Below are 54,729 nucleotides of genomic sequence, written 5' to 3'. Positions count from 1 at the left end.
GGGGAATGGCCGCAGAGCCTGCGCACCGCGGTCAGCATCTGTATCTCCTCGAACTTCCCGATCTCCATGGCTTGGGGGCCGGAGCACGTGCAGATCTATAACGACGGCTACTGGCCGATCTGCGGCGGCAAGCACCCGGACTCGATGGGTCAGACCTTTACCGAATGCTGGGCCTCGGCAATGCCGGTGATCGGCGACGCCTACCGCAAGGCGCTGGCGGGCGAGAGCCAGTTCATCCAGAACCAGCAGATGTTTCTGGACCGGCACGGCTACCTGGAGGAAACCTTCTTCACCTTCTCCTTCAGCCCGATCCGGGACGAAAGCGGCGGCGTCGGCGGGCTGTTCCACCCCGTGAACGAGGTGACCGGAAAGATGCTGGCCGAGCGCCGCGGCCGCATGCTGCGCGACCTGTCGGAACGCACCGGCAGCGCCCGCACCGCCGGGGAGGCTTTTGCGCTCGCCGCAGAGGCATTGGCGGAAGACGACACCGACCTGCCGTTTGTGCTCATATACCTGACCGATCCGGACACCGGCCAGGCCCGGCTTGCCCAGGCCGTGGGCCTCGCACCGGGCACGCCTGCCAGCCCGGAGGCCGTGCGGCTGGACGCGGCGGACGGCGCCGCATGGCCGCTGCACGAGGTGATGGAGAGCGGGATGGCGGTGGACGTCTCCGGGTTCGAAGACCGGTTTGGCGCCCTCGCCTGCGGACCCTATCCCGAGCCGCCCTCCCATGCCCGCATCCTGCCCGTGGTGCCGCCGGGAGCCGAGACGCCGCGCGCCCTGATCGTCGCCGGCACCAGCGCCCGGCTTGCTTTTGATGAGGAATATGCCGGCTTCCTGCGCTTGCTGGCTGCGGCTGTCACCGCAGCCGTCGCCAACGCCGAGGCCTTGGAACATGAACGCCGCCGGGCCGAGGCGCTGGCAGAGATCGACCGGGCGAAGACGCTGTTCTTCTCCAACGTCAGTCATGAATTCCGTACCCCGATCACTCTGATGCTTGGCCCGCTGGCCGATATGCTCAGCCGCGAGGATCTTGACCCTGGCGCGCGGGAGCCGCTGGAAATGGTGCAGCGCAACGGGCGGCGGCTCCTGAAACTGGTGAACTCGCTTCTGGATTTCTCGCGCATCGAGGCAGGCCGCGCGCAGGCCTCCTTCGAGCCCATGGACCTCGGCGCCCTGACCGCCGACCTGGCCAGCAGCTTCCGCTCGGCCTGCGAAAACGCGGGGCTGGAGCTGGAGGTGGATTGTGCGCCGGTGGAGGCCTATGCCGACCGGGAACTGTGGGAAAAGATCGTTCTGAACCTGCTGTCCAACGCCTTCAAGTTCACTTTGGAAGGGCGGATCAGCGTGACTTTGGCGGAAGAAGATGGCGCGGCGGTGCTCCGGGTGCGCGACACAGGCACCGGCATTCCCGAAGCCGAGCTGCCACGCATTTTCGACCGCTTCCACCGGGTCGCGGGGAGCGGCGGGCGGTCTTACGAGGGCAGCGGCATAGGCCTTGCCCTGGCGCAGGAGGTGGCGGCGCTTCATGGCGGCAACATCTCGGCCGAAAGCGAGCTGGGGGCGGGCACATGCTTCACCGTCCGTATTCCGCTAGGTGCCAAGCATCTGCCGCAGGATCGGATCGGGGCCGCCAAGTCTTTGCAATCAACCGCTGTGGCCGCTGAAACCTACGTTGAGGAGGCGATGCGCTGGCTGCCGGAGGGGGGGAGCGCGCCGCGGCTGACTGAAAGCGCGGGGCCCCTGCCGCGCCCGGCGGCCGTTCCCGCGGAGGGAGACGCGCCGCGTGTTCGCATCCTCTGGGCCGATGACAATGCCGACATGCGCGACTATGTCCGGCGCCTGCTCAGCCCTTCTTACGAGGTGATCTGCGCCGCCGACGGCGCAGCGGCGCTGGAAGCCGCCCGCGCCACGCCGCCGGATTTAGTGCTCTCAGACGTGATGATGCCCAAGCTTGACGGCTTCGGCCTGATCGCTGCCCTGCGAGCTGACCCGCGTCTGCGCACGGTGCCGGTGATCCTGCTCTCCGCCCGGGCGGGAGAGGAATCCCGGGTCGAGGGCCTGGAGGCGGGGGCGAGCGATTATCTGGTCAAACCGTTCTCCGAGCGCGAGCTGCTGGCGCGGGTCGAAGCTCAGCTGAAGCTTGCACGCCTCCGCGCCGAGGTCGCCCGCGGCGAGGCGTTGAGCGAGCGCATTCTGCAGAGCAGCCAGGATGGCATACAGCTTCTGGACTTGGAAGGCCGCATCCTTACCGGCAACGGCAATGGGCTCGGCGCCTTGCAGGGCGGCCATCCGGTACCGCCGGTAGGCGAGCGCTATGCCTGTCTTTGGGAGGGGGAGCACCGTGACGCCGCCGAACGGGCGGTAGCCGAGGCGCTGGAAGGGCGGCCGGGGCGGTTCACCGCCGAGCGCCGCGACGCCGCGGGCACGCCCGGCTGGTGGGACGAACTTGTCTCGCCCATCTTCGGCACCGACGGGCAGCCGGAGCGGCTTTTGGTGATCTCCCGCGATATCACCGAGTCCAAGCTGGCCGAGGAGAAGCGCCAGCTGCTGCTGCACGAACTGAACCACCGGGTGAAAAACACGCTGGCCATCGTGCAGTCGATGGCGGCGCAAACCCTGCGCGGCTCTGGCCTGGACAGTGCGAGCCGCAGCGCCTTCGAAATGCGGCTGATGTCGCTCGCGGCCTCGCATGACCTGCTGACCCGCCAGCAATGGGACGCCGCCGCGCTGCGCGACGTGGTGGAGGGCGCGTTGCAGCCCTTTGCGGCGCCTCCCGGCGCGCCGCCCCGCTTCGGGATCGAAGGGCCTGACGTCAGGTTGGAGCCGAATCTGGTGCTGTCGCTTGGGCTGGGCCTGCACGAACTTGCCACCAATGCCTCCAAGTACGGTGCGCTTTCGGTGCCGGGGGGATTCGTCGCTATCCGTTGGGGCATAGAAGGCGGCCGCTTGCGGTTCTGCTGGCGCGAGACTGGCGGGCCGCCGGTCTCGCCGCCGTCGCGGAAGGGGTTCGGCACCCGCCTGATCCGCACCGGCCTGGCACATCAGTTTGCAGCGGAGGTCACGATGGAATTCCCGGTGGAGGGGATGGTCTGCGAAATCAGCCTGGATCTGGAGGCGCTGGATGTCTGAGGCAGCAGAGATGCAGGGGCTGCGGGTGCTCGTGGTCGAGGACGAGATGCTGGTCGCGATGATGATCGAGGACATCCTGGAGGATCTTGGCTGCGAGACCACCATGGCCGGCAGCAAAACCGCAGGACTTGCCGCTTTGCAAAACGGCAGTTTCGATGCGGCGGTTCTGGACGTGAACTTGCATGGCGAGACGTCTTACCCGGTGGCCAAAGCGGCGCATGACAAGGGTATCCCGGTCCTGTTTTCCACCGGTTACAGCGACACCCGGCTGGGGCCGCCCTTTGAGAACCACCCGATCCTGACCAAGCCGTTCGGAGTCCATGATCTGACCCAGGCGCTGTCCTGGCTCACCGGTGGCGGCTCAGGCTAGCCTGCCGCGTCCTGCCCCAGCCTGCTCCGGCAAGGCCTCGCGCGTGGCATCGGCCACCCGGCGCAGGCTGTGGCGCAGGGGCAGGTCCACCGGCACGGTCTCCAGCCCCGGCAGGTAGCCCCAGCGGGCTGCCGCCCCGGCCGCATCCCCGGTGATCCGGGCGGCGAAGCCCCGGTATTGGGCGTTGCCGTCGCGGACCGGCTCCGCCGCGGGCGGGGTTGTCGTTCCAGTGTCCAGAAAAGCTGCCAGCGCCGCTTGCATCCGCTCCGGAGCGCGTACCGCATCCTCGTAGCGGATGACCAATACGTGATGGAGACGCCGGATGTCCTCCTCCATACGGCGGTGCGCCTCGGCCCAATGCGCGTGCAGCCTCTCCGCCGGGCTGTCCAGCCACCGCGCGCAGGAGGCCGCGACCGCCTCGGGGTGGCGCATCACCAGCACGAAATGCGACAGCGGAAACAGCTGCTGCAACAGCCGGGTGCGGGTCAGGTTCACGGGTGATTTCTCCACCCTCCAGGCAACACCCTCGGAAAACCATGGCGCCCAGTCGGCCTCAAGCCGCTGCTTGGTCTCCAGCCTGTTGGCGGGGTGGTCCTCGGTCATGTGCTGAGATGGATCGGTGGCGAAATGCATTGGCTGCCCGGACAGCGCATCGTGCGGGATGGCGCCCTGCAGGTAGACGCCTTCGTTTTCCGGAACCGGCGCGGCCTCTATGCCGCCAGCGCCGGGCAGTGCGGCCAGCATCCGCGCCGTGAAGCTCGTGCCCGAACGGTGCAGTCCGCCCACAAACACGTAACGGTGCGGGAGGCCGGGAGCGGGGGCTGCTGGCATGTTTCGGTTGTCCTCCGTGCGGGCAGGCGCTTGGCAGGCCAACGCGGCAATGGTGCCGCGGGTTCCCGTCCGGCGGGTGCGGCCTTGCCCGCAGTTATTTACCCGGGGGTGTGGAACTCCGGCCGCCGGCCTCGCGTTAATTCATCGTTCCTGCGAGGTCATCATGCATATTCTTCACATCGCTCTGGGAGGGTGTCTCACCGCTCCCCTGGTCCGCTACGGCATAACCGAAGATACCGGCGGGCACATTGCTTATGTTCTGGGAGCGGCCTACGCGCAGGCCGCGCGGCAAGACGTCACCCAGGTCGATATCGTCACCCGCGCATTCCGCGGCGCGGGCTTTGATCCTATCCATAGCTGTCCGCTGCAGAAGGTGGCGGCCAAGATCAACATACGGCGGCTGAGCGGACGCACACCGGCTTACGCAGCGAAAGAGGCGCTGACCGCCGAGATGCCGGCACTGAGGGAGGCCTTTTTGGCGGAACTGCGCGGGATGGCACGCAAACCCGATGTGATCCACGCTCATTTCGCCGATGCGGCGGAACTGGCGGCGGCGGCCCGCGCCGTCTTCGGCATTCCATTTGTATACACGCCGCATTCGCTCGCGATCGGCAAGAAGGACCATGCCGGCGCCAAGGAAGACCTAGCGTTCCTGACCCGGATCGCGCAGGAAACCGCGGCGCTGCGCCACGCCGATGCCACCATCGTCTCCTCACGCGATGAAGCCGAGCGGCAGGTCGTGGCTTATGACGCCGGGGCGGAGGCCCTTGTGCATCAGATCGCGCCCGGTGTGACCCGGCTGCCCGGAACCGCCGACGAGGGCACGGCCGATGCCGAAGCCTTGATCGCGCCCTTCCTCGATCAGCCGGAGAAGCCAATGGTGCTGGCCATCGCGCGCCCGGTCCGGCGCAAGAACCTGGGCCTGCTTGCGGCGGCCTATGCCGCCTCGCCCGCCCTGCACCAGCGCGCCAACCTGGTGATCCTGGCCGGCCAGCAGGTCGACGGCATCGCCACGGCGGCGGAATCCCGGGCCGTGCTGGAAGAGCTGCACGCCGCAGCCGCCCTGCCGGAGGTACAGGGGCGCATCGCTTTGCCGGCGGAGCACGGGCCGGAGATCGTGCACCAGATGTACCGCCTGGCTGCCAAACGCCGGGGCGTTTTTGTCAATCCGGCTCTGCATGAACCTTTTGGCCTTACTCTGCTCGAGGCAGCAGTGCATGGCCTGCCGGTTGTTGCCACCCGCGAAGGCGGGCCCTCGGACATTGTGGGGCGGCTTCAGAACGGGCGCCTCGCCGATCCCGGCGACGCGGTCCGCCTGGCCGCCGCGGCAGCGGAGCTGCTGCAGGACCGGGAGGCTTGGGACAAGGCTTCGCGCAACGGGCTGGCGGCGCGGGAGGTTTACAACTGGGACAACTGGGCGGCTGGCGCAATGCGGACCTACCGGCTGGTTTCCGCACCGCTCCGCGCTATTGCCCGCCCGGCAGCGCCGATGCTGATCAGTGATCTCGACAACACTCTCACCGGCTGCCGCAAGGGGACGCGGGCGTTTTCCGACTGGCTGACCCGCAGCGGGATGCGGTTTGCCATTGCCACCGGCCGCTCGATCACACAGGCGCGACGGGTGCTGGCAGAGTGGGACCTGCCCGAGCCGGAGGCCTTCATCACTGCGGTTGGCACCGAAATTCACGTGCGCGGCCGCTCGGGGCGCCTACAGCTCTGCAAGTCCTTTGCGCGCCGGATCAATGCGGACTGGCAGCGCAGCGCGCTGGAAGCGGAGATCCGCAAGCTGGGTGCCAAGTGGCAGCCGGACATCGAGCAGCGCCGCTGGAAGCTGAGCCTGTTCGGCAGCGCAAAGGAGGCTGAAAGGCTCCGTGCCGCCTTTCATGACGCGGATCTCAGCGCCAAGGTCGTGCACTCCCATGGCAATCTCATTGACGTGATCCCTGTGCAGGCGGGTAAGGACCGGGCCGCCAGCTGCCTGGCGGACGAGCTGGGCATCGCCCGCAATGCCCTGATCGCGGCGGGCGATTCCGGCAACGACAGTGATCTGCTGCGCAACTGCCGCCGCGCCATCCTGGTGGCAAACGCCGCACCGGAGATTGCCCGCCTGGCGGAGCTGCCGAATGTCTACTGGTCGCACAAACGCCACGCCCAAGGCGTGCTGGAGGGGCTCAGCCGCTGGCGGGCCGGCTCCGCTGAGCGCCGCCCGCCGACCTCGCCGGTGACAGAAGGAGCAAAGGTATGAATATCCCGGCCCTCACCCCCCGCCGTGCCCAGGCATCCCCGGCACCGATCGGCTATTTCGTGCACCACCAGGGTCGCGGCCATGCCGAGCGTTGCGCGGCCATCGTGAATGCCCTGCCGCAGCATCGCCAGGTTCGTATCTTCTGCGCCCGCGACGACATTTTTCCGCAGCTGCAGCCAAATGCGGTGGTCGAGAAGATCCCCTCGCTGTTCGAACCCACAGGGGCGGAGGCCTTTGAAGACACATCGCCGATGCCTGCCACGGTGCACTGTGCGCCTATAGGCTGGCCGGGTATCCGCGCCGCAATGGGGCGGATGGCGGGCTGGTTTGCCGAAGCCGCACCTGCGCTGATGATCAGCGACGTCTCAGCGGAGGTCGCGCAGCTTGCCCGGCTGTGCTCGGTTCCGCACGTGAAAGTGCTGCAGCACGGCCGCCGCAGCGACCCGGCACACAGGGCGGCCTATGACGGCGCGGTAGGGTTGCTGGCGCCCTGCGCCGAGGCGCTGGCGCAGCCGGACTGGACCGCGGAGATGCGGGAGAAAACCTGTTTTGCCGGCGGTCTCGGTGCGGGGTTGAAGCTGCCAAGCCGCCAGGCGGCAAGAGCGGAACTGGGCATACCGGTGCAACAGGAAGTCGTGCTGGTGATTTCCGGCGGTGGCGGCAGCGGTTTTCCCTCCGCGCCGCTTGCCGTCGGTGCCCGGGCCACGCCGCGCACGCTGTGGCTGACCATCGGGCATGTGCAGCGCGACTGGCACGCGACGGAACCCGCAAACCTGCGGCATTGCGGCTGGGTGGACTCCGCGGCGGCCTATCTCGCCGCAGCCGACCTGGTGGTAGCCTCGACCGGCAATACGACCTGCCATCAGATCCTGCGCGCCGGGCTGCCGTGGCTTGCGGTGCCCGAGTGGCGCTATTTCGACGAGCAGGTCGCGAAAGCGGAGGCGCTGCACCGGGCCGGCGCCGCGCTGCACGTGCCGAGGTTGCCTGCCTGCGCTGACAGCTGGCGCGCGGCACTGGCCGCCGCCCGCGAAGCCCATGCCCCCGACTTGCAGCGCGCGCTCCTGCACCCGGCTGCGGACCGCTGCGCCGCTGAGTGGCTGGAAAACCTCGCCGCCCGTTACGCAGCACCTTTGCGAGCCGCCGCGCCCGCGCCAGCCCTTGCCCCAGCATTCTGAGGAGGAGAAAATGCCCGCCACCAGATCTTCTGTTCTCAGCATCGTCCGCGGCCGCGAGGATCATATGCGCAACGTGGTGCGCGGATTGCTGGCGCAAGACGTGCTGCCGGACGAGCTTGTCATTGGAGTGATGCAGGAGGAGCTGATCGGCGGCCTGCCGGAGGCACCCTTCCCGATCCGCCAGATCCGGGTGGAGGGCGATCCGCTGCCGCTGGCCCGGGCCCGCAACACGGTGGCCCGCGCAGCCCGCGGCGAAGTGCTGATGTTCCTCGATGCCGATTGCATCCCCGCGCCCGACTACGTTTCGAGCTACCTGCGCGAGGCGGAAGCCGGGGGCGGCCTGCTGATGGGCGAGGTCATGTATCTGCCCAAGGGCGCGGCCGGCCCGGGCTGGAGCTACGAGACGTTCGAAAATGCCGCCGAGCGCCACGTCGACCGCCAGGGCCCGCCGCCGCATGGCCGCCGCCTTTGCGAGGATTACCGCTGCTTCTGGTCGCTGAACTTCGCGATGCGGCGGCGGGAGTTCCTTGCCTCCGGCGGTTTTGATGAGCGTTATGCAGGCTATGGCGGCGAGGACACCGATTTCGGGCGCACCCTGGATGAACAGGGGGTGCAGATCTGGTGGATCAAGGGCGCGCGGGCCTATCACCAGTATCACCCGCATTGCATGCCGCCGGTCCACCATATTCCCTCGATCCTGCGCAACGCCGAACTGTTCGCCCAAAAGTGGGGCCATCGAACCATGGGCCACTGGCTGCACGCTTTCTGCATGATGGGGCTGGTTGCCGAGGACGAAAACGGCCGGCTCTACCAGCTGCGCGAGCCGGAGGAAGCGGACTATGCCCTCTGCCGTCAGGAGGCGGATATGCCGTTTGCCTCATCTGGCCGTGTCGTGAAGATCCTGCGCGGGCAGTGGGGCGGCAAACCGGCCGCGTCCGGCAACCTGGCCGCCGAATAATGCGGATCGCCGTCCTTGCCCATGTCCGCCACCCGGTGGCACCGCCCTTCATGGGCGGGATGGAGGCCCATTCCTGGCACCTGGCCGCGGGGCTGGCGCGGCGGGGCCATGAGGTGACCCTGTTTGCCAGCGGCGACAGCGCCGCAGGCCTGCCGCCCGGGGTGAAGCTCCGGCCGGTGCTGGAGCAGCATTACGACGCCCGCTTTCCCTGGCACCGGTGGCACGGCACCGATGCGCTCAACGCGCACCTGGACGCGGGGTTTGCGCAGGCGTGCCGGGAGCTGCTGGAAGGCGGTTTTGACATCGTGCACAACAACTCGCTGCACCGCTTCCCGCCGCGGCTGGCGCGGCAGATGCGGCTTCCCATGGTGACCTCTCTGCATGTGCCGCCGTTTCCCGTGCTGCAGCGGGCAGTGCAGGAAAGTGCAGCGCCCTGGGCCTGGTTCACCTCCACCAGCCGCAGCCACGGTGCCGCGTGGTGGCGGGGAACCCGCGAGCCGCCGCAGCACCGCGTGGTCGCCAACGGTATTGATCTGGAGGCCTGGCCTTATGCCGCGGGCGGCGACGGCTCGGCGGTCTGGGCCGGACGCATCACCCCTACCAAGGGGCCGCATCTGGCCGCTGCGGCGGCGGCCCGGGCCGGGGTGCCGCTGACCCTGTTCGGCACCATCGAACACCAGGGCTATTTTGACGAGAAAGTCCGCCCCTGGCTGGGCGGCGCCATCCGTTACGGCGGCCACGCAACGGCGGGCCAGCTTAGCGAGGCCTACCGGCGCGCTTCGGTGTTCCTGTTCACGCCGATGTGGGAGGAACCCTTCGGGCTGGCCGCGGTGGAGGCGATGGCTTCCGGCCTCCCGGTGGCCGCCACCAGCCGCGGCGCGGTGCGCGAGGTCATCGGCCCGGCGGGCCGGTTTGCCGATACGGAGGATGAAGCCAGTCTGGCCGCCGCGCTGCAGTCCGCGCTGCGGATCGACCCACTGGTGCCCCGCAGGCGGGTCGAACGCTGCTTCACCGGGGACCGCATGATTTCCCGCTGCCTCGCGCTCTACGCGAAGGCGCGGGCGGGGCTTGATGCAGCAGCGCCGTCCCGGCGGTTTCCGCAACATGCGCTGAGGATTGCCGCCCCGGCAATGGCGGCCGGCTAGGCGGGGGGGCTGCCGCCGGACCAGCCTGGCTGTACCGGAACTTCCACCACGCGCCAGTAGCTGTCGATCATGTCGACGAGGTTCAGGAAGTCCCGGCCCGCGGTTTCCTTCACGATATAACCCGTCACGTTGAGGTCGTAGGCGGCAGCCTTGTCCTCCTCGATCTTGGAAGTGGTGAGGATAAACACGAGCGTTTGTTTCAGCGCCGGGTCGTTGCGCAGTTCCTGTACCAGTTCGATCCCGTTCATCCGGGGCATGTTGATATCGACCAGCAGAATGTAGGGTACAGGCATCTTTCGCTCGGGGTCCTGCTCGCGCAGCAGTTCCAGCGCCTCGATGCCATCAACGGTGCGGATGATCCTGTTGGCCAGCCGGACGTTCCGGAAGGCGCGCTGCACCGCTTTGGCGTCGCCATCGTCATCCTCCACCAGGAGGATGTTGAGCGGGGCTGTATGCGCGCCGTTGGTTGTCAGGGTCAGCACTGCGGCCCTCCTCCGTTTCGATCAGTTCAATCTCTGGTGCTTCGGCCAGGTGAAGCGGAACTCGGCGCCCTGGCCCTCGGCGGAGTCGACGCTGATCGCCTCCCCGAAGTGCTGAACGTGCTTGTGGATTATCGCCAGCCCCATGCCGCTGCCCTCGACCCGGTCGCGCGGCTTCAGCGTCTGGAACATCTTGAATATCTGGTCGTGGAACCTGGGGGCGATGCCAGGACCATCGTCGCGGACCGAGAACAGGTACTTCTCGCCGCGGTCCTCCACCCCGATCTCGATGCGGCCGGTGTCCTTGTCGTGGTGCTTGATCGAATTGTTGATCAGATTGACGAAAATCTGCTGAACCGGCATCGCGTTGAGCGCGATGCGAGAGAACTCGGGGCTTACCTTGATCTCGAAGCGTTCGGGCTTTTCCACCAATAGCAGCACGTCCTTCATCAGCTCCGCGCCGCTGGTGCGGGTGGTGTAGCGGTCGTCTGTCTGGCGGCCGATGCGGGAATATTCCAAGAGGTCGTCCAAGAGCTTCTCCATCCGCTCCACCCGGTTGCGCAGCAGCGCCATGTTCTCCAAGCTCTCCTCGTCGAGCTTGCCCTCCAGGTCTTCCTCCAGCCAGCGCGAGGCGTTGTCGATAACCCGCAGCGGCGCTTTCAGATCGTGCGACGCAACATAAGCGAACTGGTCGAGCTCCTGGTTGGACCGGGCCAGCCGCTCGATATAGATCTCGCGCTCCTCCTCAGCCTTCTTGCGATCGGTTATGTCGCGGATGATGAGGGTGAGCAGTGTCTTGCCGCCCACCCTGGTCTCTCCCAGGGAGCGTTCGAAGGGAAAGGTGCTGCCATCCTTGCGCAGTCCGACCATCTCCCGGTTGCCGTCGATCACGCTGACATCATGGGCTTCCTGGTAGCGCCGCAGGTACTCGGCGCTTTGCTGGCGGTAGGGAACGGGCACCAGCATGGAAACGTGCTGGCCCAGCACCTCTTCGGCACTGAAGCCGAAGAGCTCTTCGCAGGCTGGGTTGAAGCTTTCGATTGTGCCGTGCTCGTCGATGATGATTATGCCGTCCACCGAGCCGGCGACGACCGCATCCAGACGCGCCTCGTTTCCCTGTATCGCCAGAGCGGTTTTTTTGAGGTTGAAGTAGACCATGAAGGCCACCACCCAGATCGCTGCCAGCGACAGCGCGCGGTTGACCACCACAGCCGATAAGCTGGCGGTTATCTCCGTGATTACGAGGTAGGCGAGGACCGTGAGTGTGGTGGCAATGGCGGCAAACACGAAGGTGACATAGGCGGGCCGCCACCACATACCGCAAAGGACGAAGAAAACATGCGCGATGCCGCCAGCCACTCCCAAAGGGGTCATCAGGTCAAAGATCGTGGCAATGGCAAAGATTACCACGGTCGAGCCAAGGGTCATCTTGCTTTCGGTGCCGATGGCTTCCAGGGTGGGAAGCGCCTTAGGGGGGCTCATCTGTGCTCCTTCTGACCGGCGGCCGGGATGCTTCTCCGGAAGTGCGGGAAGGGGCCGCCCTTTATCCAGGGGAACGGCGGACGTCCTGAATATACATCAATAAGGTGTATTTGAAAGTGAAATTACCGTTAAGGTTGCTTGCGCCCTGCGGGATGCACCGCGCCTCCACCCCCGCCCCCGCGTCCGGAAGCGGGGGCGCGATTGTCTGCATGCCGCGCGTTACCTGCTTTAGGGTGCTCCCGTCCGCAGCATTGACGCGCGGCGGGTGAGGATCAGGCGGCGGGCGAATGCCAGCACAAAAACCACAGTCAGGATCAGCACGACGGTTGGGGCCGGGGCGCTGTCCAGGAAGAAGCTCGCATAGGTGCCTGCCAGCATCGATACCATGCAAACCAGAACCGCCACCCAGAGCATGGCGCTGAACCGGCGCACCAAAAGGAAGGCGATGGCGCCGGGCGCGATCAGCAGCCCGATGGCCAGGATCAGTCCAGCGGCCGACAGGGTGGCGACGATGGTCAGGGACAACGCCGCCAGCAGACCGTAGTGCAGCCAATTCACCCGCAGCCCCGAGGCCTGCGCCTGGGCCGGGTCGAAGCTGTGCAGGAGCAGGTCCTTCCACTTCAGCACCAGCCCGGTGCCGACGGCCAGCGAGATGATCGCGGCGGTCCACAGCTCGTCCGGCTCCACCCCCAGCATGTTGCCGAACAGTATGTGGTCGAGGTGGGCGTTGGTCTCCACCGAGACATAGAGCACGATGCCCAGCCCGAACATGCCGGAAAACACAACCCCCATCACCGTGTCCTGCTTGACCCGGCTGTTGCCGGACAAATAGCCGGTTGCCACCGCGCAAAGCATGCCTGCGCCAAAGGCTCCCAGGATCAGCGGAAGGCCGGCGATATATGCCAGCACGATTCCGGGCAGCACCGCGTGGCTCACCGCGTCTCCCATCAGGGCCCAGCCCTTCATCACCAGGAAACAGGACAGGAGCGCCGCCGGCACCGACACGATGGCCGAGATCAAAAAGGCGTTCTGCATGAAGGCGAACTGGAACGGCTGGAGAAGTGTGTCCATGTCCATCACTGGCCCTCCTCGGGTATAGATGCGGCGGCGGGCAGGGGCACGGGCATCTGCGGGCCGTCGCGCAGTGCGTCGCGTGCCTTCTTCTGGGCGGCAAGCAGCCCGTGTTTCGGAGCAAAGACAAAGGCCGCGAGGAAAATCAGGGTCTGCAGCGTCACGATGATGCCACCGGTGGCGCCGTCGAGGAAGTAGCTCGCATAGGCGCCGGCAAAGCTTGTTGTCGCGCCGATCAGCACCGACAGCGCGATCAGCCGCGGGAAGCGGTCACAGAGCAGATAGGCGGTAGCGCCGGGCGTCACGACCATGGCGATCACAAGGAAGGCGCCGACCGTCTGCATCGCCGCTACAACCGAGGCCGACAGCAGCACGAAGAACACCGCCTTCAGCCGCCCGGGCCGCAGGCCAATGGTGCGGGCGTGGTTCTCGTCGAAGAATGTGACCATCAAGTCCTTCCACTTGGCCAGCAGCACGGCGAGGGAAACGAAGCCGATGATTGCGAGCTGCAGCGTGTCCTCAGGGGTGATGGCGAGAATATTGCCCATCGTGATGGTCTGCACCGAGACAGACATCGGGTTCACCGAGACGATGAACAGCCCGAGTCCGAAGAATGAGGTGAAGATGAGCCCGATGATCACATCCACCTTCAGCCCCGACCGCTCCGACAGGAACAGCATCGCGCCGGAAGCCAGCCCGCCCGCGATGAAGGCGCCAAGTGCGAAGGGCAGGCCGAGGATGTAGGCGCCCGCAACCCCCGGCACCACCGAATGCGAAAGCGCATCGCCAATCAGCGACCAGCCCTTCAGCATGAGATAGGCCGACAGGAAGGCGCAGACCGCGCCGACCAGCGCCGAGACCCACATGGCGTTGGTCATGTAGCCATAGGCAAACGGTTCCAGCAGGTATTCGATCATGCGCTGCTCCCGCCGCTCGGGCTTTCCGCGGGTTCCGGCTTGGCGGGGCTTTCCTCGCTGCCTGCCTTCTTGCTGCGGCGCCTGCTGAGCTGGGTCTTCTCGCCGTATTGGACGAAAGGACGCTCGTCGTCGGTCAGAATGGTGACCTGGCGCGGGTCGCCGTCCTCGTGCAACGCGGCGCCGCCGAGGGTGAAATGGCGCAGCACGCCGCCGAAGGCATGCTCCAGGTTTTCGCGGGTGAATGTGGTTTCGGTCGGCCCGTAGCCCAGAACTGTGCCTTTCACCAGCACCGTGCGGTCGCAGAACTCGGGCACAGACCCGAGATTGTGGGTCGAAACCAGCATTACCCGGCCTTCGGCGCGCAGCTCACGGAGGAGGGCGATGATCTGCTCTTCGGTCTTCACGTCGACGCCGGTGAACGGCTCGTCCAGCAGGATCACCTGGCCGTCCTGCGCCAGGGCGCGGGCCAGGAACACCCGTTTGCGCTGGCCACCAGAAAGCTCGCCGATCTGGCGGTGGCGGAAATCCTGCATGTTGACCCGGCGCAGCGCCTGATCGACGGCTTCGTGGTCCGCCGCCTTGGGGCGGCGCAGGAAGCCCATGTGGCCATAGCGGCCCATCATCACCACGTCTTCGACCAGTACCGGGAAGGCCCAGTCGACCTCCTCGGCCTGAGGCACATAGGCGACCAGGTTCCTGCGCAGCGCCTCGCGCACCGGCAGGCCGAGAATGCGGATCTCGCCGCTGGCGGCAGGCACGAAGCCCATAAGCGCCTTGAACAGGGTGGACTTACCCGCGCCGTTGACACCGACCAGCGCGGAGACGGTGCCGCGGGGAATCTCGAAACTGGCATTCCACAGCGCGGTATGGCCGTTGCGGTAGGTGACTGTCACGTCTTTCGCAGCGATGCCGCCGCCGGAAGGGCTGGCGTTCGTCTTCATGGTCCGGACCTCGCTGGCGTCAAACATTTTTGTGCTCCGTAGTCTTACATGCACTTATGTATTCTGTGATCAGAAATGCAGTCCCCCGCGGCATTGCAGCTGCGGGGAACAGTTTTGTGCTGGCGCAAAGGCTCAATTGGTGGCGGCGGTCAGCCCGCGGGCGATGGTCTGGGAGGTAACCTTCAGCAGGTCCAGATAGGTCGGCACCGGGCCGTCCGCTTCGCTCAGCGAGTCGACGTAAAGCTCGCCGCCGTATTGCACGCCGGTTTCCCGCGCGACCTGCTCGGCGGGGGCGGTGTTCACGGTGCTTTCGCAGAACACCACCGGGATGTCGTGCGTGCGCACCCCGTCGATCACCGCGCGCACTTGTTGCGGGGTGCCGACCTGATCGGCGTTCATCGGCCAGAGATACAGCTCCTTCATGCCGAAATCGCGCGCCAGGTAGCTGAAGGCGCCCTCGCAGGTGACCAGCCAGCGGCGGTCTTCCGGGATCGCGGCAACCGCCTCGCGCAGCGGTTCGATGGTGGCGCGCAGCTTGTCTTTGTACTCGCCGGCGTTCTTCACGTAGACGGCAGCGTTTTCCGGGTCATGCTCGGCAAAGGCCTCGACGATATTGTCGATGTAGATCAGCGCGTTGTCGAGCCCCATCCAGGCATGCGGATTGGGCTTGCCCTCGTAGGAGCCGGCCGCGATCGGGATCGGGTTGATGCCGTCGGTCAGGGTGGCGGAAGGGACGTTCTTCAGATTCGACAGGAACTGCTCGAACCACAATTCCAGGTTCATGCCGTTCCAGAGGATCAGGTCAGCGTCCGAGGCGCGCACGATGTCGCGCGGTGTCGGCTCATAGCCGTGGATCTCGGCGCCCGGTTTGGTAACCGAGACAACTTCGGCGGCGTCGCCTGCCACGTTCTGCGCCATATCGGCGATCACGGTGAAGGTGGTGACCACCTTCATCTTGCCTTCAGCGGCGGCAGCGCTGGCGAGGCCCGCTGCGATGGCGGCGGCAGAAAGGGTCTTGAGCAGAGTCGGAACCATTAGATTCTCCGTAATGTGCAGGTGTTCTGGCGGGAGTGTTATTGCAAGTCATTCGCAACTGTCAACGAGTTTGAGAATGGTTTGCAATTTGCCGCTCTCCCGGAATGCGCAGGGGCGCAGGCGCTCAGCGATGGCCGGGGCGGCCTTTGCGCCAAAGACCTAGTGCGCAGACACGGCAATAGCTTCGGACGTGCAGTTCAAGAGGTTGTTCTGAATATGCAAAACGGCAGCGTGCCTTTCCGGCTAGCTGCGCATCCAGCAATTGGGAGACCGGTGGGCCCCCAACTACCTGGCATCGGGAGCCAAGGACCGTGCTGCGCCAAGCGGGCCTGCAGCACGTCTGTTCGGAATTTTGTGAAGAAGATTTGGTGGAGCCTAGGAGGATCGAACTCCTGACCTCTTGCATGCCATGCAAGCGCTCTCCCAGCTGAGCTAAGGCCCCAAATCTGTCCGCTTTTCAGTGCCCGTTCCGTTTCCGGTGCGGCCCGTCTTGCGGTGTGAGCGTCGTTTAAGGGACGGCGGCGCGGGCTGCAAGCAAAAAAATGCGCCATCGTCCGATTTTTTTCAAGGCCGCCCGGCAGCGGCGCGGGAGAGGCGCGGGGCCTCTCCGTCCAGGGCTGTGCCTCAGGTTTCGTCCTCGTCGGAGGACATGTCGGCGATCTCGTCGAGGGATACGTTGTCCTCGTCATCGTCGTCGTCCAGGACGTCGTCGCCCAGGTCCATGTCGACCGCGTCATCGTCCTCGAGCACTGCGTCGTCGCCCGAGAGGTTCTCTTTGGACTTCATGCTGGCGGCATCTTCGCGATCGGCCGCGATCATCCGGCTCTTGCCGGTTTCCAGTTCCACGACCTCGCCTGTATAGGGGCTGACGATCGGGTTTTTGTTCAGGTCATAAAAGCGCTTGCCAGTTGTGGGGCAAACGCGCTTTACACCCCATTCTTCCTTGGGCATGTGGGTCCCCTTGATTTACTGGTGAGTCGTATCGACGATTCCGGTGCCTTGCCATATGAGGGTGGCACTGTCAAAGCCTTTGCCCGGAGGGAGCCGCGCGTGAGCCGACACCATCTGCCCGGTGATCCTCCGGTGCCGCTGACCCTGCGCCGTTCGCCCCGCGCTCGCCGTATCAGCCTGCGGATATCCTCGCTGGACGGGCGCGTGACGCTGACGCTTCCGCAGTCGCTCCCGGCCGAGGCGGCGCTGGCCTTTGCCGCCGAAAAGGAAGATTGGATCCGCAACCATCTGGCCCGCCGCCCGGCGCCCGTCGAAGCGGCCTTTGGCGCCGTGCTGCCGGTCGATGGGGAGGAGCGCAGGCTGGAGCCAGCGCACGGCAAGCGGGTGGTTTTAGAGCCGGGGAGCCTGTCGGTGCCGCGCGGAGCGGATGGGGCGCTGGCGGGGCGGGTGCTGCAGCGTTTCCTGCGCGAAGTGGCGCGGGCGCGGCTGGCCGAGGCCTCGGACACTTATGCAGCGCGGCTGGGGCGCAGCTACAGCAGGCTGACGCTGCGCGACACCCGCTCGCGCTGGGGCTCCTGCACCGCCGATGGCGCGCTGATGTATTCCTGGCGGCTGATCCTGGCGCCGCCCGCGGTACTGCGCTACGTCGCGGCCCATGAGGCCGCGCATCTGGCTGAGATGAATCACTCCGCTGCCTTTTGGGCCACGGTAGAGCGCCTCCACGGACCCTACCAGGCGCCGCGGGCCTGGCTGCGGGAAAATGGCGCCAGCCTGCACCGCTACCGCTTTGGCACCCAGGCTGGCGAAGAGGGTGGCTGAGCGCCGGCCCCCGTCCCGCGCAGGCGCAGCAACCGGGGGTACTCCCGAGCTGCCTTGCACAGTTGACCGCGCGGCGATTTTTGATCACTTCAAGGAATGAACATGTCTGCACGCTCCTCCTCCGATGCCGCGCCGTCGGCGCATGACCGGGTCTACAGAACCCTGCGCACCCGGATTATGCACGGGGAGATCGCCCCGGGCGAAGCGCTGACCCTGCGCGGTATCGGCCGCGATTTCGGGGTTTCGATGACGCCCGCGCGGGAGGCGGTGCGGCGGCTGGCGGCGGAAGGCGCGCTGTTCCTGTCTTCCTCGGGCCGGGTGTCGACCCCCGAGCTCACCAACGAGCGGATTGAGGAACTGGCGGCGCTGCGCGCGCTGCTGGAAGTAGAACTGGCCAGCCGCGCCCTGCCGCGCGCGCACATGGCGCTGATCGACCGGCTGACCGTGATCAACGGCACTGTGGCGGAAATGGTCTCCAAGCGCGATGCCGTCGGCTACATCCGCACCAACCTGGAGTTTCACCGCGCGCTCTATCTGCGTGCCCAGGCGCCTGCGATGCTGGCAATGGCGGAGACAGTTTGGCTGCAGCTGGGCCCCACGATGCGCGCGCTTTACGGCCGCCTGCGCCGCACCGAGCCGCCGCAGAACCACAAGCTGATCATCGCGGCTCTGAAGGCGGGCGATGAGCCGGGGCTGCGGCTGGCGGTCCGTTCGGATGTAACGCAGGGCTTGCGGATGCTGGCGGGGTAGGCAGGCGGCTTACCCCGCCTTCTCCAGCGCGTCGCGGAGGGTTTCGGTGGTGCGGTCGGCGGCCTTGGGGACGATGCGGTAGAGCGCATTGACGAAGCAGAACAGTGCAAAGCCCAGGAGGCCCAGGCAAAGAGCGGTCACCAGCAAGCGGCCATAGGTCTTGGTGCTCAGCCAATCGAATGCGCTGCCCATGCCGCCCGCTGAGGCGCTGGATGCAGAAAGTGCTGCCTGCAGGATCAGCACGCCGATGATGGCCACCACGACGCCATGCGCCGCCAGGCCGGCCTTCAGCGCCGCGTTCATATGCATCGTTGCCGGATTGGCCTGAAGGTGGTTCCGGTAGCTTTCGCTCCAGGCCTTGTAGAGGTAGTAACCGCCGGCCCCGATGGTCAGCGCCCCGGCCACGGCCAGGGCAGTCTGGCCACCAGGCTGGCTGAGGACGGTGCTCAGGTAGCTGCTCTTGCCGCCCGAGGCGTCTCCGGAGCCCATGACGACCATCAGTGCCAGCCCGCCAAGCGCCAGATGCACGAAGCCGGTGACAATCATGCCCGCCCGCGCCACAAGCCCCTTGGCGCCGCTGCCGTAGGCCTCAAGATCCCAGATGCTGTCGATTGCGCGCCAGAGCGCATAAGCAAAGAGCCCGATCGCAATGAGAACCACGATGGCTGTGCCCCAGCCGCCTTGCAGCCATTCCAGCGCCGCTGCGGTTCCCTTGGCCTCGCCGCCCCGCCAGATCGAGTAGAGCGACACGCCCGCCACCGCCAGGTAGACCAGTGCCCTCCCGGCGTAACCGACACGCATCACCGGCACCGCCCAGGCGAAGTCCTCGGGATTCACGTCTTGAAGGCGCTTGCGGCGGGCGTCTGACTGCAGGGTGTCGGCTGGCATGGCGGGATCCTCCGGGCCACTTGAGGTTCTTGTTCTTACTGAACCAATGCGTGAGGCGGGAGAATGTTCCGCAGCGGCAGGGCTGGTACCCCAACCCGACGGGCGGCGCTGAACCGGAAAGCCGCCCTCAGGAACGGGAGAGGCGGCCCACGGCGTCAGCCCATTGGGGGCGGTTCCGGGGAACTGCTTGCGCCGGTCCCCGGTCCGCAGAAGCGCGTTAACAGTGCCTCCTGTCCGCTCAACTCGTTCAGTATCACCGGTAACCCCAGATCACCGGTAACCCCAGTTGAGCGGAAACGTGAGCCGCCGCCGCCGTGCCGGCCGGAAACGCCCCCAAATACGAGCGCGCTGGCTGCCCCGGATCAAGGGGAGTCACACGCAGAGCCCGGCAAGCAGTGCAAGGTACCCGGCAGCTTAATCGTCCAGGACAAAGGTCACAGCAAGGTTCACCCGGAAGTGGGTAACCTTGCCGTTCTGGACATCGACGTTCTGATCCTTGACCCAGGCGCTTTTGATATCGCGCAGGGTCTTGGAGGCGCGTTCGATGCCCTGCTTGACGGCATCGTCAAAACTGTCGGTCGAAGTGGCTGAAATCTCGGTAACGCGTGCGACACTCATGGTGCCCTCCTTTCCCTCGCCCTCCGCCCCTGGAACGGGGCTCCAAGGCAAGTGCCATTGTGCGCCTGTTGGCGGGATGCGTCAAACGCCACCGTGCAGCGGACTGTTGCCGCGCGATGAGTTAAGGAAGGCTGGCCGAGGCATCCGCGCGCGGCAAAAAGCCCGGCGCGGGGCCGGGCTTTCGCTGATCGAAAGGGCAGGGGAAGGCTTAGGCCGCCAGCCCCTTGGAGCCGATGTCGAGGAACTTCTCGCGCCGGTCCTTGATCAGCGCCGCGGCGTCCTTGCCGGAGAGCTCCTCCAGCATCTCCTGCAGCGCCGCCTTGACCGAGGCCATCGCCGCCTTCGGATCGCGGTGGGCGCCGCCCAGCGGTTCCGGGATGATGCGGTCGGCGACGCCCAGCTTCTTGAGGTCCTGCGCGGTGAGCCGCAGCGCCTCGGCCGCTTCGCGCATCTTCTCGGCATCCTTCCACAGGATCGAGGCGCAGCCCTCAGGGCTGATCACCGAGTAGATCGAATGCTCCAGCATCGCCACCCGGTTGGCGGTCGCAAAGGCCACCGCGCCGCCGGAGCCGCCTTCGCCGATAATGACCGAAATCAGCGGGACACCGATCTTCAGGCACATTTCCGTCGAACGCGCGATCGCCTCGGACTGGCCGCGCTCCTCGGCGCCCTTGCCGGGGTAGGCGCCGGCGGTGTCGACGAGGGTGATCACCGGCAGCTTGAAACGGCCCGCCATCTCCATCAGCCGCACCGCCTTGCGGTAGCCCTCGGGGCGGGCCATGCCGAAGTTGCGCTCGATCCGGGACTTGGTGTCCGAGCCTTTCTCGTGGCCGATCACCATCACCGGCTGATCATTGAGCCGCGCAAGGCCGCCCATCACCGCCAGGTCATCGGCAAAGTTGCGGTCGCCCGCGAGCGGCGTGAACTCGGTGAACAGCGTCTCGATGTAATCCTTGCAATGCGGCCGCTCGGGATGGCGCGCGACCTGGCATTTACGCCAGGGGGTGAGCTCCTTGTAGAGGTCCTTGAGCAGCTGCGCCGCCTTGGCGTCCAGCGCCTTGGCTTCGTCGGCCACGTCCATTTCCTCGTTCGCGCGCGCCAGCGCCCGCAGCTCTTCCGCCTTGCCTTCGATCTCGGCCAGCGGTTTCTCGAATTCCAGATACTGGGTCATGTCGCCTCTGCTCTGCAGGTTTGCCGTTATATGACCTTACGCGCCGCCAGATGCAACTCAGCAAGATTTGTGATCTCCTGCCGTGGCATCAGGATGGGGCAGAGAGCATAGCGGGGAGGCCGGGCATGGCGGGCGCTTACGAAGACCGGATACTGCGGGTCCTGACCCATATCCACGACCACCCCGACGGGGACCTGTCGCTGGATGCGCTGGCGGAGGTCGCGGCGATGTCGCGCTTTCACTGGCACCGGGTGTTCCGCGCCCTCACAGGCGAGACCTGCGCCCAGGCGGTGCGCCGCATCCGGCTGCACCGGGGCGCAACCTGGCTGGTGCAGGGCGGCCTGCCGCTGGCTGAGGTGGCGGCGCGGGCAGGCTATCCCAACCCCGGTAGCTTCTCGCGGGCTTTCTGCGAATCCTATGGCAGCACTCCCGCTGCCTTCCGCCGCGCGGGGCGCCTGGCACTGCCCGGCCCCGCCTTCAAAACAGGAAGCTATCCCATGTTTGATGTCACAGTGAGAGAAGAACCGTCCCGCCGCCTGGCGGGCTTGCCGCACAAGGGCGCCTACGACGAGATCGGCCGCAGCTTCGAGGCGCTTGGCGCGATCTGCGAGACCCGCAGCCTCTGGCCGCACACCGGCGCGACGGTCGGGGTCTATTTCGACAGCCCCGACGATTTGCCCGCAAGCGATCTGCGCAGCTTTGCCGGGGCGGAGTTCCGGGGCGATCTGCCGGAGGGGCTGGAGGAGATGCAGCTTGCGGGCGGCAAGACCGCCGTTCTCACCTTCAAGGGGCCGTATTCGGGCCTCGCTGCCGCCTATCACAGCCTGTTTGGCAACTGGCTGCCGCAGTCGGGGGAGGAGCCGGCCGATGCGCCCTGTTTCGAGATCTATCTGAACGATCCGCGCAACACCGCGCCGGGGGAGCTGGTGACGGAGATCTGCCTGCCCCTGAAGTGATCCGCGCAGCGCCCGTCCTTGACTGGGGCGGGCGCTCTATCTCACTGCGGCCAGATCACCGGGTAGAGCGAAGCCACCAGCAAAAGCGCCATGGTCCAGTTGAACAGCGTGAGCCGCCGCGGGCTGGTGAGGAACCGCGCCATCTGCTGCCCCAGTACCGTCCAGGAGCCGACCGAAGGCAGGTTGATCGCGCCGAAGACCACGCCCACGAAGAGGATCGCAGCCAGCGTCTGATCCGGCGTGTAGGCGCTGATCGCAGTCAGCGCCATCGCCCAGGCCTTGGGGTTCACCCACTGGAAAGCGGCGGCCTGCAGGAAGGTCATCGGCCGGCCCGCCTCGCCCTTAGCTTCGGCCGGGGCGGCATGGGCGATTTTCCACGCGAGCCAGAGCAGGTAGGTGACCGAGACCACTTTGAGAACCGTGTAGCTCACCGGGAAGGCATCAAACACCTGCACCAGCCCGGCGCCAACCAGCAGCACCATGAACACGAACCCCAGCGCCACCCCCAGCATATGGGGGATGGTACGGCGGAAGCCGAAGTTGGCGCCGGAGGCCATCAGCATCAGGTTGTTCGGCCCCGGGGTGATCGAGGAGACGAAGGCGAAAAGCGCAAGGGCTGCGAGGAGTTCGTGGGTCATGCGCAGATTAATTGCGCAAACCCCGGCAAATGAAATTGCGTTCTGCAGCGCTTCCGGCGTATTTTTGCAATCGATGGCGAAAAATGACCGGATAAACCAGCAGATATTGCAAGAGCTCAGCCGCGATGGCCGGCTCAGCAACCTGGAACTGGCCGAACGCGTCGGCCTGTCGCCCTCCGCTTGCCTGCGCCGGGTGCAGGAGCTGGAGCGCAGCGGCGTCATCACCGGCTACCGTGCAGTACTGGACCGGCAGAAGATGGGCGTCGGCTTTGCCACCTATATCGGAGTGGGGCTGGGGGAGCACACCAAGGAAGCGCAGGAAGCGTTCGAGCGTGCCATGCAGGCGGCGCCGGAGGTGGTCGAGTGCCACAACATCACCGGCACCATCGAATACCTCCTGCGCGTCGAATGCGCCGACTTGCCCAGCTACAAGCGGTTCCACACCGACATCCTCGGCACCTCGCCTTATGTGACAGGAATCACGACTTATGTGGTGATGGGCTCGCCCAAGGATCTGCGGGCGTGACCCCCGGCGGCCACTGGAATTGAGTATTTAGGGAAAGATGAAGTTCAACTGCCTTTCATCTTTCTGCAAATACTCACTGCGCCGCAGCGGCGGCAAGCGCGGCGAAGGTGTTGGGTACCCTCCCTAGGCTGCCCATACCCGGTCCTGGGCCGCCTTTGGCGGCAATAAACGCGCCCATGCGGGAGATCTCATATGTACCCCGGCCCTATGCAGCAGGGGAAATCCGGCATTGCTTCGTCCAAACACAAAGGGCGCCCCGCCGGGCGCCCTTCAAAAAGTCTCTCCCGAACCGGTGTCAGCTGTCCGCGATCAGTTCGGCCTGCGCCACAATCACTTCAGCCTGCTTGATCGAGGCGATGTCGACAAGACGGCCCTTGTAGACCGTGGCGCCGGCGCCAGAAGCCTTGGCCTCTTCCATTGCCGCCAGGATCTCGCGGGCCTCCTGCACCGCCTCTTCCGAGGGGGTGAAGACCTGGTTGGCCAGTTCGATCTGGCTCGGGTGGATTGCCCATTTGCCGACCATCCCCAGTGTTGCGGAGCGCCTGGCTTGGGCGATGTAACCGTCGGTGTCGGAGAAGTCGCCGAACGGCCCGTCCACTGGCAGGATGCCGTGGGTGCGGCAGGCGGCGACGATGGCGGCCTGGGCCCAGTGCCAGGGGTCTGACCAGTGCTTTTGACCCTCTCGCAGCATGTAGTAGTTCTCCTGGGTGCCGCCGATGCCGGTGGTCTGCATCCCCATGGAGGCGGCAAAATCCGCAGCCCCCAGGCTCATCGCCTGCAGGCGGGGCGAGGAGGCCGCAATCGCCTCCGCATGCGCGATGCCCGCCGCCGATTCGATGATCACCTCGAAGGAGACTGGCTTGGTGCGGCCCTTGGCGCGCTCAATCGCGGTGACCAGCGCGTCTACTGCGTAGACATCCTCGGCGCAGCCCACCTTGGGGATCATGATCTGGTCAAGCCGCTCGCCCGCCTGCTCCAACAGATCCACCACGTCGCGGTACCAGTAGGGTGTGTCGAGCCCGTTGATGCGCACGGACAGGTACTTGCTGCCCCAATCAACGCTGCCGATCGCCTCGATCACGTTGGCGCGGGCCTGGTCCTTGTCGCTGGGCGCCACCGAATCCTCCAGGTCGAGGTTGATCACATCGGCCGCCGAGGCCGCCATCTTCTCGAACAGTTTGACCTTGGAACCCGGGCCGAACAGCTGGCAGCGGTTGGGGCGGGCCGGGGCGGCGGGCTGGAGGCGGAAGCTCATGGTCAGGTCTCCGGGTAATGAAATTGCGGAATGTCTCGTGATTGTGGTAGGAAATTGCGGGGTGGCGCGCAAGGGGATTTGTGCACTTGCAGCATCGCGCGTGCAGAATGCGGCGCGGGAGGCGCGTTTGGCGCAAGGATCAGCCATCCGGCGGATTGCGGCCGGAGTTCCTCCCGCAGAATGGCGGATGCGAGGCAAAATCTTGCATGGCGCGGCGCACCCGCGGCAGGAATAGGGATACGCTCCCGGGCGCGCCGCTCTAGAGTCTGCCGTAAGTCTGAATTCGAAGGAGGGCCCCACATGATCGAGACCCCATATCTGCTGTTCCTGGGCGATGCGCCCGACATGCTCGCCGCCAAGGTGGCCATCGGCATCCGCGACTGGCGTCCGGATCACGCGGTCGGCCAGTTCCGCCTGCCGGGCTGCGGCGCTGATCTGGGGCTGGCCGACATGACCCTGGCCGAGGCCCGCGAAGCCGGCGCCAAGACGCTGGTGATCGGCGTGGCCAACCGCGGCGGTGTGATCTCGCCCGCCTGGAAAGAAGTGCTGCTCGAGGCGCTGGCGCTGGGCTATGACCTCGCCTCCGGCCTGCACAACCTGCTGCGCGACGAGGAAGACCTGGCATCCGCCGCCAAGGAGCATGGCCGCACCCTGCATGACGTGCGGGTGCCTGCGGTGAAATACCCGATCGCCAACGGGGTTAGGCGCCGCGGCAAGCGTTGCCTCGCCGTGGGCACCGATTGCTCGGTCGGCAAGATGTATACGGCCCTGGCTATGGATGCCGAGATGCAGAAGCGCGGCATGAAGTCGACCTTCCGCGCCACCGGCCAGACCGGCATCCTGATCACCGGCGAAGGCGTGCCGCTGGACGCGGTGATCGCCGACTTCATGGCGGGCTCCATCGAATACCTGACGCCCGACAACGACGACGACCACTGGGACCTGATCGAAGGCCAGGGCTCGCTGTTCCACATCTCCTATTCCGGCGTCACCCTCGCGCTGGTGCATGGCGGCCAGCCGGATGCACTGATCCTCTGCCACGAGCCAACCCGCGAGCACATGCGCGGTCTGCCGGATTACGCCGTGCCCTCGCTGGAGGAGCTGCGCGACGTGGCGCTGCCGCTGGCCCAGCGGGCCAATCCGGACTGCAAGGTGGTGGGCATTTCGGTCAACACCCAGCACCTGAGCGAGGATGAGGCGGTGACCTATCTGGCGCGCGTCGAGAAACGCATGGGCCTCCCCGCCGTCGACCCGTACCGCCACGGTGCTGGCCGTCTGGTGGACGCGCTCGCTGCGGTCTGATCTAACCGCTTCTGCCGGAGGCGTTCAGGTGCGGCCTGGGAAGCCTCCGGCGGGAGTATTTTTGGCAAGATGAAAGAGCAGGGGCCGGTTGCGGCCGGCGCCTGCGCGGCACATGGGCCGCAGTGGAACGAAAGAGAGAAGGGCAGCGTCATGAAAGTCACCGTCACCCCGGATACATTCAAGCTGGCGCAGGTCTTCACCATCTCGCGCGGGTCGCGCACCGAAGCCAAAGTGCTGACCGTCAAGGTCGAAAAGGACGGCGTCACCGGTCGGGGCGAATGCGTGCCTTACGCGCGCTACGGCGAGACGCTGGAGAGCGTGACTGCCGAGATCGAGGGGCTGCCCGCCGAGTTCACCCGCGAAGAGCTGCAGTCGTTGCTGCCCCCGGGCGCTGCCCGCAACGCGGTCGATTGCGCGCTGTGGGATCTGGAGGCAAAGCAGGCGGGCAAGCGAGTCTGGGAACTGGCAGGGCTGCCCGCGCCGGGGCCGGAGATCACCGCCTACACGCTGTCACTCGACACACCCGAGAAGATGCGCGAACAGGCTGCCGCCAACGCGCACCGGCCGCTTCTGAAGATCAAGCTCGGCACCCCCGACGACATGCCGCGGCTGGAAGCGGTGCGCGCTGGCGCGCCGGAGGCGAAGATCATCGTCGACGCCAACGAGGGCTGGAGTGCCGAAGTCTATGCCGAGCTCGCCCCGCACCTGATGCGCCTCGGCGTCGGCCTGGTGGAGCAGCCCCTGCCCGCGGGCGAGGACGAGGCCCTGATCGGCATGGACCGCCCGGTGCCGGTGTGCGCCGATGAAAGCTGCCACGACCGTGCAAGCCTCGCAGCACTCGAGGGAAAATACGACGTCATCAACATCAAGCTGGACAAGACCGGCGGCCTCACCGAGGCGCTGAAACTGCGCGAAGAAGCGCTGGCGCGCGGCTTCGATGTAATGGTCGGCTGCATGGTCGGCTCCTCGCTTGCTATGGCGCCCGCGGTTCTGGTGGCGCAGGGTGCGGCGGTAACGGATCTTGACGGCCCGCTCCTGCTGGCCGAAGACCGCGCCGAACCACTGTTGTTTGATGCCGAGGGCGTGCACCCGCCGGAACCGGCGCTTTGGGGTTGAGGAGACCAAGATGACCCGAACCGTATATGTGAACGGCGAATACCTGCCGGAAACCGAGGCCAAAATCTCGATCTTTGACCGCGGCTTCCTGTTTGCCGACGCGGTTTACGAGGTGACCTCGGTGCTGGACGGCAAGCTGATCGACTTCGAAGGCCACGCCGTCCGGCTGGAGCGCTCGCTGAAGGAGCTGGACATGGCCTCCCCCTGCTCCAAGGAGGAGCTGCTGGAGATCCATCGCCAGCTGGTGGAAATGAACGGTATCGTGGAAGGGCTGGTCTATCTGCAGGTGAGCCGCGGCTCCGACGGCGACCGTGATTTCGTGTTCCCGTCTGAGGACACCCCGCCCTCGCTGGTGCTGTTCACCCAGAACAAGCCGGGCCTCGCCGACAGTGCGGCGGCAAAGAAGGGCGCCAAGGTGATCTCGGTCGAGGACATCCGCTGGGGCCGCCGCGACATCAAGACAGTGCAGCTGCTTTACCCCTCGATGGGCAAGATGATGGCCAAGAAGGCTGGCGCTGATGATGCCTGGCTGGTCGAGGACGGCTATGTCACTGAAGGCACTTCGAACAACGCTTATTTTGTGAAGGGTGGCACCATCGTGACCCGGCCGCTGAGCAACGACATCCTGCACGGCATCACCCGCGCCGCGGTGCTGCGCCTGGCCGAGGAGGCGCAGATGCAAATCGAAGAGCGCCTGTTCACCATCGAGGAGGCCCAGGGCGCGGACGAGGCCTTCACCACCTCCGCCTCGGCCTTTGTGATGCCGGTGGTGGAGATCGATGGCGTGGCTCTCGGCGATGGCACCCCGGGCCCGATCGCAAAGCGCCTGCGCGAGATCTACCTTGAGGAAAGCCGCAAGACGGCGATCTGACGCCTCAGCGGATACGAAGGGAAAGGGGCCGCATGGCCCCTTTTTTCGCGGCCGCAGGTCAGGGCAGAAGCACTGCAGCCCCTTGCAGACTGCCCGCGCGCAGGTCCGCGAGCGCCCGGTTGGCCTCATCCAGCGGATAGGGCACGGTCTCTGCTCTGACGCCCGCTGCCTGGGCCAGCGGGAAAAAGGCCGCGCCATCGGCGCGGGTCAGGTTCGCAACCGACACGACCTCGCGCTCCTGCCACAGGTCGGCGTAGGGGAAGGCGGGGATGTCGCTCATGTGGATGCCGCCGCAGACCACGCGGCCGCCCTTGCGCACATCCTTCAGCGCCTTGGGCACCAGCTCTCCCGCAGGGGCAAGGAGAATGGCTGCGTCAAGCGGCTCCGGCGCAGGGTCTGTGGATGCGCCCGCCCAATCGGCGCCCAGCCGGCGGGCAAAGGCCTGCGCCTCCGCGTCGCCCTCGCGGGTGAAGGCAAAGACCCGGCGGCCTTGCCATTTGGCAATCTGGCACAGGATATGCGCCGCGGCGCCAAAGCCGTATAGTCCTAGCGCCGCTGCCGGGCCAGCGCGGGCAAGGCAGCGGTAGCCGATCAGCCCGGCGCATAGCAGCGGCGCCAGATCTGCCGCGTCAGTGGTTTCGGAGAGCGGAAAGGCGAAGCCGGCATGCGCCAGGCAGTACTCGGCATAGCCTCCATCGAAGGTGTAGCCGGTGAATAGCGGGGCATCGCAAAGGTTCTCCCGCTGCATGCGGCAATAGGGGCAGCTGCCACAGGCATGGCCGAGCCAAGGCACTCCGAGCCGCTGGCCGATTACGAAATCCTGCCGGCCAGGCCCCAGCGCGGCCACCCGGCCGACGATTTCATGCCCTGGCACCAGCGGCAGCTTGGGGCGGGGCAGTTCACCGTCGGCGACATGAAGATCGGTGCGGCACACCCCGCAGGCCTCAACCCGGATCAGGATCTGGCCAGGGCCGGGCTTCGGAACCGGTATGTCACGCAGAACCAGCGGCTTGCCAGGCTTCTCCAGCAGCATCGCACGCATCGGGGGCCTCCTTCCGGAGGCAAGCCTACCAAAGGCAGGAGCCTGCGCACATGACCGCGATCAACCGTCCGCTGCGGCGGCGGGCTTAACTTTCTGACCGCGAAATACCCGGAGATGAATTGGCCGCCAGGCCAGGAGGGGCAGGGCCCCTCCCTTGAATGGGCGCGGACCTAACGCTTGTCCGTCACGTTTTCCTTGAACGCGGTCTCGAAAGCCGCCTGTTTGCCCGCGCCCGCCTCGGTCTGGTACCTGGCTTTCCACTCGTCCATGGTCATCCCATAGAAGATCTCGCGGGCTTCCTCCTTGCCCATCTCGATGCCCTTCTGGTTGGCGGCCTCCTGATACCAGCGGCTTAGGCAATTTCGGCAGAAGCCGGCCAGATTCATCAGGTCGATGTTCTGCACATCGGTGCGGTCTTCCATCAGATGCTTCTGCAAGCGGCGGAAGGCTGCGGCTTGAAGTTCGATTTCGGTCTGCGGATCCATAGGAGGCCTCCTTGATGTCGGCGCATTCGCGTTCAGGCGTAGCAGCGGGGCCGGCCGCGGGCAATAGGGTCAGATCAGCTGCAGCGCCACCCAGGGGCCGAGCGCGGTGACAAGGATCAGGATCTTGTAACCTCCCAGCCAGCGGTAGGCAGTCAGGCTGACGTCGGCGGGCGCAAGACCGAACAGCCGGGCGTGCAGCCTGGCAATCCAATCGCGCATCACCATCAGCGCAAGTGCGGCGAGGGTGAACAGGCCAAGATGAAACATGGTCAGCCAGCCAAAGAAGGCGGAGAGCGTATCCTGAGTCATGGGCGCTCCTTTTTGGGTATAGTCATCGTAATATATGGGCACGGCCCGTTCGGCCCGCAACGCCCGTATCCGTTCTCCGCGCGGGAGGCGGAGACAGGCGGACATGTGGTCTTTGGGTGCTAATCTGTCCCTGCGGCACTTTGGGGGAGTTGCAGCAGAATGGGAATTGGGGGATAAGCGGCACAACGCCGTTTGCGGTAACATTACAGGGGCCGGAGGTTAGGAAAGCCATGAAACGTTCGCGGAATGTGAAAATCGTCGCCACTTTGGGGCCTGCCTCGGAGACCTATGACACCATCCGCGCCCTGCACGAGGCCGGTGCCGATGTGTTCCGGCTCAACATGTCGCATGGCAGCCACCCGGAAATTGCCGAGAAGCACAAGATCATCCGCCAGGTGGAGGCCGATGTCGGCAGCCCGATCGCCATCCTTGCCGACCTCCAGGGCCCGAAGCTCAGGGTCGGGGTTTTCGCCCGCGGGGCCGAGGAACTGGCCGAAGGTGCGAAATTCCGGCTCGATCTCGATACGGCCGAGGGTGATTCAAACCGTGTCTGCCTGCCGCATCCGGAAATCTTCCAGGCGCTGGAGCCCGGTGCGCACCTTTTGGTCAACGATGGCAAGATCCGCCTGGCAGTGGATGACTGCGGCCCCGACTTCGCCGATTGCACGGTGGAAACCGGCGGCACCATCTCCAACCGCAAGGGGGTGAACGTGCCCGACGTCGTGCTGCCGCTGGCGGCGCTGTCGGAGAAGGACCGGGCCGACCTGGAATTTGTCTGTGACCTCGGCGTCGATTGGCTGGCGCTGTCGTTCGTGCAGCGCGCCAAGGACGTCTACGAGGCGCGCGCGCTCGCCGATGGCCGCGCCGCGGTGCTGTCGAAGATCGAAAAGCCGCAGGCGGTGGAGGATTTCGAAGCCATCCTCGACGCCTCCGACGGCATTATGGTGGCGCGCGGCGATCTGGGGGTGGAACTGCCCGTGGCTGCGGTGCCGCCGATCCAGAAGCGGCTGGTGCGCAAGTGCCGGGCGGCGGCCAAGCCGGTGATCGTGGCCACCCAGATGCTGGAGAGCATGATTGAAAGCCCGATGCCGACCCGGGCCGAGGTTTCGGACGTGGCCACCGCCATCTACGAGGGTTCCGACGCCATCATGCTGAGCGCCGAATCTGCGGCCGGCCAGTACCCGGTGCAGGCGGTGCGGACCATGGACAAGGTCGCTGCCGAGGTGGAGGCCGATCCGACCTATACCCAGATCATCAATGCCTCGCGCTCGGCCAAGGGCACGACGGTGGCCGACGCCATCGTCGCCGCGGCCCGCGAGATCGCCGAGAAGACCGAGATCAAGGCGATTTGCTGCTTTACCCAGTCCGGCACCACCGCGCTTCTGACCGCGCGCGAGCGGCCCGGCGTGCCGATCATCGCGATGACCTCGGTGCAGGCCACCGCGCGGCGGCTGTGCCTCAGCTGGGGCTGCCACTGCGTGATGACGCCGGAGCTGAGCCGCTTTAAGGGGGCTGTGGTCGCGGCGGCGCGCGCCGCCCGGGCTGGCGGCTTTGCTGACGGAACAGACCAGATCGTCGTCACCGCGGGGGTGCCCTTCAACGTGCCGGGCTCTACCAACATCCTGCGCGTCGCGCCTTGCGACGAGCGGCTGATCTACAGCACCGACCCGGAGTGATCTGAACCGGCTGGCGGGGCAGCGGCGGCAGGCTCCGAAAAAGGCTTGCCATCCGCTCCGGCCCCTCCTATAGAGCGGCTTCCTTTGCGCGTCCGGCTCCAGTGGCATGCCGAGTCGCGTTTAACCCGACCTGAAAAGGAGACGGAAATGCCCAAAATGAAGACGAAATCGAGCGCCAAGAAGCGCTTCAAGGTCACCGCGACCGGCAAGGTCATCGGCGGTCAGGCCGGCAAGCGCCACGGCATGATCAAGCGCACCAAGAAATTCATCCGTGACGCCCGTGGCACCACGGTCCTGTCGGCCCCCGACGCAAAGATCGTCAAGGGCTTCATGCCCTACGACCGCTAAGAGGAGATCTGAGATATGTCCCGCGTTAAAGGTGGTACCACGACTCACGCCCGTCACAAGAAGGTCATCAAGGCAGCCAAAGGTTACTACGGCCGCCGCAAGAATACCTTCAAGGTTGCCCGTCAGGCCGTCGACAAGGCGAACCAGTACGCAACCCGCGACCGCAAGAACCGCAAGCGCAACTTCCGCGCGCTGTGGATTCAGCGGATCAACGCCGCTGTCCGCAGCCACGACGAGGCGCTGACCTATTCCCGCTTCATCAACGGCCTGACCCTGGCCGGCATCGAAGTGGACCGCAAGGTTCTGGCCGATCTGGCCGTGCACGAGCCCGAAGCCTTTGGTGCCATCGTGCGCCAGGCTCAGGACGCGCTGGCCGCTTAAGGCCCGTCCGCTCGCAAGGTTTAGGAAAGCCGCCCGTCAGGGCGGCTTTTTTCGTATCGGCCCCGCCGGGAACCTTCCCGCAGGGGAGAGGCGTTTCTTCCTATATCCGGAAATGATCGGGAGGGCGCGATGACATCCGACACCACCACGAGAACCCCACATCAACCGGGCCGGACCGCTTCGGACGCCGGAACAGCCGAACTCTATCGTATGGACATGCCGGGCCATCTCTGCCCCTACGGGCTCAAGTCCAAAGCCTTGCTGCGCTGGAAAGGGCATGAGGTCGAGGATCACCGCCTCACGACCCGGGAGGAGGTCGACCGTTTCCGGGAAGAGGCAGGCGTCAGCACCACGCCGCAGACCTATATCGGCGGCGAGCGGATCGGCGGGTATGACGACCTGCGGGCCCATTTCGGTATCCCGCTGCGTCAGGAGGGCGAAACCACCTACGTTCCGGTGATTGCTCTGTTTGCAATGGCGCTGGGCATTGCCTTGGCCGGCCAGTGGGCCGCCTTCGGCGCGATCGGGGCCGGGCGGACACTGTTCTGGTTCGTTGCCATTTCCATGTGCCTGCTGGCGCTGCAAAAGCTGCGCGACGTGGAGAGCTTCTCCAGCATGTTTCTCAACTATGACCTGCTGGCGCGCCGGTACGTGCCCTACGCCTATGCCTACCCTTTTGCCGAGGGACTGGCGGGCCTTCTGATGCTGGCTGGCGTGATGATCTGGCTTGCCGCCCCGCTTGCGCTTATCATCGGCACCGTGGGCGCGGTATCCGTGTTCAAGGCCGTCTACATCGACAAGCGGGAACTGAAATGCGCCTGCATGGGCGGCAGCAGCGAAGTGCCCTTGGGGTTCGTCTCGCTTACAGAGAACCTGATGATGGCGGGCATGGGCGCGTGGATGCTGCTGAGCTGAGCCAGGTCAGGCGGCAATCCCGTGCGGGCCGTGCCGGATCACCGCCCATTGGCCGTAGGTATCCTCAAGGTCCAGTTTGATCGCGCCGGTGGACTTCGACGAGCCGCTCCCGACTTCTGCCAGGGTGAATTCGATGCCGCCGGGAATGTCGATGCGCACCCGGTGCTCGCCGCCGCCATGCGGGGCCCGGATCGGGCGGCCCGAGGCGGAGAGAACGCCCGCGATCTCAACTTTTGCTGTGCGCTTTTCGATGTCCGCCTCGTAATCGATCCGCCTCACCAGCGTCTCGTGGACGGTGTCGCACATGGCGCGGTACACCCACCAATGGGTGGCCTCCGCGTCGGTTTCGCCGCCCGTCAGCACGGTTTCAAGCGCGTCGCGCTGCGCCTCCGACGCGCGCTCGTCGATCACCGCCTGCAAAGCGCCGCCGCCTTCAAAGATCGGGCCGGGCCAGGCATAGAGCAGGGCAGCACGGGTGCCAGTCAGGTCAGTCTCCCCGAAATGCCCCTTGTCGACGTGGATCACCTCGAACCCGGTGCAATGCCCGTGGGTGGGCAGGTCCTCGAACTGGCAGGGGCAGCCGTAGTTGCAGTTGCAATTGCCAAAGCTGCGCGCCTCGACGTACCAATCCACATGAGCCATGGCGGACCTCCGGGTTCTGCCGTTGCGGGATGGGGGCAGAATAGCACATCTGGGCCTTGCAATCAGCGCCGCTCTGCGCCCCGCAAAAGCCACAGCCGCGCGGCTTGCAGCGCCGCGGGCCTTGCTTTCAGCCCTCTCTGTGGTAGCAGGGCACAAGCAGAATTCGAGGGGCCGTGATGGACGATCTTAAGGCAAAATATCTGGGTCAGATTGCGGATGCCGGCGACGAGGCCGCGCTGGAGGCGATCCGCGTCGCGGCCGTCGGCAAGAAGGGCGAAGTGGCGCTGAAGATGCGCGAGCTGGGCAAGATGACGCCCGAGGAGCGCCAGACCGCGGGCCCCGCGCTGAACGCGCTGAAGGATGAGATCAACTCGGCCCTGGCGGCAAAGAAGATGGCGCTGGCCGATGCCGCGCTGGACGAGCGCCTGCGCAGCGAGTGGCTGGACGTGACCTTGCCCACACGGCCGCGGCGCCAGGGCAGCCTGCACCCGATCACCCAGGTCCAGGAAGAGATCACCGCGATCTTTGCCGAACTGGGCTTCTCGGTTGCCGAAGGCCCGCGCATCGACACCGACTGGTACAATTTCGACGCGCTGAACATCCCCGGCCACCACCCCGCGCGGGCCGAGATGGACACCTTCTACATGCACCGTGCCGAGGGCGACGACCGCCCGCCGCATGTGCTGCGCACCCACACCTCGCCGGTGCAGATCCGCGCGATGGAGAAGATGGGCGCGCCCCTGCGCATCATCTGCCCGGGCGGCGTCTACCGCGCCGACTACGACCAGACCCACACGCCGATGTTCCACCAGGTCGAGGGCCTGGCGCTCGACAAGGACATCTCGATGGCGAACCTCAAGTGGGTGCTGGAGGAGTTCGTGAAGTCCTTCTTCGAAGTGGATGACGTAGAGCTGCGCTTCCGCGCCTCGCATTTCCCCTTCACGGAACCTTCCGCCGAGGTCGACATCCGCTGCTCCTGGGAGGGCGGCACGCTGAAGATCGGCGAAGGCGACGACTGGATGGAGATCCTCGGCTCCGGCATGGTGCACCCCAAGGTGATCGCCGCGGGCGGCATCGACCCGGAGGTCTACCAGGGCTTCGCCTTCGGCATCGGCATCGACCGTCTGGCGATGCTGAAATACGGCATCCCGGACCTGCGCGCCTTCTTCGACAGCGACCTGCGCTGGCTGCGCCACTACGGCTTCCAGAGCCTCGACGTGCCGGCTCTGCATGGCGGGCTCAGCAGGTAAGTGCAGGTCTTCGGCCTATATGTTTCTGCCTGCATCGAGTGGTTTCAGGACCGTTCAAGCAGGCTGAAACTCTGGCAGATCTTTGGCCTGTTCCTCGCGGGGCTCGTCTGTTGGGTTGTGGTCGCAGAAAACGCTCCCGGCTGGGCCGCGCAGCTCTACGGCTACGCGATCATGCTGCCGCTGCAGATCTTTCTCCTCTTTGCAATGCGGGGATGGGCCAAACGGAAGAATTCGGAACAGAAAAAGCGCAACCTTTTTTGGGGTACCAAGGCGAAGCTCAAGAGCTTCAAACGCTAGTCAGACTGTCGCGGGGCGCAGCCCCGCGTCGCGCTCGACCCGGCCCGCCACGCCGAAGGCGTGCTTTCAGCACGGCGCGGGCGCGATTGCGCCGACCCTCGGGTCCGGCGCGATGCTCAGTGATAGATAGATACGTTTACTTCCAATAGATTGGCTTTGCCCGTGTTGCTCTCCGCAAGCGCGGAATCAAGGCCGAGAGGCCGCCGCGCGATCGCCTGACCGCCTGCACGGGCAGGCGATTTGGTGCCGCCAGCGCAGACATCGGCCTTCTTCGGACTGGGCCGGCATAAACTGCCAAACACGACTGTTGGTTCGCCTCCCCGCGGTCAGGCGAGCGCGCGGCTCATCCGTTGCCGCTGCCCATCCCGGGCATTTCCACCTCACTCCCCGCGATCCTCGCCCCCAACACGCCCGCACCCTTGCACCCTGCCGCATTCTTTGCCATTGCCTCTGGCAATCACGCACATCTGCCAAGGGGCCCCCGACCGATGAAATTCACGCTGTCCTGGCTGAAAGACCACCTCGACACCGACGCCTCCGTCGCCGAGATCACCGAGGCGCTGACCGACCTCGGGCTGGAGGTGGAAGGCGTCACCAACCCGGCCGAGCGGCTGAAGGACTTCACCCTCGGCTACGTGAAACACGCCGAGAAGCACCCCGACGCCGACAAGCTGCGCGTCTGCAAGGTCGACACCGACGAGGGCGAGATGCAGATCATCTGCGGCGCCCCCAACGCGCGCGAGGGCATCACCGTGGTGGTCTGCAAGCCGGGCATGTACATCCCCGGCCTCGACATCACCATCGGCGTCGGCAAGATCCGCGGCATCGAAAGCTTCGGCATGATGGCCTCCGAACGCGAGCTGGAGCTGAGCGAGGAGCATGACGGCATCATCGAGCTGCCTTCGGGCGAGGTCGGCGAAAGGTTCATCGACTGGCTGGCGGAAAACGACCCGGCCAAGGTCGACCCGGTGATCGAGATCGCGATCACCCCGAACCGCCCCGATGCGCTCGGCGTGCATGGCATCGCCCGCGACCTCGCGGCGCGCGGCCTCGGCACGCTGAAAACACAGCCGCATGAGGTGGTGCAGGGCAGCTTCGAAAGCCCGATCAAGGTCTCCATCGACGAAGACACGCTGGACGGCTGCCCGCTGTTCTCCGGCCGGCTGATCCGCGGCGTGAAGAACGGACCCTCGCCGCAGTGGCTGCAGGACCGGCTCACCGCGATCGGGCTGCGCCCGATCTCCGCGCTGGTGGACATCACTAACTTCTTCACCTTCGACCAGAACCGCCCGCTGCACGTCTTCGACGCCGCCAAGGTGGAAGGCAGTCTGCGCGTCCACCGCGCGGCGGGCGGCGAGGTGCTGAAGGCGCTCGACGAGAAGGAATACACCCTCGGCGCGGGCCAGATGGTGATCTCCGACGAAAACGGCCCGGAAAGCATCGCGGGCATCATGGGCGGTGCGGCGACCGGCTGCACCGAAGAGACCGTGGACGTGTTCCTGGAAAGCGCCTTCTGGGACCACGTGCAGATCGCCACCACGGGGCGCGCGCTGAAGATCAACTCAGACGCGCGCTACCGTTTCGAGCGCGGCGTCGATCCGGAATACACCATCGAGGGCCTGCACCGCGCCACGCAGATGATCCTCGAGCTCTGCGGCGGCGAGCCGTCGGAAGTGGTGATCGCGGGCGACGTGCCGGATCACTCCCGCGCCTACAAGCTGGACCCGGCCCGGGTACAGTCTCTGGTCGGCATGGAGATCCCGGAAAGCGACCAGCGCCAGACCCTGACCCGGCTGGGCTTCCAGCTGGAGGGCAATCTCGCGCATGTGCCGAGCTGGCGTCCGGACGTGCAGGGCGAGGCCGATCTGGTCGAAGAAGTGGCCCGCATAGCCTCGCTCACCAAGCTTGTGGGCAAGCCGCTGCGGCGGCTGACGCCTGGCATCCCCAAACCGGTGATGACCCCGCAGCAGCGCCGCCAGCAGTTGGCGCGGCGCACCTGTGCGAGCCTTGGCTACAACGAGATCGTGAGCTACACCTTCATCGACAAGCCCTCGGCGGCGCTGTTCGGCGGCGGCGATGATGCGACGATGCTGGCCAACCCGATCTCCTCGGAAATGTCGCACATGCGCCCCGACCTGCTGCCGGGCCTGTTGCAGGCGGCCGCCCGCAACCAGGCGCGCGGCTTCATGGACCTCGCGCTGTACGAGGCAGGGCCGGTGTTCCACGGCGGCGAGCCGGGCGAGCAGACGGGCCAGATTGCAGGGCTCCTGGTGGGCCGCACCGGGCCGAAGGATGTGCACGGCGCCTCGCGCGCGGTGGATCTCTATGACGCCAAGGCGGATATCGAGGCGGTGCTCGCTGCCATCGGCGCCCCTGCCAAGCTGCAGATCCTGCGCGGCGGTGCCTCCTGGTGGCACCCGGGCCGGCACGGCCGCATCTGCCTCGGCCCCAAGAAGACGCTTGGCGTCTTTGGCGAGCTGCACCCCAAGGTGCTGCGCGAGATGGGCATCAAGGGCGCGGCTGTGGCCTTCACCATCTGGCCGGAAGAAATCCCGCTGCCGCGCAAGTCTTCCGCTACACGCCCTGCGCTGCAGCAGAGCGACCTGCAGGCCGTGGAACGCGATTTTGCCTTCGTGGTGGATGAGGAAGTCGAGGCGCTGACCCTCGTCAATGCCGCCGCCGGTGCTGACAAGGCGCTGATCGAGGACGTGCGCGTTTTTGACGAGTTCATCGGCGGCTCCCTGGGCGAGGGCAAGAAGTCGCTGGCGATCACCGTGCGGCTGCAGCCGGCGGACAAGACGCTGAAGGAGAAGGACATCGAGGCGGTGAGCGAGAAGATCATCGCCAAGGTGACCAAGGCGACCGGCGGCACCTTGCGGGGGTAACGCCGGGGCCGGGACTTTGCCGAAAAGTCCTGGCACTAGTTTTCAGATGACCTTGGGCAGCGCACCCGCCGGTGCGCTGCTTTTTCCATGTCACTGTCCCGCAAAGAACTCCGCCAGCAAATCGTATACCAGCCTGATCCTGCGGCTGGTGTGCAGCTCGCGGTGGGTGGTGAGCCAGACCGGGAACAGAACCGGTTCCATCCCGGGCAGGACCCGCTCGATCCCTGGCGTGGCGCCGGCAACGCTATCCGCCATCGGAGAGATGCCGAAGCCGCGCTTAACCAGTTCCCAGGCGACCAGCCCGCTTTGGGAGCCGACGCGGAAGTTCGCTTCGGTGACACGGATACCGATTGGCGCGAAGAATTCGATCGACCGGCCAGCATCGCCAAAGCTCACGAAGTCATGGCTGCTTAGATCCGCCACCGTTTCTGGACGGCCGCGCAGGTCCAGGTAGCTGCTGGCTGCGTAGAAATGCGCGCTCGCCTCCTGTACCAGCCGGGCGATCAGCCCGGGCTGCTCAGGCCGGACGTGGCGGATCGCGATATCGGCCTCGCGCCGCATCAGGTCCCGGATATCATTGGCCGCCACCACGTCAATGGTGAGCCGCGGCGCCCGGGCGCGCAGCTGCTGAAGGACCGGCGGCAGCACATAGGCCGACATCACGTCGCTCGCGGTGATACGAACCGTTCCCTCAATGGTGCGGGACTGGCCTGTCGCGGTCAGCGCCAGCTCGCTGGCGGCGTCACCCATGCGGCGGGAATGCGCAAGCAGCTCCCGCCCCGCGTCGGTGAGCGCCAGGCTGCGGCCGAGCCGTTCGAACAGCAATACGCCCAGTTCCGCCTCCAGCGCCGCCACCTGCCGGGAAAGCGTCGGCTGGGTCAGCCGCAACTGGCGCGCCGCAGCCGAGAAGGATCCGGCCTCGGCGGTGGCAAGAAAGGCACGGATGTGGTTCCAGTCCGGGTTATCCATGCAAAAATGTATATCACCCTTCCAGAATTCGGCAATTCCCACGTGGTTCCTGCATGGCTACGCTGTCTGCACGCAAGGAGAGATGCCATGACCGCCGATGCCCGCTTCTGGAACCGGATTGCCCCGAAATACGCCAAACGTCCAATCGGGGACCAGGACGCCTACGAATACTCGCTCGAGCGCACGCGCTCTTACCTGCAAGAGGATGCAGAGGTGCTGGAGCTCGGCTGCGGGACAGGCTCTACCGCGATCGCGCTTGCGCCGGGGGTGGCGCAGATCACCGCGACGGATCTGTCGGAAGGCATGCTCGAGGTCGCGCGCGAGCGTGTGGCGGCGGCGGGAGTGCAGAACATCCGCCTCAAATGCTGCCCGGTGGAGATGGTGCCGGAGGGGCCCTTTGACACGGTGATGGCCTTCAACCTTCTGCACCTGCTGCCGGACCTCGACGCGGCGCTGGCCGGCATCGCCGCGCGGCTCAAGCCGGGCGGGTTGTTCATTTCCAAGACACCCTGCCTGGGGGAGGCCAAGGGGACCTTCAAATATATTCTGTTCCAAGTGGCGATCCCGCTGATGCGGCTGGCCGGACAGGCCCCCAGCCATGTGGACTTCCTTACTGTCCGCGCGCTGGAAGACGCGGTGCATCGCGCGGGGTTCCGCATTATCGAGACCGGGAATTACCCCGCTGCTACCCCCGGCCGCTACCTCGTCGCACGCCTTGGCTGAGAGGCCGGTTCCGGTGTTCCGGCGCCGGGTCTGCAAGGGGCCCCTTTGCATGCAGCCCTGGCGCGCTAGGTCGTGGAACGGAGGCTCCCATGTTCGACGACCGCAGCACCGCAGGCCGGCAGCTGGCAGACCGGCTCATGTCGATGCCGATGGAAAACCCGGTGGTGCTGGCGCTGCCCCGCGGCGGGGTGCCGGTGGCGCTGCCTATCGCCGAAGCGTTGAACGCACCGCTCGACCTGATCCTGGTGCGCAAGATCGGCATGCCCTCGAACCAGGAACTCGCGGCTGGCGCGCTGGCTGAAGGGGGCGATGCGCTGTTCAACGGCGCGCTCTTGAAGGCCGCGGGGCTGACACCCGCCGATTTCGCGCCCCAGGTAGCCCAGGCCAGGCAGGAGAACGCCGACCGGCGCCGCCGCTACCTTGCCGGCCGCCCGCACCAGTTGCTGCAGGGCCGCACCGTGGTGGTAGTGGATGACGGCATCGCCACCGGCGCTACCGTCTTCGCCGCCCTGCATTGGCTGAAGTCTCGCCGCCCGGGCAAGGTTATCCTGGCGGTCCCCGTCGCCGCGCCCGACGCGGTGGACGAATTGCGCCCGCTGGTAGATACTGTGGTCTGCCTGCTCAGCCCGTCCCGGTTCTGGGCGGTGGGCGCGCATTACAGGAATTTCGATCAAACCAGCGACGCGGAGGTCGCGGCCGCATTGGCCGCAGCGCCCGGCGCTGGCTCAGGAAAGGACAGACCGTGGCATTGAACGTATACCTCTCGGGAGAGATACATACCGATTGGCGTGAGCAGATCATCGACGGCGCCAAGGGGCTGGAGGTGCATTTCAGCGCGCCGGTCACCGACCATGACGCCAGCGACGACTGCGGCGTGGCCATTCTCGGCGCCGAGGAGAGCAAGTACTGGCACGACCACAAGGGCGCGATGGTGAACGCGATCCGCACCCGCAAGGGCATCGAGGAGGCCGATGTCGTGGTGGTGCGCTTCGGCGAGAAATACAAGCAGTGGAACGCGGCTTTCGACGCGGGCTATGCGGCGGCGCTCGGCAAGTCGATCATCGTGCTGAACCCGCCCGAGCACCAGCACGCGCTGAAGGAAGTGCATGCCGCGGCGCTGGCGGTAGCGGAGGAGCCTCGCCAGGTGGTGGAGATCCTCTCCTACGTTCTGACCGGCAAGCTGCCCGGCTGAGCCGCGGCCGCGCCTGCCTGCGGGCGGGCGTGGCCTTCGCCGCCATTCAGGGTTGTCTGCTGTGCGGGGGGAGGGGATCGCGCAGCAGCGGTCCCCTGCTCTCAAATGCCGGGCGGGGTGCGGCGGTAAGTCCCCGGCGCAGCAAGGCTCATTTTTTCAGAGAATCACGGATTTCCAGCAGCACGTCCAGTTCGGTCGGCCCAGCCGGGGCTTTCTCGGCCGGGGCGTGCTCTTCCTTGCGCACAACCGAGTCGCGGATCTTGTTGACCGTGCGTACCAGCAGGAAGACGACCCAGGCGATGATCAGGAAATTGATCACCGCCATCAGGAAGGCGCCGTAGGCAAAGACCGGCACGCCCGCCTCGCGCGCGGCTTCAAGGGTGTCAAAGCTGCCTTCGCTGCGCCCAAGCACCAGGAAATGGTCAGTGAAATCGACGCCGCCGGTGAACAGGCCGATCACCGGGTTCATCACGTCGTGCACCAGCGACTGCACAATGGCGGTGAAGGCGGCGCCGATGATGATGCCGACCGCCATGTCGATTACGTTGCCCTTGGCGATAAAAGCTTTGAATTCGTTCAGCATATTCCGGGTCCCTCGCTTTGCGGCGTTACTGGCCGCGCTCTGCGTTGCAGCCTAGGGCGGAGGGGCCCGGTTGCAAAGCCGCGGAGCACGTCCTGCGGGCGGGCGCGATCCGGGCGTGCTGCCGGAAGTCAGGCCAGATCGAACTCTTCGGCGTCCAGCGCCTCGTCGTCATTGGGGGCCTCCAGCGCGTCTTCGCCCAGGCTGAGCGCGGCCATCAGATCCTCTGCGGCATAGGCGTCTGCATCACTGCCGCCTGAGACGGCAGTGTCATATGCAGCCAGAAGCTCTTCCGCATCCTGGAAACCGCCCTCCGGAGCGCTGATGCGGAACTGCTCTTCGAGAGTGCCGTCAGCCGCGGAGCCATAAAAGACGATGCCTTCCAGCGCTTCCACATCGCCGCCGACTTCGTCCGACAGATAGTACGAGAGGAAATTCTCGAAGGTCGGTTCGGTGCCTTCCGGCAGCGCAGGAATGCTGTAGGGGTTGGGATCGGGCTCCTCATCAAGGATGAAGGCCCCGCCCAGGGGATCGCCGGTTTCAGAAAAAACCTCTCCGAAGAAAACCTTTTCGTAGGTGGGGTCTTGCGGCTCTTCCGGCTCTTCCGGGTCCTCGGGCTCCTCCGGGTTGCTGCTGACCGCCTTGATCGAGCCTGCATCGGTGGTCGTCGAAGTGGCGCGGATGCCAAAGACATCGACCACATCCAGGCTGCCGATATCCAGCGAAACCGTCAGTGTATCGCCGGTTTCCACATAGGTCTCCTTATCAGCGCCTTCCCGGCCGAGGCCGGGACGGCTGAGCTCCACCGCCGAATCCCATTGCACATCTTCGCCACCAAGCCTGGCGCCGTTCATGTTGAGCGGTCCGCGGAGGGATTCACTGGGACCGGAAAAGTCGTCGTCACCGAGATAGATGGCATTCACATCCATGGCGCCTTCAGTGACAGCTATATCGGCAAAGAATTGGCCGGCTTCTTCGTAAACAGTAACGGTGTAGGACAGCCCTTCCGCTTCATAGGTAAAAACTTTCGAACTTACAGGCATCAGCTATGCTTTCCACTCTTGACCGGCGCAGGAGATGCAGCTTTGCCATGCCGGCCGAAGTGTTCCAGACAAGCCACAGATCAGCAGCGTGCCGGACGTCACGCACGAGATCGCGGCAGCGCCTATATTTTTGACAAAATTTTCATTAACAGAAAGTGGGTTGTGCGAAAACAATCGTTGCCAATTGTCTCTGCACGGTGAACGGCATTATGAAACGCAGCGGCCGGGGCACGACAGACGGCAGGCGTGTCAAAAGAAAAGCCCCGCCAATTAAGCGGGGCTTTAGCTGGGTTCCGGTCAGGCTCGTTGCTGCCGGCAAGGGTGGCCGTTAGTGCTTCAGCGCCAGGCTGGGCGAAAGCACGTCGATCCCCAGCGCCTTGCCCACCGCGTAGTAGGTCAGCTGCCCGGCATGCACGTTGAGCCCGTTCAGCAGGTGCGGGTCGTCCTCGCAAGCCTTGCGCCAGCCCTTGTCCGCCAGGTTCAGCAGGAACGGCAGGGTGGCGTTGCCCAGAGCCTGGGTCGAGGTGCGGGCGACCGCGCCGGGCATGTTTGCGACGCAGTAGTGCATGATGCCGTCGACTTCGTAGATCGGCTCGGCATGGGTGGTCGCCTTGGAGGTCTCGAAGCAGCCCCCTTGGTCGATCGCCACGTCGACCAGTGCCGCGCCGGGCTTCATTTCCGACAGCTGCTCGCGCGAGATCAGCTTGGGCGCGGCGGCGCCGGGGATCAGCACCGCGCCGATCACCATGTCGGCCTCGCGCACCAGCTCGGCGGTGGCGCCTGCGGTGGAGTACTGGTTCTTGAAGGTGCCGCCGAAGACGTCGTCGAGGTACTTCAGCCGGTTCAGCGAGCGGTCCAGCACAGTCACATCCGCACCCATGCCCGCAGCGATCTTGGCCGCGTGGGTGCCGACGACGCCGCCGCCGATGACCACTACCCTGGCTGGCGCCACGCCGGGCACGCCGCCCATCAGCACGCCGCGGCCGCCGTTCGCCTTCTGCAGCGTCCAGGCGCCGACCTGCGGTGCCAGACGGCCTGCCACTTCCGACATCGGTGCGAGCAGCGGCAGCCCGCCGCGGTCGTCAGTGACAGTCTCATAGGCAATGGCGGTGCAGCCCGATTCCAGCAGATCCTTAGTCTGCTCCGGGTCCGGCGCCAGATGCAGATAGGTGAACAACAGCTGCCCCTCGCGCAGCATCTGGCGCTCCACCGCCTGCGGTTCCTTCACCTTCACGATCATGTCGGCGCCGGCAAAGATCTCCTCGGCTGTGTCCAGGATCACCGCACCGGCGGCAGCGTAATCTTCGTCGGTGAAGCCGGCGCCGGCCCCGGCGCCTTTCTGAATGACGACCTCATGGCCGTGGGCCACCGCCTCGCGGGCGGCATCGGGGGTCATGCCGACGCGGAATTCCTGCGGCTTGATCTCGGTGGGGCATCCGATTTTCATGGAATCTCTCCTCCATATGCTCTGTTCTGATAATGCCCCAGGTGCGACAAAATGTGCTGCTTTTAACGGCGGAAATAAAACATGCCATTCGAAGGATCTTCGACTATACCACCCGAACGCAGCAAGGATCTTCGCGAAATGGCTTTAGATGAAACGGATCGTCGCATACTCTCGGTGTTGCAGAAGCAAGGCCGCATCTCCAACGCCGACCTTTCGGAGCGGGTAAATCTGTCGGCATCGGCTTGCCACCGCCGGGTGCAGCGGCTGGAGGCGGATGGCTATATCCGCAACTACGTAGCCCTTCTCGACGCCCGCAAGATGAACGTTCCTGCGACCATCTTCGTCGAGATTACCCTGCAAGGCCAGGCCGACGAGCTGCTCGATGCGTTTGAACGCGCGGTGGCGCTGATCCCGGATGTGCTGGAGTGCCACCTGATGGCGGGCACGGCGGACTACATCCTGAAGGTGGTCGCCGAAAACACCGAGGACTTCGCCCGCATCCACCGCCAGCATCTGGCGCGGCTGCCGGGAGTGGCGCAGATGCAGTCGAGCTTTGCCCTGCGCACGGTCTTCAAGACCACAGCGCTGCCGGTCTGAGTAGCCCCCGGACTGTCCTTCGGGCCGCTTCGTGCATCACCAGCTTCTTCGCACAGCCAGCCAGTGCGGCGGCGGTTTCCCCCGCTCAGCCGCCTTTTGCGCTTGAAAGCGGCCCGGATTTCCGCTTGCCTAGGGTGAGCCTGCCGCGCCCGGACAGGCGCGATATGGACCTGCGCCGCCTTCCGGTGCCGCTCAGATTTGCGCCCCCGCGGCACAGGCTGGCACAATAGTATTACACGCCGCTGTCATAAGGCGGGGACGCGCGAACGGGGCTTCCCGCCTGTCGCGCCAAGCCCTCCGCAAGCCGCCCGCCGCAGGGCAGCGAGCCTGAGACCCGGCCACAATGACATAGCGACGACAACAAGGAGCCTCCCCGTGACCCGCGAAACCGAAACCGCATCCCTGGACTGGCTGGAAGCGGAGCTGCAGGACACGCTGGACGAGGACATCGAGATCGAGTTTGCTGAGCCGATGCTGAGCCAGGAGATCCGCAAGATCTACCGCGCCCAGCACCCCGAGATGCTCGACCGCGAAGTCTATTTCCGCAATCTGCTGCGGCTCCAGGCCGAGCTCATCAAGGTGCAGGACTGGGTGCAGCACACCGGCGCCAAGGTCTGTATCCTGTTCGAGGGCCGCGATGCCGCGGGCAAGGGCGGGGTGATCAAGCGCATCACCCAGCGGCTGGACCCGCGGGTGGCCAGGGTGGTGGCGCTGCCCGCCCCGAACCGGCGCGAACAAAGCCAGTGGTATTTCCAGCGCTATGTTCCGCACCTGCCCGCAGGCGGCGAAATCGTTCTCTTCGACCGCTCCTGGTACAACCGTGCGGGCGTCGAACGGGTGATGGGCTTTGCCACCGAGGACCAGGTCGAGCAGTTCTTCCAGGACGTTCCCGAATTCGAGCGGATGCTGGTGCGCTCGGGCATCATCCTGCTGAAATACTGGTTCTCGATCTCCGACGAGGAGCAGCAGCTGCGGTTCATGATGCGCATTCACGATCCGATGAAACAGTGGAAGCTGAGCGCGATGGATCTGGAAAGCCGGATCCGCTGGGAGCAGTACACGAAGGCGAAGGAGGCGATGTTCCGCCGCACCAACATCCCAGAGGCGCCTTGGTACATCGTCGAGGGCAACGACAAGAAGCGCGAGCGGCTGAACTGTATCGAGCACCTGCTGACCAAGATCCCCTACGAGGAGGTGCCGGGCGAGAAGGTCACGCTGCCTGACCGGGAGTACAACCCGGACTATGAGCGCCAGGTGCTGCCGGACGAACTCTACGTGCCGAAGATCTACTGACGCGGGACCGCCACCCTGCCACCGCGCACCGCAGGTGTGAGCCCCGGCCGCAGTTTTCTTCAGGCTAGGCGCTTGACCGGCAAGGCTGATTGCCGCTGCGAGGACAGATCGTCAGCCACGCCCCGATGGATCGCCCCGCCCGGGCCGGGTCTGGGCGGCGTTCAAACTTTTCGTGAACGCAATTTGAATTGCGAAGGGCGCGCCGCACCTGGCGCGCCCTTTTCTGTGATGTCGGGCGGGGTATTGCCGCCTCAGAACAGGAAGTCGTTAGCCTGCAAATCCGTGGCAGCGATGCCGGGCAGCAGCAGACTATTGCCGTTCACGTCCGAAATCTCCAGCCCGGCGCTGGTCTGGCGGCTGTGGTTTGCCACCAGGTCGGCGAAGCCGCTGATGCCGTCCGCCGCGGCAAGGTCGATTTGCTCCCCTGCGGTGCGGGGGTTGAAGTCTGTGACCGTGTCATCGCCGCTGCTGAACACGAAGAGGTCGCCGCCGCCGCCTCCGGTCAGCATGTCGTTGCCGTTACCGCCGTCCAGCGTGTCATCGCCGCGGCCACCCCACAGCTCGTCCCGGTGGCGCCCGCCTTGCAGCTCATCCTCGCCCGCGCGGCCGCGCAGAGTATCGCGCCCGCCGTTGCCGCTGAGGCTGTCGGCGGCCCCGCTGCCGGTCAGCCGGTCGTTTCCCTTGAGGCCGCGCAGGTTGCCGGCGGTGTCCAGCTCCAGCACATCGTTGCCGCTGGTCGGCTGGGCCGCGGCACTGCCGCTGCTGTTGCCGCCACTGCCGCTGCCGCCGGTATCAAGCTGCACTGGGGCGCCAGTGCTGGCGAAGTTCTGGGTCACCATCACTGCGTCCCAGCCGTTGAAACTGCCTTGTTCGACGCCGATACCGACGACCTCGGCACTGGGGCTGAGAATATTGGCGCGGTGTCCCGGGCTGTTCATCAGCGATTCGTGCAGGCCGGCGACATCATCGCTCAGCCCGCTGCTGCCGCGTTCGCTCTGCCAGGCGATATTTTCCGCCCAGCTGTAGCCGCCGGAGAACTGGAAGCCCGCGTCGGCCATCCGCTCGCCCGCGCTCGAGCCTCCCGCGCCGGTATGCGAGAACACGTCCTGCTGCAGCATCCATTCGCTGTGATCTTCGGCCGAATCGTTGAGCCTCAGCTCCAGCTGCAGCGGGTCCAGCCCGCGCGTGGTCCGCTCTTCGTTGATGAGGTCGAGCATCTGCCGCTCGAATGCGTCTGCCTGAGACATTAAGGGTTCCTGCTCCGTTAAGTTGCCGTCGATGCGGCGATGGGCAAGGGGCTACCGCAATCTGGCAATGGGAACAGGCCGCTAGAGCGTGACGGGCAGTTTGCGGCAAGGCTCTGCCCGTATGCCGCATGACGGTACGCGGATTCCCGCGCGCGGCCCGGCCGGAGGGCGCAGGCGGCTCATGAAGATGCACTGGGGCAGATGCCTATGCGGCGCGGCCGACAGGACCGCCGCAGCGTTCCCAAGCGGCTATGCGGAAGCCGGACATGGGCTGCAAGAAAGACCAGCAGATTCAGGGGGGGCGGGAAAGGCAAGCGCCGCAGCTCCGGGGGGGCGGAGGCTGCGGCGCCGCTTCGGCAAGGGGACAACCCGGAGCCAGGGTAGTCTTGCTTGCAGGGATCAAGACAGGCGCCTGTGTCAGTGGGGGGACGCTGCCAGCTCCGGGTCATTTTCGCCGGGTGTTCCACTTCCGGCGGGCGGGGTAATGGTTAGGGAAACGCATCAGACTCGCCCCGCCGAATTCACGTTACACCAGAATTCAATGCGTGAATACACCTTATAAGTGTGTTGATAAAGTTTTTGCGATTTTTCCGCTGCCGTTATCAGGCCGCTCTCCCGGTTCGCAATTGGGGGCAAAAACGACGAACCCCCGGGCAAGGCCTCGGGGGTTGTCTGAACTTATGTCGGCTGATGCAAGCACCGGCCTTAGTGCTGTCCAAAGCTGGAGAGCAAGATCCGCGGGCAAACCGCCATGGCGCCCCGCCAGGGCACCGGGCGTTCCGCCAGCTTAGAGCAGACCTTCGCGCTGGGCTTTCTTGCGTGCCAGTTTACGGGCACGGCGAATCGCTTCAGCTTTCTCGCGCGCTTTCTTCTCGGACGGTTTCTCGAAATGTTGCTTGAGCTTCATTTCACGGAACACGCCTTCGCGCTGCAGCTTCTTCTTCAGGGCACGGAGCGCCTGATCGACATTGTTGTCGCGAACACTAACCTGCATGTGGTTGTCACCACCTTTCTAAGTTTGAGTTGCAAGGAAATTGCAGGAGGTGGCCGTATAGCAAAGCGTCCCTATTTTGTCTAGTAGGGGATGAACCGCAACCGCAGGAGGTATCCATGAGCCTGGAACACGAAGTTGAGCAGGAGCACGTGAAGGACCGGCTGCTGGACGCGGCCCTGCTGCATGTGCCCTTCGACGGCTGGACCGAGACCACCTTCCGCGCTGCTGCACAGGACGCCGGCGTGCCCGAGCCGCTGGCCCGCGCTGTCTGCCCGCGCGGAGCGGTGGATCTGGCGCTGGCCTATCACGCCCGCGGCGATGCGAAAATGCTCAAGCGGCTGGCCGAAGCGGACCTCACCGGCATGCGCTTCCGCGACAAGGTGGCGGCGGCGGTACGCTACCGGATCGAGGCGGTCGACGACAAGGAGGCGGTGCGCCGCGGCACTACGCTGTTCTCGCTCCCGCAATATGCCGGCGACGGGGTGCGCGCCATCTGGGGCACCTGCGATGCGATCTGGGACGCGCTGGGGGACAGTTCAGACGATCTCAACTGGTACACCAAACGCGCCTCGCTCGCCGGGGTCTACACCGCCACCGTGCTCTACTGGCTGGGCGACGACAGCCTGGAGCACCAGGCGACCTGGGATTTCCTCGATCGGCGGATCGCCAACGTGATGGAGTTCGAGAAGCTCAAGGCGGATTTGCAGAACAATCCGCTGCTGAAACCGCTGCTGGCAGGGCCGAACTGGCTCGCAGGGCAGTTCAGGCCGCCCAAGGACCGTGACGACTTGCCCGGTTCGATGCGCCCGCGGCGATAGCAGCGACCGGACGCCCGGCGGGCGGCGGCGGCCTGGCCGCGGGCGGATATGCTCCGCATAGGCGGCCGGCTGCGGCGCCTTTGCTGTTTCCGGCTGCAGGGCCGGATGCTAGGCAGGTCCGGAAGCAGGAGGAGCACCCCATGACCGAGACGATGCGCGCCGTTGAAATCACCCGGGCCGGCGGGCCCGAGGTGCTGCAAGTGACCAGCCGCCCGCGGCCCGAACCCGGCCACGGGCAAGTGCTGATCAAAATCGCCTATGCCGGCGTCAACCGCCCCGACGCGCTGCAGCGCGCGGGCGCCTATGACCCGCCAAAGGGCGCAAGCGATCTGCCGGGGCTGGAGGCAGCGGGGGAGATTGTGGCGGTGGGCGCGGGCGTCAGCGGGTTTTCCGTGGGCAGCCGTGTTTGCGCACTGCTGCCCGGCGGGGGGTATGCCGAATACGCCGTCACCCCTGCGGCGCATTGCCTGCCGGTGCCTGAGGGGCTCAGCCTGAAACAGGCCGCCTGCCTGCCGGAGACCTTCTTTACCGTTTGGTCCAACGTCTTCACCCGCGGCGGTCTTCAAGCCGGGGAACGTTTCCTGGTGCATGGCGGCTCGTCAGGCATCGGTACCACCGCGATCCAGCTCGCAAGCGCCTTTGGCGCACGGGTCTTCACCACCGCCGGCTCAGGTGAGAAATGCGCCGCTTGCCTGAAACTTGGCGCGGAGCGCGCGATCAACTACCGCGAGGAAGACTTCGTCGAGGTGCTGAAGGCCGAAGGCGGCGCCAACCTGATTCTCGACATGGTGGGCGGCGATTACATCCCGCGCAATATCCGGGCCCTCGCCGATGAGGGGCGCATGGTTCACATCGCCTTCCTCTCCGGTCCCAAGGCGGAGCTGAACTTCGCCCAGATCATGGCCCGCCGCCTGACCGTGACCGGCTCCACCCTGCGCCCGCAAAGCGACCTTGCCAAAGCGCGCATTGCCGACGACCTGCGCGAAAAGGTCTGGCCGCTGATCGAGGCAGGCCAGGTCGCGCCGGTGATGGACAGCAGCTTCCCACTGGAAGAGGCCGCGGCGGCGCATGCGCGGATGGAGAGTTCGGGCCATATTGGCAAGATCGTGCTTGAGGTGGGAGGCGAACCGGCCGCCTGACGCGGCCTTCGCTTCATCGGGGAGAGCCCCAACGAAAGCGGGCCGGCAGCGCTGCCGGCCCGTTACCGGTTTTTTCCCGGGGGCTTCGCCCTCAGGCGGCTACAGCACCGCGCGCCGGTAAAGGTGCCAGGTCGCGTGTCCCAGCACCGGCACCACGATGATCAGCCCGGCCAGGAATGGGATCGCTCCCACCACCAGCGCCGTGCCCACAATGACGCCCCAGGTCAGGCAGACCAGCGGGCTCTTGCGGATGACCTTCAGAGAGGTCGCCACCGCCACTGGCAGGCCGACATGGCGGTCCAGGAGCAGCGGGAAGGAGACCAGGCTCATCGCCAGCGCGGCAAAGGCAAACACGGCGCCTACCGCCCCGCCGGTGATCGCCATGATCCAGCCCTCGCGGGTGGTGATCACGTCAGTCACGAACCCCATGATCGAAGCCGGCGGCTCCGGTCCCAGGGTCCGGCTGTAGATCATGTCAGCCGCCACCAGCCAAGCAATGAACAGCGCGGCGAGGTAGAACCCCAGCACCAGGATGGCGCCGAAGGCGGGCGAGCGCAGGACCGCCAGCGCATCCAGCCAGCGCGGCTCGAAACCGGCCTCGCGGCGGGATGACATCTCGTACAGTCCGACCGCCGCCACCGGCCCCAGGATCGCAAACCCCATAATCATGGGCACAATCAGCGGCAGGAGGTTCATCGACAGGGTCATCACCACCAGCGCAATGCCGATGAGCGGATAGAACAGCACCAAAAAGATCGCGTCGCTGCGGCAGGCGGCGAAGTCCTCCAGCCCGGCGGCGAGCGCATGCAGGATGTCTTCCATGTCCAGTTTGCGCGCCACGGGCATTTCGCGGACCTTGCTGCTGCCCAGCTGGTCGACCGTCTGGCCCAGGTGCTCCCGGGTGATCCCCGCGCTTTGCAGCAGCCAGCTGAGCGGGTTACCAATTGTCTTCGCCATGCACAGATACCTCCTCACAAACACTACAGAAGTGCCGTTCTGGCGAGGCCGGTTGCGGCACGTAGCGTAATAATAGCACAAATCCGGGCAAAGTGTGCTTCATGGGCCATTTAATGCGGTTCGAGGGGGGGCAGTGCCTTGCGGCGCCAGTCTCCGGCGGGAGTCTTCAGGGAGGGTGGCTTCGTAGGCGGCGCTGCCGGTCCTAACGGATCGGTGCCAAGCGGGCATCCTTCAAGCTGCAATCCCGGCTCGCATCCGCCCCGCAGGCCACCGGGTCAAGCGCCTTCGTGAGGCAGATCCGTGCTTCCTGGATGGCGCCACTGCGGCAGGTGATGGTAACCCCTTCGGCGCTGAGCGCGGGGTTGGCCTCCAGAAAGGCTTCCTCCACCACTGCCGCGGGCAGGGTCACCGGCCGCTCCAGGCGGCGGAACACCTCCGGGCGGCGGATTTTCCCGTAGGCTTCGCGGGAGAGGGCGAAATACTCTTCCGCCTCCAGCCCCGAGCAGGTGCCGTGCTTCTTCCACTGGTGCCAGGCCAGGCCGCCGCTGCCCATGATGTCCGCCATCGCCGCCGTCATCGCCCGGCTGGGCGGCCGCGCGGTGCTGCGGCAGTAGCTGGGCCAGCCGCGTTCGTTCTGCGGCCAGAGCCCGTGCAGGGTCCAGCCGAAATCGTGGCGCGCATCGCATTGTTCAGCCCCGCGCGCATCGCCCTCGTGCGCGCACCAGTTCGGCGACCAGCTTAACGCCAGCACGTAATAAGCGAACTCCCCGGCCGTCTCGCCCTCTGCCGCAGCCGCGCCGGCAAGTGCCGCAAGTGCTGCCGCCAGCGCCAGAAACAGTTTGCGCATTGGCCTCTTTCCTTATGTGTCCAAGCCGACTATATAGGCGGGAAGTTCCCCGACAACGGAAACCAGACCCCGAAAGCCGGGGCAGCCTTATCCAGGCGGCGGGGAAGATGTGTTTTAAGGAGATGAGCGCATGGCAAAACCGTTGATGGCCAAGGCGACCGCCGTGTGGCTGGTGGACAATACCACGATCAGCTTCAAGCAGATCGCTGATTTCGTGGGCATGCACGAGCTGGAGATTCAGGGAATCGCCGACGGCGAGGTGGCTGCGGGTGTGAAGGGCTTCGACCCGGTCGCGAACAACCAGCTGACCCAGGAAGAGATCGACAAAGCCGAGGCCAACCCGCTGCACAAGCTGAAGCTGAAGTTCAACCCGGCCGCCGCCGGCGAGGAAAAGCGCCGCGGCCCGCGCTACACCCCGCTCAGCAAGCGCCAGGACCGGCCGAACTCGATCCTCTGGCTGGTGAAGTTCCACCCCGAGCTCAGCGACGGCCAGATCGCCAAGCTGGTCGGCACCACCAAGCCGACGATCCAGTCGATCCGCGAGCGCACCCATTGGAACATTGCCAACATGCAGCCGATCGATCCGGTGGCGCTGGGCCTGTGCAAACAGACCGAGCTTGACGCCGCAGTTCAGAAGGCGGCCGCGAAGAAAGCCGCCGAAGGCGGCGTGATGAGCGACGACGAGCGCCGCAAGCTGGTCTCCACCGAGCAGTCGCTGGAGATGGAAGCCGAGCCCAAGATTCCCTCCGCCATCGAGGGTCTGGAAAGCTTTACCCTCGGCGGCGGGCGCAGAGAGGAAGCGAAGGAAGAAGAGCCGCTCGATGCCGACAGCTTCTTCAACCTGCCTTCCGGCGGCAGTGATGAGGACGACGAGGACGAGGATACCAGCCAGCGCTGACATCTCCGCGCGGTCCCTCCTTTTGGGCCTTAACGGGCCCGGCGCAGGCGCGGGACGGCAGCAAGCTGTTTAAAATCTCTTAAAAAGCCGCAGATCCTGTGCTCAGGGCCTGCGGCTTTTTATGTTAGCCTGCGGGAGCGGAGCCGGGTTTTCAGGTATCCGCCTGCGCCCTGGGCGCTGCAGGCTGGTTCTGGCTGCCGGGTTCCGGGCGGCTGCAACCGGCGCCCGCCTCCGGAAAAAGCACAGCCGGAGGCGCTGGCGGCGCGGCATGGCGTATCTGTTTTTGTGAGTTGCCAGCTGGCGGCCGGGGCCCGTCCAGCCGGGGGGATGGCAGGAGTGTCACCATGGTATGCGTCTTGGCGCCTGCAGCGGATGCCCGCTGCGGAACGGATCGCGGCAGCCTTGCAGGAATGCCGGATCTGCAGTTTCCCCAAGCTTTGGCAGAGCGGCTTGCCCGGCTTCTTGGGGCCGATCTGGTGGCGGTGGCGGAGTGCAGCGGCCCGGGCCGGATGCGGGTGGCCGCGGGGTGCTTCGATGGGCTGCCGCTGGAAGATCTCGACTACGAGAATCGTTTTTCCCCTTGCCGTGAGGTGATGCGGACCGCGTGCGCGCTGGAGCTGCCAGGCGGGGTGCAGCAGCGGTTCCCGCAGGATGCAATGCTGCGGGCCGAGGGGATCCAGAGCTACGCGGGCGTGCCGCTGATCCTGCCCGCGGGCGGCGTGGCCGGGGTTCTGCACGCAGCCTGGCGCCGCGAAACCGGCCCCGTGCTCACCGCACGCGCGCTGGCGGCGATGCAGCCTTTCGCGGCGAGACTGGCAGCCGGGCTGGCCGCACAGCGCGGAGGTGCCGCGCTGGCCAGTCTCGCCCGCGGCTCCGGCGGCGGCCCGCAGACCGCGCTGCGGTGGCTGGCGGGGGAGCTGCAAGCCGCCTCCGGTGCCCGCGCTGTGCTGATCGCGGGTGCGGTGCCGGGAGGGGCCGGGCATTTGCAGGTTCTCGCCTGCTGCCTTGATGGGGCGCCGCAGCCCGCGGTTGAAGGCGGCGCGCTGCCTCGGGAGCTGGCAACCCGCCCGCCAGGCGCCTTGCGGGCGCCGCTGCCGGAGCTGCTCGCTGCCTCCAGCACTGCGGAGAGCGGGGACGTGTTGGCGTTGGCCTCTCGCCGCAGCCATACATTGCGTGATCGGCGCGGCGCCCCGGAGGGCTGTTTCCTGCTGATGAGTGAGGCGCCGTTGCCGCCTATGGCGGCCGGGCTGGAAGCGGCTTTCGCCGCCCAGATCCAGCGCGAGTTGCGCCGCCTCAGCGCCCGAAGGCTGCGGCACCAGCGGCGGCAGGCGCGCGAGCAGTCGGAAAGGAGCGCAAGCCTCGTCCGGCTGGCGGGCGGGATTTCGCACGCGTTCGACAATCTCCTTGCGGCCATGCAGAGCCAGACCGAGCTGGCGTTGGGGCACTTCGGGGAAGCGGCCGGCTGCCACCCCGCCGCGGCGCACGTGCGGCGGCTGGAACAGGAAGTGCGCGCTTCGGCGGCGTTTTTGGGCCCGCTTCGGGATTATGCCGGTACCGCCGGGGCTCAGGCGCTTTGCGATCTCAGCACCGAAGCGCAGGCTGCTGCCGGAATGATGGGCAAGGCGGCAGCGGGGCTGCTGCAATCGGACCTGAGCGTGGCGCCTCTGCCCCTGCGGGGCGACGCGGCCGCGCTGCGCCGGCTGGTGCTGTACCTTTTGCAGAACGCCTTGGAAGCCCTTCCCGCGGACGCGGAAGGGCGTGCCACTGGCTCTATCAGGCTGTCCACCGCCCGCGCGGCTCCCAGCGCATTCGACCGCGCCGCCATGCTGAACGGCAGTCATCTGCCGCAAGGCCCCTGCGCCGCGCTGGAGGTGCGCGACAGCGGGACCGGCATGTCGGCCGAGATCCGGGCGCGGATCTTCGATCCCTTCTTTTCCACGCAGCCCGGCCGGCATGGGCTGGGCCTGGCGGCTGCGCTTGGCACCCTGCGCCGCCATGGCGGCGCCGCAGCGGTGGAAAGCGCTGTGGGAAAGGGCAGCTGCTTCCGGCTTTATTTCCCTCTGGCTGAACCCGCCGCCCGCGGCGCGGCCGCCGCCAGGGCCGCGCACCCTCC

General features: G+C 66.0%; 54 protein-coding genes and 1 tRNA gene (2 of these 55 only partly in view). 29 read left to right on the top strand and 26 right to left on the bottom strand.

Annotated features, from left to right (window positions below):
* Together ACOHWE_RS15025 and ACOHWE_RS15020 are read left to right on the top strand one after the other, a co-directional pair.
* Window positions 1–3,132 carry the 3' portion of an ATP-binding protein gene (locus tag ACOHWE_RS15025; RefSeq protein WP_420667529.1) on the top strand. The gene continues 102 nt to the left of window position 1, outside the view, so 3,132 of the gene's 3,234 nt are visible here — the last part of the coding sequence; its start codon lies off the left edge, out of view; its stop codon occupies window positions 3,130–3,132.
* Window positions 3,125–3,502: a response regulator gene (locus ACOHWE_RS15020; RefSeq protein ID WP_420667528.1), complete on the top strand. Its 378-nt coding sequence runs from the start codon at window positions 3,125–3,127 to the stop codon at window positions 3,500–3,502. Before ACOHWE_RS15025 ends, ACOHWE_RS15020 begins: the two co-directional genes overlap by 8 nt.
* On the opposite strand, the gene ACOHWE_RS15015 is transcribed toward ACOHWE_RS15020, so the two are convergent.
* Entirely contained in the window at window positions 3,494–4,333 is an 840-nt protein-coding gene (locus ACOHWE_RS15015) for a sulfotransferase family protein (protein WP_420667527.1), read from the bottom strand. The genes ACOHWE_RS15020 and ACOHWE_RS15015 overlap by 9 nt on opposite strands.
* A 163-nt stretch (window positions 4,334–4,496) precedes the next feature.
* Between ACOHWE_RS15015 and ACOHWE_RS15010 the strand changes: the two genes are divergently transcribed.
* The 4 genes from ACOHWE_RS15010 to ACOHWE_RS14995 are packed head-to-tail and all read left to right on the top strand — an operon-like array spanning window position 4,497 to window position 9,856.
* Window positions 4,497–6,578 (top strand): HAD-IIB family hydrolase, encoded by a 2,082-nt coding sequence (locus ACOHWE_RS15010; protein WP_420667526.1) that lies wholly within the window; start codon window positions 4,497–4,499, stop codon window positions 6,576–6,578.
* On the top strand, window positions 6,575–7,753 hold the full coding sequence (locus ACOHWE_RS15005; protein WP_420667525.1) for a glycosyltransferase: 1,179 nt from the start codon (window positions 6,575–6,577) through the stop codon (window positions 7,751–7,753). Before ACOHWE_RS15010 ends, ACOHWE_RS15005 begins: the two co-directional genes overlap by 4 nt.
* A 10-nt stretch (window positions 7,754–7,763) precedes the next feature.
* Window positions 7,764–8,711 carry a glycosyltransferase gene (locus tag ACOHWE_RS15000; RefSeq protein ID WP_420667523.1) on the top strand — a complete coding sequence of 316 codons (948 nt, stop codon included), beginning with the start codon at window positions 7,764–7,766 and terminating at the stop codon, window positions 8,709–8,711.
* A complete protein-coding gene (locus ACOHWE_RS14995; RefSeq protein WP_420667522.1) occupies window positions 8,711–9,856 on the top strand; it encodes a glycosyltransferase in 1,146 nt (381 codons plus the stop codon). Before ACOHWE_RS15000 ends, ACOHWE_RS14995 begins: the two co-directional genes overlap by 1 nt.
* On the opposite strand, the gene ACOHWE_RS14990 is transcribed toward ACOHWE_RS14995, so the two are convergent.
* The 8 genes from ACOHWE_RS14990 to ACOHWE_RS14955 form a co-directional block, all read right to left on the bottom strand.
* The gene (locus ACOHWE_RS14990) at window positions 9,853–10,338 is read right to left on the bottom strand and encodes a response regulator (RefSeq protein ID WP_420667520.1); all 486 of its coding nucleotides are present in this window, start codon (window positions 10,336–10,338) and stop codon (window positions 9,853–9,855) included. The genes ACOHWE_RS14995 and ACOHWE_RS14990 overlap by 4 nt on opposite strands.
* Before the next feature lie 21 nt (window positions 10,339–10,359).
* The gene (locus ACOHWE_RS14985) at window positions 10,360–11,817 is read right to left on the bottom strand and encodes a sensor histidine kinase (RefSeq protein ID WP_420667518.1); all 1,458 of its coding nucleotides are present in this window, start codon (window positions 11,815–11,817) and stop codon (window positions 10,360–10,362) included.
* Between the two features lie 228 nt (window positions 11,818–12,045).
* Complete coding sequence (locus ACOHWE_RS14980) at window positions 12,046–12,888, bottom strand: metal ABC transporter permease (RefSeq protein WP_420667573.1); 843 nt, start codon at window positions 12,886–12,888, stop codon at window positions 12,046–12,048.
* 5 nt (window positions 12,889–12,893) lie between these two features.
* Window positions 12,894–13,805, bottom strand: a complete 912-nt coding sequence (locus ACOHWE_RS14975) for a metal ABC transporter permease (protein ID WP_420667516.1) — start codon at window positions 13,803–13,805, stop codon at window positions 12,894–12,896.
* Window positions 13,802–14,773, bottom strand: a complete 972-nt coding sequence (locus ACOHWE_RS14970; protein ID WP_420667515.1) for a manganese/iron ABC transporter ATP-binding protein — start codon at window positions 14,771–14,773, stop codon at window positions 13,802–13,804. The genes ACOHWE_RS14975 and ACOHWE_RS14970 overlap by 4 nt, the downstream gene beginning before the upstream one ends.
* A gap of 105 nt (window positions 14,774–14,878) precedes the next feature.
* Window positions 14,879–15,781 (bottom strand): metal ABC transporter substrate-binding protein, encoded by a 903-nt coding sequence (locus ACOHWE_RS14965; RefSeq protein WP_420667513.1) that lies wholly within the window; start codon window positions 15,779–15,781, stop codon window positions 14,879–14,881.
* Between the two features lie 366 nt (window positions 15,782–16,147).
* A tRNA-Ala gene (locus tag ACOHWE_RS14960) sits at window positions 16,148–16,223 on the bottom strand.
* 182 nt (window positions 16,224–16,405) lie between these two features.
* Window positions 16,406–16,732: a TIGR02300 family protein gene (locus ACOHWE_RS14955; RefSeq protein WP_420667512.1), complete on the bottom strand. Its 327-nt coding sequence runs from the start codon at window positions 16,730–16,732 to the stop codon at window positions 16,406–16,408.
* A 99-nt stretch (window positions 16,733–16,831) separates the two neighbouring features.
* On the opposite strand from ACOHWE_RS14955, the gene ACOHWE_RS14950 reads away from it, so the two are divergent.
* Together ACOHWE_RS14950 and ACOHWE_RS14945 are read left to right on the top strand one after the other, a co-directional pair.
* The gene (locus tag ACOHWE_RS14950; protein ID WP_420667510.1) at window positions 16,832–17,551 is read left to right on the top strand and encodes a M48 family metallopeptidase; all 720 of its coding nucleotides are present in this window, start codon (window positions 16,832–16,834) and stop codon (window positions 17,549–17,551) included.
* A 96-nt stretch (window positions 17,552–17,647) separates the two neighbouring features.
* Window positions 17,648–18,301, top strand: a complete 654-nt coding sequence (locus ACOHWE_RS14945; RefSeq protein WP_420667509.1) for a GntR family transcriptional regulator — start codon at window positions 17,648–17,650, stop codon at window positions 18,299–18,301.
* Window positions 18,302–18,310: 9 nt separating this feature from the next.
* Here the strand turns inward: ACOHWE_RS14945 and ACOHWE_RS14940 are convergent, their stop codons facing one another.
* The 3 genes from ACOHWE_RS14940 to ACOHWE_RS14930 form a co-directional block, all read right to left on the bottom strand.
* Complete coding sequence (locus tag ACOHWE_RS14940) at window positions 18,311–19,189, bottom strand: DUF1206 domain-containing protein (protein WP_420667508.1); 879 nt, start codon at window positions 19,187–19,189, stop codon at window positions 18,311–18,313.
* A 414-nt stretch (window positions 19,190–19,603) separates the two neighbouring features.
* Window positions 19,604–19,807, bottom strand: coding sequence for a dodecin family protein (locus ACOHWE_RS14935; RefSeq protein ID WP_420667507.1), 204 nt, complete (start codon window positions 19,805–19,807; stop codon window positions 19,604–19,606).
* Between the two features lie 208 nt (window positions 19,808–20,015).
* Entirely contained in the window at window positions 20,016–20,978 is a 963-nt protein-coding gene (locus ACOHWE_RS14930) for an acetyl-CoA carboxylase carboxyltransferase subunit alpha (RefSeq protein WP_420667505.1), read from the bottom strand.
* Window positions 20,979–21,103: 125 nt separating this feature from the next.
* Between ACOHWE_RS14930 and ACOHWE_RS14925 the strand changes: the two genes are divergently transcribed.
* Window positions 21,104–21,934 carry an AraC family transcriptional regulator gene (locus ACOHWE_RS14925; RefSeq protein WP_420667504.1) on the top strand — a complete coding sequence of 277 codons (831 nt, stop codon included), beginning with the start codon at window positions 21,104–21,106 and terminating at the stop codon, window positions 21,932–21,934.
* Window positions 21,935–21,975: 41 nt separating this feature from the next.
* Here the strand turns inward: ACOHWE_RS14925 and ACOHWE_RS14920 are convergent, their stop codons facing one another.
* Complete coding sequence (locus ACOHWE_RS14920; RefSeq protein WP_420667502.1) at window positions 21,976–22,572, bottom strand: LysE family translocator; 597 nt, start codon at window positions 22,570–22,572, stop codon at window positions 21,976–21,978.
* A gap of 73 nt (window positions 22,573–22,645) precedes the next feature.
* Here ACOHWE_RS14920 and ACOHWE_RS14915 point away from each other — a divergent pair, with 73 nt between their 5' ends.
* Window positions 22,646–23,098 (top strand): Lrp/AsnC family transcriptional regulator, encoded by a 453-nt coding sequence (locus ACOHWE_RS14915; protein WP_420667501.1) that lies wholly within the window; start codon window positions 22,646–22,648, stop codon window positions 23,096–23,098.
* A 295-nt stretch (window positions 23,099–23,393) separates the two neighbouring features.
* Here ACOHWE_RS14915 and ACOHWE_RS14910 read toward each other — a convergent pair whose 3' ends face one another.
* Complete coding sequence (locus ACOHWE_RS14910; protein WP_420667500.1) at window positions 23,394–24,353, bottom strand: L-malyl-CoA/beta-methylmalyl-CoA lyase; 960 nt, start codon at window positions 24,351–24,353, stop codon at window positions 23,394–23,396.
* 300 nt (window positions 24,354–24,653) lie between these two features.
* Here ACOHWE_RS14910 and dgcN point away from each other — a divergent pair, with 300 nt between their 5' ends.
* The 3 genes from dgcN to ACOHWE_RS14895 all read left to right on the top strand — a co-directional run bounded on the left by dgcN (window position 24,654) and on the right by ACOHWE_RS14895 (window position 27,642).
* The gene (dgcN, locus tag ACOHWE_RS14905; RefSeq protein WP_420667498.1) at window positions 24,654–25,655 is read left to right on the top strand and encodes an N-acetyltransferase DgcN; all 1,002 of its coding nucleotides are present in this window, start codon (window positions 24,654–24,656) and stop codon (window positions 25,653–25,655) included.
* 150 nt (window positions 25,656–25,805) lie between these two features.
* The gene (gene dgcA, locus ACOHWE_RS14900) at window positions 25,806–26,771 is read left to right on the top strand and encodes an N-acetyl-D-Glu racemase DgcA (protein WP_420667496.1); all 966 of its coding nucleotides are present in this window, start codon (window positions 25,806–25,808) and stop codon (window positions 26,769–26,771) included.
* Between the two features lie 10 nt (window positions 26,772–26,781).
* Entirely contained in the window at window positions 26,782–27,642 is an 861-nt protein-coding gene (locus ACOHWE_RS14895) for a D-amino-acid transaminase (protein ID WP_420667494.1), read from the top strand.
* Between the two features lie 58 nt (window positions 27,643–27,700).
* Here the strand turns inward: ACOHWE_RS14895 and ACOHWE_RS14890 are convergent, their stop codons facing one another.
* The 3 genes from ACOHWE_RS14890 to ACOHWE_RS14880 form a co-directional block, all read right to left on the bottom strand.
* Window positions 27,701–28,684 (bottom strand): zinc-dependent alcohol dehydrogenase family protein, encoded by a 984-nt coding sequence (locus ACOHWE_RS14890; RefSeq protein WP_420667493.1) that lies wholly within the window; start codon window positions 28,682–28,684, stop codon window positions 27,701–27,703.
* 170 nt (window positions 28,685–28,854) lie between these two features.
* Window positions 28,855–29,169, bottom strand: a complete 315-nt coding sequence (locus ACOHWE_RS14885) for a DUF1244 domain-containing protein (protein WP_420667491.1) — start codon at window positions 29,167–29,169, stop codon at window positions 28,855–28,857.
* 69 nt (window positions 29,170–29,238) lie between these two features.
* Window positions 29,239–29,478, bottom strand: coding sequence for a DUF6868 family protein (locus tag ACOHWE_RS14880; RefSeq protein WP_420667489.1), 240 nt, complete (start codon window positions 29,476–29,478; stop codon window positions 29,239–29,241).
* Between the two features lie 230 nt (window positions 29,479–29,708).
* Here ACOHWE_RS14880 and pyk point away from each other — a divergent pair, with 230 nt between their 5' ends.
* From pyk to ACOHWE_RS14860, 4 genes are all read left to right on the top strand, one after another.
* Window positions 29,709–31,154, top strand: a complete 1,446-nt coding sequence (gene pyk / locus ACOHWE_RS14875) for a pyruvate kinase (RefSeq protein WP_420667488.1) — start codon at window positions 29,709–29,711, stop codon at window positions 31,152–31,154.
* A 147-nt stretch (window positions 31,155–31,301) separates the two neighbouring features.
* The gene (gene rpmI / locus ACOHWE_RS14870) at window positions 31,302–31,502 is read left to right on the top strand and encodes a 50S ribosomal protein L35 (RefSeq protein WP_259958335.1); all 201 of its coding nucleotides are present in this window, start codon (window positions 31,302–31,304) and stop codon (window positions 31,500–31,502) included.
* Window positions 31,503–31,517: 15 nt separating this feature from the next.
* Complete coding sequence (gene rplT, locus ACOHWE_RS14865) at window positions 31,518–31,883, top strand: 50S ribosomal protein L20 (RefSeq protein ID WP_008557989.1); 366 nt, start codon at window positions 31,518–31,520, stop codon at window positions 31,881–31,883.
* 216 nt (window positions 31,884–32,099) lie between these two features.
* Window positions 32,100–32,798, top strand: a complete 699-nt coding sequence (locus tag ACOHWE_RS14860; RefSeq protein WP_420667487.1) for a MauE/DoxX family redox-associated membrane protein — start codon at window positions 32,100–32,102, stop codon at window positions 32,796–32,798.
* A 6-nt stretch (window positions 32,799–32,804) separates the two neighbouring features.
* On the opposite strand, the gene ACOHWE_RS14855 is transcribed toward ACOHWE_RS14860, so the two are convergent.
* The gene (locus ACOHWE_RS14855; protein WP_420667486.1) at window positions 32,805–33,440 is read right to left on the bottom strand and encodes a DUF1326 domain-containing protein; all 636 of its coding nucleotides are present in this window, start codon (window positions 33,438–33,440) and stop codon (window positions 32,805–32,807) included.
* A gap of 176 nt (window positions 33,441–33,616) precedes the next feature.
* On the opposite strand from ACOHWE_RS14855, the gene pheS reads away from it, so the two are divergent.
* The 3 genes from pheS (at window position 33,617) to pheT (ending at window position 37,872) form a co-directional block, all read left to right on the top strand.
* Complete coding sequence (gene pheS / locus ACOHWE_RS14850; RefSeq protein ID WP_420667484.1) at window positions 33,617–34,690, top strand: phenylalanine--tRNA ligase subunit alpha; 1,074 nt, start codon at window positions 33,617–33,619, stop codon at window positions 34,688–34,690.
* The gene (locus tag ACOHWE_RS14845; RefSeq protein ID WP_420667482.1) at window positions 34,691–34,987 is read left to right on the top strand and encodes a hypothetical protein; all 297 of its coding nucleotides are present in this window, start codon (window positions 34,691–34,693) and stop codon (window positions 34,985–34,987) included.
* Window positions 34,988–35,475: 488 nt separating this feature from the next.
* On the top strand, window positions 35,476–37,872 hold the full coding sequence (pheT, locus tag ACOHWE_RS14840) for a phenylalanine--tRNA ligase subunit beta (protein ID WP_420667480.1): 2,397 nt from the start codon (window positions 35,476–35,478) through the stop codon (window positions 37,870–37,872).
* Window positions 37,873–37,962: 90 nt separating this feature from the next.
* Here the strand turns inward: pheT and ACOHWE_RS14835 are convergent, their stop codons facing one another.
* The gene (locus ACOHWE_RS14835; RefSeq protein WP_420667479.1) at window positions 37,963–38,841 is read right to left on the bottom strand and encodes a LysR family transcriptional regulator; all 879 of its coding nucleotides are present in this window, start codon (window positions 38,839–38,841) and stop codon (window positions 37,963–37,965) included.
* An 87-nt stretch (window positions 38,842–38,928) separates the two neighbouring features.
* On the opposite strand from ACOHWE_RS14835, the gene ACOHWE_RS14830 reads away from it, so the two are divergent.
* From ACOHWE_RS14830 to ACOHWE_RS14820, 3 genes are all read left to right on the top strand, one after another.
* Window positions 38,929–39,564: a class I SAM-dependent methyltransferase gene (locus tag ACOHWE_RS14830; protein WP_420667478.1), complete on the top strand. Its 636-nt coding sequence runs from the start codon at window positions 38,929–38,931 to the stop codon at window positions 39,562–39,564.
* Between the two features lie 89 nt (window positions 39,565–39,653).
* Window positions 39,654–40,316 (top strand): phosphoribosyltransferase, encoded by a 663-nt coding sequence (locus ACOHWE_RS14825; protein WP_420667477.1) that lies wholly within the window; start codon window positions 39,654–39,656, stop codon window positions 40,314–40,316.
* The gene (locus tag ACOHWE_RS14820; RefSeq protein WP_420667476.1) at window positions 40,307–40,756 is read left to right on the top strand and encodes a YtoQ family protein; all 450 of its coding nucleotides are present in this window, start codon (window positions 40,307–40,309) and stop codon (window positions 40,754–40,756) included. The genes ACOHWE_RS14825 and ACOHWE_RS14820 overlap by 10 nt, the downstream gene beginning before the upstream one ends.
* 148 nt (window positions 40,757–40,904) lie before the next feature.
* Here ACOHWE_RS14820 and mscL read toward each other — a convergent pair whose 3' ends face one another.
* The 3 genes from mscL to ald all read right to left on the bottom strand — a co-directional run bounded on the left by mscL (window position 40,905) and on the right by ald (window position 43,826).
* Window positions 40,905–41,339, bottom strand: coding sequence for a large conductance mechanosensitive channel protein MscL (mscL, locus tag ACOHWE_RS14815; protein ID WP_420667475.1), 435 nt, complete (start codon window positions 41,337–41,339; stop codon window positions 40,905–40,907).
* Between the two features lie 128 nt (window positions 41,340–41,467).
* Complete coding sequence (locus ACOHWE_RS14810) at window positions 41,468–42,379, bottom strand: hypothetical protein (RefSeq protein WP_420667474.1); 912 nt, start codon at window positions 42,377–42,379, stop codon at window positions 41,468–41,470.
* Window positions 42,380–42,707: 328 nt separating this feature from the next.
* Window positions 42,708–43,826, bottom strand: coding sequence for an alanine dehydrogenase (gene ald / locus ACOHWE_RS14805; RefSeq protein ID WP_420667473.1), 1,119 nt, complete (start codon window positions 43,824–43,826; stop codon window positions 42,708–42,710).
* A 138-nt stretch (window positions 43,827–43,964) separates the two neighbouring features.
* On the opposite strand from ald, the gene ACOHWE_RS14800 reads away from it, so the two are divergent.
* Together ACOHWE_RS14800 and ppk2 are read left to right on the top strand one after the other, a co-directional pair.
* The gene (locus tag ACOHWE_RS14800) at window positions 43,965–44,423 is read left to right on the top strand and encodes an Lrp/AsnC family transcriptional regulator (protein ID WP_420667471.1); all 459 of its coding nucleotides are present in this window, start codon (window positions 43,965–43,967) and stop codon (window positions 44,421–44,423) included.
* 375 nt (window positions 44,424–44,798) lie between these two features.
* Window positions 44,799–45,716 carry a polyphosphate kinase 2 gene (gene ppk2, locus ACOHWE_RS14795; RefSeq protein WP_420667469.1) on the top strand — a complete coding sequence of 306 codons (918 nt, stop codon included), beginning with the start codon at window positions 44,799–44,801 and terminating at the stop codon, window positions 45,714–45,716.
* 251 nt (window positions 45,717–45,967) lie between these two features.
* Here ppk2 and ACOHWE_RS14790 read toward each other — a convergent pair whose 3' ends face one another.
* Window positions 45,968–46,963: a CAP domain-containing protein gene (locus ACOHWE_RS14790; RefSeq protein WP_420667468.1), complete on the bottom strand. Its 996-nt coding sequence runs from the start codon at window positions 46,961–46,963 to the stop codon at window positions 45,968–45,970.
* A 787-nt stretch (window positions 46,964–47,750) separates the two neighbouring features.
* Window positions 47,751–47,957 carry a 30S ribosomal protein S21 gene (gene rpsU, locus ACOHWE_RS14785; RefSeq protein WP_005614280.1) on the bottom strand — a complete coding sequence of 69 codons (207 nt, stop codon included), beginning with the start codon at window positions 47,955–47,957 and terminating at the stop codon, window positions 47,751–47,753.
* A gap of 116 nt (window positions 47,958–48,073) precedes the next feature.
* Between rpsU and ACOHWE_RS14780 the strand changes: the two genes are divergently transcribed.
* Complete coding sequence (locus tag ACOHWE_RS14780; RefSeq protein ID WP_420667467.1) at window positions 48,074–48,775, top strand: COQ9 family protein; 702 nt, start codon at window positions 48,074–48,076, stop codon at window positions 48,773–48,775.
* Between the two features lie 140 nt (window positions 48,776–48,915).
* Window positions 48,916–49,914, top strand: a complete 999-nt coding sequence (locus ACOHWE_RS14775) for an NAD(P)H-quinone oxidoreductase (protein ID WP_420667466.1) — start codon at window positions 48,916–48,918, stop codon at window positions 49,912–49,914.
* A gap of 99 nt (window positions 49,915–50,013) precedes the next feature.
* Here ACOHWE_RS14775 and ACOHWE_RS14770 read toward each other — a convergent pair whose 3' ends face one another.
* On the bottom strand, window positions 50,014–50,871 hold the full coding sequence (locus tag ACOHWE_RS14770; RefSeq protein ID WP_420667464.1) for a DUF2189 domain-containing protein: 858 nt from the start codon (window positions 50,869–50,871) through the stop codon (window positions 50,014–50,016).
* A gap of 202 nt (window positions 50,872–51,073) precedes the next feature.
* Entirely contained in the window at window positions 51,074–51,718 is a 645-nt protein-coding gene (locus ACOHWE_RS14765) for a ribonuclease T2 family protein (RefSeq protein ID WP_420667463.1), read from the bottom strand.
* Between the two features lie 130 nt (window positions 51,719–51,848).
* On the opposite strand from ACOHWE_RS14765, the gene ACOHWE_RS14760 reads away from it, so the two are divergent.
* Both ACOHWE_RS14760 and ACOHWE_RS14755 read left to right on the top strand, forming a co-directional pair.
* Window positions 51,849–52,616, top strand: coding sequence for a DUF1013 domain-containing protein (locus ACOHWE_RS14760; RefSeq protein WP_420667462.1), 768 nt, complete (start codon window positions 51,849–51,851; stop codon window positions 52,614–52,616).
* 437 nt (window positions 52,617–53,053) lie between these two features.
* A protein-coding gene (locus ACOHWE_RS14755; RefSeq protein ID WP_420667461.1) for a hybrid sensor histidine kinase/response regulator crosses the window boundary here: on the top strand, window positions 53,054–54,729 show its 5' portion. Its footprint extends 364 nt past the window's final position; only the first 1,676 of its 2,040 coding nucleotides appear in the window; it begins with the start codon at window positions 53,054–53,056; the stop codon falls past the right edge of the window.

The organism is Cribrihabitans neustonicus, from assembly GCF_048820895.1.
GTDB lineage: Bacteria > Pseudomonadota > Alphaproteobacteria > Rhodobacterales > Rhodobacteraceae > Cribrihabitans_A > Cribrihabitans_A neustonicus.
Note: the sequence above shows the minus strand (reverse complement) of the source record. Positions and strands in the feature narration are given on the sequence as shown.

Bases quoted from the DNA above. Each gene is read 5' to 3' on its own strand.
- ACOHWE_RS14940 (WP_420667508.1), bottom strand. From the start codon at position 19,189: ATGCCAGCCGACACCCTGCAGTCAGACGCCCGCCGCAAGCGCCTTCAA.
- ACOHWE_RS14895 (WP_420667494.1), top strand. From the start codon at position 26,782: ATGACCCGAACCGTATATGTGAACGGCGAATACCTGCCGGAAACCGAG.
- ACOHWE_RS14765 (WP_420667463.1), bottom strand. From the start codon at position 51,718: ATGCGCAAACTGTTTCTGGCGCTGGCGGCAGCACTTGCGGCACTTGCC.
- rplT (WP_008557989.1), top strand. From the start codon at position 31,518: ATGTCCCGCGTTAAAGGTGGTACCACGACTCACGCCCGTCACAAGAAG.
- dgcA (WP_420667496.1), top strand. From the start codon at position 25,806: ATGAAAGTCACCGTCACCCCGGATACATTCAAGCTGGCGCAGGTCTTC.
- ACOHWE_RS14760 (WP_420667462.1), top strand. From the start codon at position 51,849: ATGGCAAAACCGTTGATGGCCAAGGCGACCGCCGTGTGGCTGGTGGAC.
- ACOHWE_RS14830 (WP_420667478.1), top strand. From the start codon at position 38,929: ATGACCGCCGATGCCCGCTTCTGGAACCGGATTGCCCCGAAATACGCC.
- ACOHWE_RS14880 (WP_420667489.1), bottom strand. From the start codon at position 29,478: ATGACTCAGGATACGCTCTCCGCCTTCTTTGGCTGGCTGACCATGTTT.
- ACOHWE_RS15010 (WP_420667526.1), top strand. From the start codon at position 4,497: ATGCATATTCTTCACATCGCTCTGGGAGGGTGTCTCACCGCTCCCCTG.
- ACOHWE_RS14970 (WP_420667515.1), bottom strand. From the start codon at position 14,773: ATGTTTGACGCCAGCGAGGTCCGGACCATGAAGACGAACGCCAGCCCT.
- ACOHWE_RS14995 (WP_420667522.1), top strand. From the start codon at position 8,711: ATGCGGATCGCCGTCCTTGCCCATGTCCGCCACCCGGTGGCACCGCCC.
- ACOHWE_RS14855 (WP_420667486.1), bottom strand. From the start codon at position 33,440: ATGGCTCATGTGGATTGGTACGTCGAGGCGCGCAGCTTTGGCAATTGC.
- ACOHWE_RS14825 (WP_420667477.1), top strand. From the start codon at position 39,654: ATGTTCGACGACCGCAGCACCGCAGGCCGGCAGCTGGCAGACCGGCTC.
- pheT (WP_420667480.1), top strand. From the start codon at position 35,476: ATGAAATTCACGCTGTCCTGGCTGAAAGACCACCTCGACACCGACGCC.
- ACOHWE_RS14770 (WP_420667464.1), bottom strand. From the start codon at position 50,871: ATGGCGAAGACAATTGGTAACCCGCTCAGCTGGCTGCTGCAAAGCGCG.
- ACOHWE_RS14935 (WP_420667507.1), bottom strand. From the start codon at position 19,807: ATGAGTGTCGCACGCGTTACCGAGATTTCAGCCACTTCGACCGACAGT.
- mscL (WP_420667475.1), bottom strand. From the start codon at position 41,339: ATGCTGAACGAATTCAAAGCTTTTATCGCCAAGGGCAACGTAATCGAC.
- dgcN (WP_420667498.1), top strand. From the start codon at position 24,654: ATGATCGAGACCCCATATCTGCTGTTCCTGGGCGATGCGCCCGACATG.
- pheS (WP_420667484.1), top strand. From the start codon at position 33,617: ATGGACGATCTTAAGGCAAAATATCTGGGTCAGATTGCGGATGCCGGC.
- rpmI (WP_259958335.1), top strand. From the start codon at position 31,302: ATGCCCAAAATGAAGACGAAATCGAGCGCCAAGAAGCGCTTCAAGGTC.
- ACOHWE_RS14945 (WP_420667509.1), top strand. From the start codon at position 17,648: ATGAACATGTCTGCACGCTCCTCCTCCGATGCCGCGCCGTCGGCGCAT.
- ACOHWE_RS15015 (WP_420667527.1), bottom strand. From the start codon at position 4,333: ATGCCAGCAGCCCCCGCTCCCGGCCTCCCGCACCGTTACGTGTTTGTG.
- ACOHWE_RS14910 (WP_420667500.1), bottom strand. From the start codon at position 24,353: ATGAGCTTCCGCCTCCAGCCCGCCGCCCCGGCCCGCCCCAACCGCTGC.
- ACOHWE_RS14800 (WP_420667471.1), top strand. From the start codon at position 43,965: ATGGCTTTAGATGAAACGGATCGTCGCATACTCTCGGTGTTGCAGAAG.
- ACOHWE_RS15000 (WP_420667523.1), top strand. From the start codon at position 7,764: ATGCCCGCCACCAGATCTTCTGTTCTCAGCATCGTCCGCGGCCGCGAG.
- ACOHWE_RS14925 (WP_420667504.1), top strand. From the start codon at position 21,104: ATGGCGGGCGCTTACGAAGACCGGATACTGCGGGTCCTGACCCATATC.
- ACOHWE_RS14835 (WP_420667479.1), bottom strand. From the start codon at position 38,841: ATGGATAACCCGGACTGGAACCACATCCGTGCCTTTCTTGCCACCGCC.
- ACOHWE_RS14985 (WP_420667518.1), bottom strand. From the start codon at position 11,817: ATGAGCCCCCCTAAGGCGCTTCCCACCCTGGAAGCCATCGGCACCGAA.
- ACOHWE_RS14860 (WP_420667487.1), top strand. From the start codon at position 32,100: ATGCCGGGCCATCTCTGCCCCTACGGGCTCAAGTCCAAAGCCTTGCTG.
- ald (WP_420667473.1), bottom strand. From the start codon at position 43,826: ATGAAAATCGGATGCCCCACCGAGATCAAGCCGCAGGAATTCCGCGTC.
- ACOHWE_RS14915 (WP_420667501.1), top strand. From the start codon at position 22,646: ATGGCGAAAAATGACCGGATAAACCAGCAGATATTGCAAGAGCTCAGC.
- ACOHWE_RS14965 (WP_420667513.1), bottom strand. From the start codon at position 15,781: ATGGTTCCGACTCTGCTCAAGACCCTTTCTGCCGCCGCCATCGCAGCG.
- ACOHWE_RS14810 (WP_420667474.1), bottom strand. From the start codon at position 42,379: ATGCCTGTAAGTTCGAAAGTTTTTACCTATGAAGCGGAAGGGCTGTCC.
- ACOHWE_RS14790 (WP_420667468.1), bottom strand. From the start codon at position 46,963: ATGTCTCAGGCAGACGCATTCGAGCGGCAGATGCTCGACCTCATCAAC.
- ACOHWE_RS14920 (WP_420667502.1), bottom strand. From the start codon at position 22,572: ATGACCCACGAACTCCTCGCAGCCCTTGCGCTTTTCGCCTTCGTCTCC.
- ACOHWE_RS15005 (WP_420667525.1), top strand. From the start codon at position 6,575: ATGAATATCCCGGCCCTCACCCCCCGCCGTGCCCAGGCATCCCCGGCA.
- ACOHWE_RS14780 (WP_420667467.1), top strand. From the start codon at position 48,074: ATGAGCCTGGAACACGAAGTTGAGCAGGAGCACGTGAAGGACCGGCTG.
- ACOHWE_RS14890 (WP_420667493.1), bottom strand. From the start codon at position 28,684: ATGCGTGCGATGCTGCTGGAGAAGCCTGGCAAGCCGCTGGTTCTGCGT.
- pyk (WP_420667488.1), top strand. From the start codon at position 29,709: ATGAAACGTTCGCGGAATGTGAAAATCGTCGCCACTTTGGGGCCTGCC.
- ACOHWE_RS14980 (WP_420667573.1), bottom strand. From the start codon at position 12,888: ATGGACACACTTCTCCAGCCGTTCCAGTTCGCCTTCATGCAGAACGCC.
- ACOHWE_RS15020 (WP_420667528.1), top strand. From the start codon at position 3,125: ATGTCTGAGGCAGCAGAGATGCAGGGGCTGCGGGTGCTCGTGGTCGAG.
- ACOHWE_RS14975 (WP_420667516.1), bottom strand. From the start codon at position 13,805: ATGATCGAATACCTGCTGGAACCGTTTGCCTATGGCTACATGACCAAC.
- rpsU (WP_005614280.1), bottom strand. From the start codon at position 47,957: ATGCAGGTTAGTGTTCGCGACAACAATGTCGATCAGGCGCTCCGTGCC.
- ACOHWE_RS14955 (WP_420667512.1), bottom strand. From the start codon at position 16,732: ATGCCCAAGGAAGAATGGGGTGTAAAGCGCGTTTGCCCCACAACTGGC.
- ACOHWE_RS14885 (WP_420667491.1), bottom strand. From the start codon at position 29,169: ATGGATCCGCAGACCGAAATCGAACTTCAAGCCGCAGCCTTCCGCCGC.
- ACOHWE_RS14775 (WP_420667466.1), top strand. From the start codon at position 48,916: ATGACCGAGACGATGCGCGCCGTTGAAATCACCCGGGCCGGCGGGCCC.
- ACOHWE_RS14930 (WP_420667505.1), bottom strand. From the start codon at position 20,978: ATGACCCAGTATCTGGAATTCGAGAAACCGCTGGCCGAGATCGAAGGC.